The organism is Saccharothrix sp. (assembly GCF_031180885.1).
Classification (GTDB): domain Bacteria; phylum Actinomycetota; class Actinomycetes; order Mycobacteriales; family Pseudonocardiaceae; genus Actinosynnema.
Window position 1 is genome coordinate 1 of record NZ_JAPSLK010000016.1, and the last position, 57,554, is coordinate 57,554.

General features: G+C 70.8%; 47 protein-coding genes, 3 pseudogenes and 1 riboswitch (1 of these 51 running past the window's edge). Of the genes and pseudogenes, 21 read left to right on the top strand and 29 right to left on the bottom strand.

What is annotated here, in order from left to right; all coding sequences use genetic code 11:
• The coding region (locus RIN75_RS44145; protein WP_375295989.1) for a hypothetical protein at nt 1-89 on the bottom strand (89 nt) is incomplete at its 3' end.
• 415 nt (nt 90-504) lie between these two features.
• Here RIN75_RS44145 and RIN75_RS20020 point away from each other — a divergent pair.
• Nucleotides 505-867, top strand: a complete 363-nt coding sequence (locus tag RIN75_RS20020; RefSeq protein ID WP_309113498.1) for a metalloregulator ArsR/SmtB family transcription factor — start codon at nt 505-507, stop codon at nt 865-867.
• Complete coding sequence (locus RIN75_RS20025) at nt 864-1,352, top strand: SRPBCC family protein (RefSeq protein ID WP_309113499.1); 489 nt, start codon at nt 864-866, stop codon at nt 1,350-1,352. Before RIN75_RS20020 ends, RIN75_RS20025 begins: the two co-directional genes overlap by 4 nt.
• Nucleotides 1,353-1,685: 333 nt before the next feature.
• On the opposite strand, the gene RIN75_RS20030 is transcribed toward RIN75_RS20025, so the two are convergent.
• From RIN75_RS20030 to ald, 6 genes are all read right to left on the bottom strand, one after another.
• Nucleotides 1,686-5,486 carry an ABC transporter ATP-binding protein gene (locus RIN75_RS20030; RefSeq protein ID WP_309113500.1) on the bottom strand — a complete coding sequence of 1,267 codons (3,801 nt, stop codon included), beginning with the start codon at nt 5,484-5,486 and terminating at the stop codon, nt 1,686-1,688.
• 106 nt (nt 5,487-5,592) lie between these two features.
• Entirely contained in the window at nt 5,593-6,468 is an 876-nt protein-coding gene (locus tag RIN75_RS20035) for a hypothetical protein (protein WP_309113501.1), read from the bottom strand.
• A complete protein-coding gene (locus RIN75_RS20040; protein WP_309113502.1) occupies nt 6,468-7,610 on the bottom strand; it encodes an ABC transporter ATP-binding protein in 1,143 nt (380 codons plus the stop codon). The genes RIN75_RS20035 and RIN75_RS20040 overlap by 1 nt, the downstream gene beginning before the upstream one ends.
• 48 nt (nt 7,611-7,658) lie before the next feature.
• On the bottom strand, nt 7,659-8,054 hold the full coding sequence (locus tag RIN75_RS20045; RefSeq protein ID WP_309113503.1) for a hypothetical protein: 396 nt from the start codon (nt 8,052-8,054) through the stop codon (nt 7,659-7,661).
• Complete coding sequence (locus tag RIN75_RS20050) at nt 8,051-8,233, bottom strand: hypothetical protein (protein ID WP_041315353.1); 183 nt, start codon at nt 8,231-8,233, stop codon at nt 8,051-8,053. Before RIN75_RS20050 ends, RIN75_RS20045 begins: the two co-directional genes overlap by 4 nt.
• A 376-nt stretch (nt 8,234-8,609) precedes the next feature.
• Complete coding sequence (gene ald, locus RIN75_RS20055; protein WP_309113504.1) at nt 8,610-9,716, bottom strand: alanine dehydrogenase; 1,107 nt, start codon at nt 9,714-9,716, stop codon at nt 8,610-8,612.
• Between the two features lie 199 nt (nt 9,717-9,915).
• A riboswitch (glycine riboswitch) is annotated at nt 9,916-10,007 on the top strand.
• A 121-nt stretch (nt 10,008-10,128) separates the two neighbouring features.
• Between ald and gcvH the strand changes: the two genes are divergently transcribed.
• Together gcvH and RIN75_RS20065 are read left to right on the top strand one after the other, a co-directional pair.
• The gene (gene gcvH, locus RIN75_RS20060) at nt 10,129-10,509 is read left to right on the top strand and encodes a glycine cleavage system protein GcvH (protein ID WP_309113505.1); all 381 of its coding nucleotides are present in this window, start codon (nt 10,129-10,131) and stop codon (nt 10,507-10,509) included.
• A gap of 6 nt (nt 10,510-10,515) precedes the next feature.
• Nucleotides 10,516-11,880 carry an L-serine ammonia-lyase gene (locus RIN75_RS20065; protein ID WP_309113506.1) on the top strand — a complete coding sequence of 455 codons (1,365 nt, stop codon included), beginning with the start codon at nt 10,516-10,518 and terminating at the stop codon, nt 11,878-11,880.
• Nucleotides 11,881-12,568: 688 nt separating this feature from the next.
• Here the strand turns inward: RIN75_RS20065 and RIN75_RS20070 are convergent.
• The 7 genes from RIN75_RS20070 to RIN75_RS20100 form a co-directional block, all read right to left on the bottom strand.
• On the bottom strand, nt 12,569-12,859 hold the full coding sequence (locus tag RIN75_RS20070) for a hypothetical protein (RefSeq protein ID WP_309113507.1): 291 nt from the start codon (nt 12,857-12,859) through the stop codon (nt 12,569-12,571).
• Nucleotides 12,860-12,896: 37 nt separating this feature from the next.
• Entirely contained in the window at nt 12,897-13,814 is a 918-nt protein-coding gene (locus RIN75_RS20075) for a hypothetical protein (protein WP_309113508.1), read from the bottom strand.
• Between the two features lie 172 nt (nt 13,815-13,986).
• On the bottom strand, nt 13,987-14,472 hold the full coding sequence (locus tag RIN75_RS20080) for a glutathione peroxidase (RefSeq protein ID WP_309113509.1): 486 nt from the start codon (nt 14,470-14,472) through the stop codon (nt 13,987-13,989).
• Complete coding sequence (locus RIN75_RS20085; RefSeq protein WP_309113510.1) at nt 14,469-16,388, bottom strand: AarF/UbiB family protein; 1,920 nt, start codon at nt 16,386-16,388, stop codon at nt 14,469-14,471. Before RIN75_RS20085 ends, RIN75_RS20080 begins: the two co-directional genes overlap by 4 nt.
• Before the next feature lie 504 nt (nt 16,389-16,892).
• Nucleotides 16,893-17,714, bottom strand: coding sequence for an alpha/beta hydrolase (locus tag RIN75_RS20090; protein WP_309113511.1), 822 nt, complete (start codon nt 17,712-17,714; stop codon nt 16,893-16,895).
• Nucleotides 17,715-17,730: 16 nt separating this feature from the next.
• Entirely contained in the window at nt 17,731-18,066 is a 336-nt protein-coding gene (locus RIN75_RS20095; protein WP_309113512.1) for an SSI family serine proteinase inhibitor, read from the bottom strand.
• Between the two features lie 119 nt (nt 18,067-18,185).
• Nucleotides 18,186-18,458: a hypothetical protein gene (locus RIN75_RS20100; RefSeq protein WP_309113513.1), complete on the bottom strand. Its 273-nt coding sequence runs from the start codon at nt 18,456-18,458 to the stop codon at nt 18,186-18,188.
• 226 nt (nt 18,459-18,684) lie between these two features.
• Between RIN75_RS20100 and RIN75_RS20105 the strand changes: the two genes are divergently transcribed.
• The gene (locus RIN75_RS20105) at nt 18,685-19,020 is read left to right on the top strand and encodes an Ig domain-containing protein (RefSeq protein WP_309113514.1); all 336 of its coding nucleotides are present in this window, start codon (nt 18,685-18,687) and stop codon (nt 19,018-19,020) included.
• Between the two features lie 79 nt (nt 19,021-19,099).
• Nucleotides 19,100-20,395 (top strand): MFS transporter, encoded by a 1,296-nt coding sequence (locus RIN75_RS20110; RefSeq protein WP_309113515.1) that lies wholly within the window; start codon nt 19,100-19,102, stop codon nt 20,393-20,395.
• Here the strand turns inward: RIN75_RS20110 and RIN75_RS20115 are convergent.
• The 3 genes from RIN75_RS20115 to RIN75_RS20125 form a co-directional block, all read right to left on the bottom strand.
• Nucleotides 20,363-21,370, bottom strand: a complete 1,008-nt coding sequence (locus RIN75_RS20115) for a Gfo/Idh/MocA family oxidoreductase (RefSeq protein WP_309113516.1) — start codon at nt 21,368-21,370, stop codon at nt 20,363-20,365. The genes RIN75_RS20110 and RIN75_RS20115 overlap by 33 nt on opposite strands.
• Before the next feature lie 120 nt (nt 21,371-21,490).
• Nucleotides 21,491-23,047 (bottom strand): cellulose binding domain-containing protein, encoded by a 1,557-nt coding sequence (locus RIN75_RS20120; protein ID WP_309113517.1) that lies wholly within the window; start codon nt 23,045-23,047, stop codon nt 21,491-21,493.
• A 931-nt stretch (nt 23,048-23,978) separates the two neighbouring features.
• A complete protein-coding gene (locus RIN75_RS20125) occupies nt 23,979-24,479 on the bottom strand; it encodes a hypothetical protein (RefSeq protein WP_309113518.1) in 501 nt (166 codons plus the stop codon).
• Nucleotides 24,480-25,251: 772 nt separating this feature from the next.
• On the opposite strand from RIN75_RS20125, the pseudogene RIN75_RS20130 reads away from it, so the two are divergent.
• From RIN75_RS20130 to RIN75_RS44155, 5 genes and pseudogenes are all read left to right on the top strand, one after another.
• Nucleotides 25,252-25,320: pseudogene (locus RIN75_RS20130) on the top strand (hypothetical protein); the annotation flags it as partial.
• A 193-nt stretch (nt 25,321-25,513) separates the two neighbouring features.
• The gene (locus tag RIN75_RS44150) at nt 25,514-25,771 is read left to right on the top strand and encodes an ATP-binding protein (RefSeq protein WP_375295990.1); all 258 of its coding nucleotides are present in this window, start codon (nt 25,514-25,516) and stop codon (nt 25,769-25,771) included.
• Complete coding sequence (locus RIN75_RS20135) at nt 25,768-26,415, top strand: response regulator transcription factor (RefSeq protein WP_309113627.1); 648 nt, start codon at nt 25,768-25,770, stop codon at nt 26,413-26,415. The genes RIN75_RS44150 and RIN75_RS20135 overlap by 4 nt, the downstream gene beginning before the upstream one ends.
• A gap of 63 nt (nt 26,416-26,478) precedes the next feature.
• Nucleotides 26,479-27,156, top strand: a complete 678-nt coding sequence (locus RIN75_RS20140; protein WP_309113519.1) for an alpha/beta hydrolase — start codon at nt 26,479-26,481, stop codon at nt 27,154-27,156.
• A gap of 71 nt (nt 27,157-27,227) precedes the next feature.
• Nucleotides 27,228-28,010 (top strand): annotated as a pseudogene (locus tag RIN75_RS44155) (acyltransferase family protein); the annotation flags it as partial.
• A 6-nt stretch (nt 28,011-28,016) separates the two neighbouring features.
• On the opposite strand, the gene RIN75_RS20150 reads toward RIN75_RS44155, so the two are convergent.
• Together RIN75_RS20150 and RIN75_RS20155 are read right to left on the bottom strand one after the other, a co-directional pair.
• Nucleotides 28,017-30,134, bottom strand: coding sequence for an acyltransferase family protein (locus tag RIN75_RS20150; RefSeq protein WP_309113521.1), 2,118 nt, complete (start codon nt 30,132-30,134; stop codon nt 28,017-28,019).
• 364 nt (nt 30,135-30,498) lie between these two features.
• Nucleotides 30,499-31,101, bottom strand: a complete 603-nt coding sequence (locus RIN75_RS20155; RefSeq protein WP_375295984.1) for a TetR/AcrR family transcriptional regulator — start codon at nt 31,099-31,101, stop codon at nt 30,499-30,501.
• Nucleotides 31,102-31,323: 222 nt separating this feature from the next.
• Here RIN75_RS20155 and RIN75_RS20160 point away from each other — a divergent pair, with 222 nt between their 5' ends.
• From RIN75_RS20160 to RIN75_RS20175, 4 genes are all read left to right on the top strand, one after another.
• On the top strand, nt 31,324-32,112 hold the full coding sequence (locus RIN75_RS20160) for an SGNH/GDSL hydrolase family protein (protein WP_309113523.1): 789 nt from the start codon (nt 31,324-31,326) through the stop codon (nt 32,110-32,112).
• 123 nt (nt 32,113-32,235) lie between these two features.
• Nucleotides 32,236-33,840: a carboxyl transferase domain-containing protein gene (locus tag RIN75_RS20165; RefSeq protein WP_309113524.1), complete on the top strand. Its 1,605-nt coding sequence runs from the start codon at nt 32,236-32,238 to the stop codon at nt 33,838-33,840.
• Between the two features lie 5 nt (nt 33,841-33,845).
• On the top strand, nt 33,846-35,762 hold the full coding sequence (locus RIN75_RS20170) for an acetyl/propionyl/methylcrotonyl-CoA carboxylase subunit alpha (RefSeq protein ID WP_309113525.1): 1,917 nt from the start codon (nt 33,846-33,848) through the stop codon (nt 35,760-35,762).
• A 5-nt stretch (nt 35,763-35,767) separates the two neighbouring features.
• Nucleotides 35,768-36,922: an acyl-CoA dehydrogenase family protein gene (locus tag RIN75_RS20175; RefSeq protein WP_309113526.1), complete on the top strand. Its 1,155-nt coding sequence runs from the start codon at nt 35,768-35,770 to the stop codon at nt 36,920-36,922.
• A 463-nt stretch (nt 36,923-37,385) separates the two neighbouring features.
• Here RIN75_RS20175 and RIN75_RS20180 read toward each other — a convergent pair whose 3' ends face one another.
• On the bottom strand, nt 37,386-38,147 hold the full coding sequence (locus tag RIN75_RS20180; protein WP_309113527.1) for a crotonase/enoyl-CoA hydratase family protein: 762 nt from the start codon (nt 38,145-38,147) through the stop codon (nt 37,386-37,388).
• Nucleotides 38,148-38,207: 60 nt separating this feature from the next.
• Here RIN75_RS20180 and RIN75_RS20185 point away from each other — a divergent pair, with 60 nt between their 5' ends.
• Nucleotides 38,208-39,566, top strand: a complete 1,359-nt coding sequence (locus RIN75_RS20185) for an FAD-binding oxidoreductase (protein WP_309113528.1) — start codon at nt 38,208-38,210, stop codon at nt 39,564-39,566.
• A 10-nt stretch (nt 39,567-39,576) separates the two neighbouring features.
• Nucleotides 39,577-40,812 carry a cyclopropane-fatty-acyl-phospholipid synthase family protein gene (locus tag RIN75_RS20190; protein ID WP_309113529.1) on the top strand — a complete coding sequence of 412 codons (1,236 nt, stop codon included), beginning with the start codon at nt 39,577-39,579 and terminating at the stop codon, nt 40,810-40,812.
• Nucleotides 40,813-41,070: 258 nt separating this feature from the next.
• Here RIN75_RS20190 and RIN75_RS20195 read toward each other — a convergent pair whose 3' ends face one another.
• The 4 genes from RIN75_RS20195 to RIN75_RS20210 all read right to left on the bottom strand — a co-directional run bounded on the left by RIN75_RS20195 (nt 41,071) and on the right by RIN75_RS20210 (nt 46,836).
• Entirely contained in the window at nt 41,071-41,910 is an 840-nt protein-coding gene (locus RIN75_RS20195) for a trypsin-like peptidase domain-containing protein (protein ID WP_309113530.1), read from the bottom strand.
• A gap of 45 nt (nt 41,911-41,955) precedes the next feature.
• On the bottom strand, nt 41,956-44,052 hold the full coding sequence (locus RIN75_RS20200; RefSeq protein ID WP_309113531.1) for an EAL domain-containing protein: 2,097 nt from the start codon (nt 44,050-44,052) through the stop codon (nt 41,956-41,958).
• Between the two features lie 754 nt (nt 44,053-44,806).
• A complete protein-coding gene (locus RIN75_RS20205; RefSeq protein WP_309113532.1) occupies nt 44,807-45,709 on the bottom strand; it encodes an ABC transporter substrate-binding protein in 903 nt (300 codons plus the stop codon).
• Complete coding sequence (locus tag RIN75_RS20210) at nt 45,706-46,836, bottom strand: LLM class flavin-dependent oxidoreductase (protein ID WP_309113533.1); 1,131 nt, start codon at nt 46,834-46,836, stop codon at nt 45,706-45,708. The genes RIN75_RS20205 and RIN75_RS20210 overlap by 4 nt, the downstream gene beginning before the upstream one ends.
• A gap of 341 nt (nt 46,837-47,177) precedes the next feature.
• On the opposite strand from RIN75_RS20210, the gene RIN75_RS20215 reads away from it, so the two are divergent.
• Genes RIN75_RS20215 through RIN75_RS20225 form a run of 3 tightly spaced genes read left to right on the top strand, consistent with a single transcriptional unit; the run spans nt 47,178 to nt 50,589 of the window.
• Nucleotides 47,178-48,011 carry an amino acid ABC transporter permease gene (locus RIN75_RS20215; RefSeq protein ID WP_309113534.1) on the top strand — a complete coding sequence of 278 codons (834 nt, stop codon included), beginning with the start codon at nt 47,178-47,180 and terminating at the stop codon, nt 48,009-48,011.
• Nucleotides 48,008-48,769, top strand: a complete 762-nt coding sequence (locus RIN75_RS20220) for an amino acid ABC transporter ATP-binding protein (RefSeq protein WP_309113535.1) — start codon at nt 48,008-48,010, stop codon at nt 48,767-48,769. Before RIN75_RS20215 ends, RIN75_RS20220 begins: the two co-directional genes overlap by 4 nt.
• Nucleotides 48,766-50,589, top strand: a complete 1,824-nt coding sequence (locus RIN75_RS20225; protein ID WP_309113536.1) for an FAD/NAD(P)-binding protein — start codon at nt 48,766-48,768, stop codon at nt 50,587-50,589. The genes RIN75_RS20220 and RIN75_RS20225 overlap by 4 nt, the downstream gene beginning before the upstream one ends.
• Before the next feature lie 3 nt (nt 50,590-50,592).
• Here the strand turns inward: RIN75_RS20225 and RIN75_RS20230 are convergent, their stop codons facing one another.
• From RIN75_RS20230 to RIN75_RS20255, 5 genes and pseudogenes are all read right to left on the bottom strand, one after another.
• Complete coding sequence (locus RIN75_RS20230; RefSeq protein WP_309113537.1) at nt 50,593-51,366, bottom strand: hypothetical protein; 774 nt, start codon at nt 51,364-51,366, stop codon at nt 50,593-50,595.
• 11 nt (nt 51,367-51,377) lie between these two features.
• Nucleotides 51,378-51,716, bottom strand: a pseudogene (locus RIN75_RS44160) (flavin reductase family protein).
• Between the two features lie 755 nt (nt 51,717-52,471).
• Nucleotides 52,472-53,236 carry an ESX secretion-associated protein EspG gene (locus RIN75_RS20245; RefSeq protein WP_309113540.1) on the bottom strand — a complete coding sequence of 255 codons (765 nt, stop codon included), beginning with the start codon at nt 53,234-53,236 and terminating at the stop codon, nt 52,472-52,474.
• Nucleotides 53,233-54,726 carry a PPE domain-containing protein gene (locus tag RIN75_RS20250; protein ID WP_309113541.1) on the bottom strand — a complete coding sequence of 498 codons (1,494 nt, stop codon included), beginning with the start codon at nt 54,724-54,726 and terminating at the stop codon, nt 53,233-53,235. The genes RIN75_RS20245 and RIN75_RS20250 overlap by 4 nt, the downstream gene beginning before the upstream one ends.
• 11 nt (nt 54,727-54,737) lie before the next feature.
• On the bottom strand, nt 54,738-55,148 hold the full coding sequence (locus RIN75_RS20255) for a hypothetical protein (RefSeq protein WP_309113542.1): 411 nt from the start codon (nt 55,146-55,148) through the stop codon (nt 54,738-54,740).
• Nucleotides 55,149-55,307: 159 nt separating this feature from the next.
• Between RIN75_RS20255 and RIN75_RS20260 the strand changes: the two genes are divergently transcribed.
• Nucleotides 55,308-57,554: the 5' portion of a BTAD domain-containing putative transcriptional regulator gene (locus RIN75_RS20260; protein WP_309113543.1), read on the top strand. The gene runs 498 nt beyond the window's last position; only the first 2,247 of its 2,745 coding nucleotides appear in the window; its start codon is at nt 55,308-55,310; its stop codon lies beyond the right edge, outside the window.

The following is a 57,554-nucleotide window of genomic DNA, read 5'->3' on the forward strand; positions in this document are numbered from 1 at the left end:
GACGACGGGTCGGCGAGGAACTGCTCGTACATCTCCTCGACCAGCCACTCATTGGGGCCGAACTGTGAAGCAGGACTGCTGCTGGACACGGCTGGCGCTCGCCTCTATCCATCTCGCTCTTGGTAATGACTCACTCATGGTCAGGCTAGTCCCCCGTCTGGTGCAGTTCATACACAGGAGGGGCCGGGCAAGGAGTGCTCGATCACAGGATCGATCCCGAGCTCGGTCACGTTATGGGTGCTTGAGCTGTTCTTGAGGTAACAGCCCTGGTCCGTCTCGGTTCGCGCGCCCTTGTGGGGTGTCGTGCGGATGAGGATGCACCACCCGTCCGGCGCATCGCGCGGGGACGTGGCGAGCGCCACGGTTTCCCGGCCCGTCACCTGACCGTCACGCGACATTGGGCGGTGCTGTGGCTCTGACCTGCTTGTTCAACGAAATGGTTGACAACGCTCGAGTGGGGTCGTACGGTTTGTTCAACCGAGAGGTTGAGTAAGGAGAGCGGCAGTGGAGGATCGGCTTTCGCGGGTGTTCGCGGCTCTGGCGGACCCCATTCGGCGCGACATGGTCGCCCGGCTCGCGGTGGCGGACGCGACCGTGAACGAGCTGGCCGAGCCCTACGCCGTGACCGTGCAGGCGGTGTCCAAGCACCTGAAGGTGCTGGAGGACGCCGGACTGGTCAGTCGGAGTCGACAGGCCCAGCGGAGGCCCGTGCACCTGGAAGCGGAGGTGTTCGACCTGATGACCAAGTGGATCGAGCGCTACCGGCGGGAGGCCGAGCAGCGGTACCAGCGGCTCGACGCCGTCCTCGCCGAGATGGCGGACTTGGCGGATGAAGAGACCCGGACCCGGAAGGAAGACGCGTCATGAGCACCACCACGCACCACGAGACCACCATCGAGGCCAGCCCCGACCTGCCCACCATCGAGATCGTGCGCGAGTTCGACGCGCCGCCCGCGGCGGTGTTCCGGGCGCACGTCGAGCCGGAGCTGGCGAAGAAGTGGCTGGGCCCGCGGGGGCTGGAGATGGAGGTCGTCACCTGGGACGCCCGCACCGGCGGCGAGTACCGGTACGTGCACCGCGACCAGCAGGGCGAGTACCGCTTCTACGGGTCGTTCCACGAGGTCCGGCCGGCGGAGCGGATCGTGCAGACGTTCACCTGGGAGGGCTACCCGGACGGCGTCTCCCTGGACACCCTGACCTTCGAGGACCTCGGTGACGGGCGCACCCGGCTGCGCGGGCTGAGCGTGTTCGAGAGCAGGGAGGCGCGGGACATGGCCGTCTCCAGCGGCATGGAGACCGGCATCGTCGAGGGCTACGAACGGCTCGACGAACTGCTGGCCGCCGAGAAGTGACCACCCCCAACCCGCCCGGACGCCCACTGCGCACCGGGCGCGTTGGTGTGTTCGGTGCCCGCACCGATCCCGCGACGGGCGGTGCGGCCCGCGGTGCGCGGTGCGGCCCGCGCGGTGCGCGACCTGCGGTGCCCGGTGCGGCCCGCGCGGTGCGCGACCTGGTCCTGCGGTGGGCGGCGCGCGTCCCCGTGGTTGGGCTGGCGCGTCCCCGTGGTTGGGCTGGCGCGATCCCATGGTTGGGCGGCGCGATCCTGCGGTGCGCGGCCCGGTCCCGCGGCGGGCGGCGCGATCCCGTGGTCGGCGGCGCGGTCCTGCGGCGTGCGGGTCAGCCGGTCATCGGCTTGGCGTCGGGGTGTCTGCGGCTGTGCGTGGATCGGTTGGGCCGGCGTCGGCTTGGCGGCGGTCGGCTGTGCCGGCGTCGGCTGTGCTGTGGGACCACAGGCGGGCGTAGTGGCCGCCGGCGGCCAGCAACTCCTCGTGAGTGCCTTCCTCGACGATCCGGCCCTCGGACAGGACCACGATCCGGTCCGCCCGAGCCGCGGTCGCCAGGCGGTGGGCCACCACGAAGGTTGTTCGGGAACCCGCCAGGTGGTCGCCGGCCGCCAACACCGCGGATTCCGTGGACGGGTCCAAGGCGGCCGTTGCCTCGTCGAGCAGGAGCAGGGACGGCTGGACCAGCTCGGCCCGGGCCAGGGCGATGAGTTGGCGTTGGCCGGCTGACAGGTTCTGCCCCCGTTCGCCGACCTGCTGGTGGAACGCCAAAGGCAGGGACGCGACGGTGTGCAGGGCGCCCACCGCACGCACGGCCCGCTCGACCTCCGCCCGCGACGCCGTCGGGCGGCCGTACGCGACGTTCTCGGCCACGTCGCCGCCGAACAGGTGCGCCTCCTGCGGCACCACGCCCAGGTGCCTGCGGAACTCGCCCAGGTCGTAGTCGCGGACGTCGACGCCGTCCACGAGGACCCGGCCGTCGCTCACGTCGTAGAACCGGGCCACCAGCTTGACCAGCGTCGACTTGCCCGCGCCCGTCTCGCCCACCAGGGCGACGGTCTCTCCGGGGGACACGTGCAGGGACACGTGGTCCAGCGCCGGCCGTGACGTGCCGGGGTAGGTGAACGTGACGTCCCGGAGTTCGACCTCGCCGCGCAGGCGTGGCACCGGGACGGGTGTCGTGGGCGGCGGGACGCTGGTCGGTGTGCGGAGCAGGTCGCCGATCCGGCTCAGGCCCACGCGAGCCTGCTGGTAGCCGTCGAACACGCCCGACAACTGGTACAGCGGCGCGAAGAACAACCCCAGGTACAGCACGAACGCCAGCAGCACGCCGGGCGACAGCGTCCCCTCGGCCACCCGGTAAGCGCCCACCACCAGGATCGCCGCCTGCGCCACCCCCGACAGCAGCGCCAGGAACGGGAAGTAGGTCGCGATGTACCGCTGCGCCCGGATGCGGGACCGCCGGTAGGCGTCGCTGCGCTCGGCGAACGCCTCCGCCGACCTGGCCTCCCGCGTGTACGCCTGGGACACCCGCAGCCCCGACACGTTCTCCTGGAGGTCCGCGTTGACGGCGCTGATCCGCTCCCGCGCCTGCGCGTACGCCCGCGACGACAGCCGCTGGAAGATCACCGTGGCCACCACCAGCACCGGCAGCACGGCCAGCGCCACCAGCGCCAGCGACGGGTCGGTCACCACCAGCGCCACCGCGATGCCCACCACGGTCAGCACGCTGATCACGAACGTGGTCAGCCCGGTCTGCAGGAAGCTCGACAGCGCGTCCACGTCGGTGGTCATCCGGGTCATGATCCGGCCGGCCATCTCGCGCTCGTAGTAGTCCAGCCCCAGCCGCTGGAGGTGCGCGTAGCTGCGCACCCGCAGGAGGTACAGCAGCCGCTCGCCGACCCGCGAGGTGACCACCGTGCCCGCCGCCGACGACAGCCACCCCAACCCGACCAGCACCAGCCCGATCCCGGCCGCCAGCCACAGCTGCCCCGCGTCACGCCCCAGCACGCCCCCGTCGACGCCCAGCCGCACCAGGTTCGGCAGCAGGATCGCCAGCGCCGAGTCGACCAGCAGCAGCCCGCCCACGCCGAGCATCGCCCACCGCACCGGGCGCAACAGGGTGCGCAGCCGGAACCCCGGGTCGGGCGCGCGCGGGTCCTCGCCGTGCAGCACCGGCCGCTCCAGCGCGGGCGTCAGCGCGTGCACCCGCTCCAGCAGCTCGGGTGTCGGCGGTGTGCCGCCGAGCAGCGCGGACGTGCCGCCGCTGCCGCGCGGACCCTTGGGCACCCGGGCCGTGCCCGCCGCGCGGTTCGCCGCCCGCACGGCCAGTTCGTCCTCGTCCGACGACGGCCACAGCTCCGGCGTGACCCCGTCCGGGCCCGGTTCCAGCGCCACGTCCGCCCGCGGGTCGACCTGCTCGATCGCCTCGCCCGGCCCGGCCAGCAGCTCCCGGTACAGCGGGCACCGCTCGTGCAGCTCGTCGTGGGTGCCCACGTCGACCACCCGACCCGCGTCCAGCACCGCGATCCGGTCGGCCAGCGCCAGCGACGACCGCCGGTGCGCGATCACGATCGTCGTCCGGGATGCGGTGACCTGCGCCAACGTGTGGTGGATCGCCGCCTCGGTGGCCGCGTCGACCGCCGACGTGGCGTCGTCGAGCACCAGCACCCGCGGGTCGGACAGCAGGGCCCGGGCCAGGGCCACGCGCTGCCGCTGCCCGCCGGACAGCGTGAGCCCCCGCTCGCCGACCACCGTGTCGTACCCGTCGGGCAGCGCGGAGATGAACCCGTGCGCCTCGGCCGCCCGCGCCGCCGCCTCCACCTGCTCGTCGGACGCGTCCGGCAGCCCGTAGGCGATGTTGGCCCGCACGGTGTCCGAGAACAGGAACGCCTCCTCGAACACCACCCCCACCGCGCGCCGCAACGACTCCAGCCGCAGCTCCCGCACGTCGACCCCGCCCACCCGGATCGCGCCCGCGTGCACGTCGTAGAACCGGGGCAGCAGCAGCGACACCGTCGACTTGCCCGACCCCGCCGTGCCCACCACGGCCAGCGTCTCGCCCGGCGCGACCTTCAGCGACACCTCCGACAGCACCGGCTCGCTGCGGGTGTACCCGAAGGTCACCTGGTCCAGCTCCACCGACACCGCCCCGGACGGCACCTCCGCCGCCCCGTCCACCACGTCCGGCTGCGAGTCGATCAGCTCGTACACCCGCTCCACGCCCGCCCGGGCCAGCTGCGCGGTCACCATCAGGCTGGACAGCAGCCGGGTCGGTCCCACCAGGTTCGCCACGTAGGTCGCGAACGCCAGGAACGTGCCCAGCGACACGTCACCGCGCAGGGCCAGCCACCCGCCCAGCGCCAGCACCGCCACCTGCCCCACGAACGGCAGCGCCGACAGCGTCGCGGTGGGCCGGGACGTGAGCCGCGCGGCCCGCATCCGCTCGGCGAACAGCACCTCGGCCCGCGCCTCCAGCCGCGAGACCTCGCGCTCCTCCTGCCCGAACCCCTTCACCACCCGCACGCCGGTGACGGTCTCCTCGACGTGCTGCGCCACGTCCGCCGCCCGCTGCTGCGCCGACCACGTGGCCGGGAACAGCGTGAGCCGGCTGCGCCCCGCGACCAGCGCCACCGCCGGCACCACGACCAGCGCGATCACCGTGAGCAGCGGCGACAGCCAGAACATCGCCACCAGCGCGGCGAGCGCGAACACGACCGTGCCGAACGCCAGCGGTGTCATCGACAGCAGGCTGTTGACCAGCTGGAGGTCGGTGATCGACCGGGACACCACCTGCCCGGTGCGCAACGCGTCCTGCTTCGGCCCGTCCAGCCTCTGCACCGCGTGGAACACCGCCTGCCGCAGGTCGTGCTGCACGTCCACGGCCAGCCGCCCACCCAGGAACCGCCGCACGAACGCCGTCCCGAACGTCAGCAGCTCCAGGCCGACGAGCACCGCGGCCAGCAGCGCCAACCGGTCGGTGCGCCCGGCCATGGCGTCGTCCACCGCGACCTTGATCAGCAGTGGGCTGAAGGCCTGGAGACCCACCCCGACGACGGCGGCCAGCACCGACCACACCACCAGTGCCCGGTGCTTCCAGCAGGCGGTGGCGAGGCGGCGGATCCAGCCCTGGGTGTCGTTCACGAAACCAACCCTAGGTCGGACCACCGACAGAGTTGATAAGCGAAAACGCTTATGGCCGCCTCACCACGCAGGTGGAGGCGGCCATAAGCCGATCAAGATCACTGGATCAGGTGATGTCCTTGCGCTGAGTAGCCGCCCAGCCGCCCAGGAAGAAGATCGCGGTCCAAGCAAGGAAGATCAACCCGCTCAGCCACCAGTCGAACGCACCCAGCGCACCCGCGAACGCCCGGATCACTTCCACCAGGTCGTCGGGAACGACACCAGCCGTCGACAGGAACAGCGACGCCGCCACCGACCCGGTCAGGCCGTTCACCGCGCCGTTGGGCAGGAAGCCGATGACCTCCGGCACGCCCTGGATGCCCAGCACGAACTGGATGCCGTTCTCGATGATCAGCATGTACAGCAGCAGCACCACGGTGGTGCCGACCACGCTGGTCAGCAGCGCGCCGACGCCCACGCCGAACATCGTCATCAGGATCGACGACAGCACGCCCACCCCGGCCAGCGCGAGCCACCCGCTCGCGTCCGGCAGCGTGTTCGGGTCCGAGGTGATCGCGATGCCGATGCTCACCGACGCCACGATCGCGATGCCGTAGATCGCCCCCCACAGGACGTAGACCACCAGCTTCGCGCTCAGCGCCGACACCCGGTTGGGCGCGGTCAGGAACGTCGTGGTGATCGTCTTGCGGTTGATCTCGTTCGCGATCGCCAGCCCGCCGAAGATCATCGGGAAGATGGTGGCCACGTTGATGCTGCGGGCCATCCCGAACAGCGACACCTTCCACTGCGACGGGTCGATGCCGATGATCGTCGTCAGCTCTTCGGCCTCGGACGTGTTCAGGGCGTCCATGAGGCCCTTGCCGATGAGCCCGGTGACCAGCGCCCAGCCCAGGGCGATCAGCACCGTCGGGATCATCAGGCCCCACCACAGGCCCGTGGTGGTCGTCTTGCGGAACTCCGACTTGATCAGGTTGCCCAGCATCACGCACCGCCCCCGAGTCCGCCCTGCCCCTGGCCCTGCTGGTAGGGGTTCTGCTGCTGGTACGGGTTGGGTGGTTGCTGGTAGCCGGGTGGCGGCTGCTGGTAGCCCGGCGGCACCGGCTGCTGGTAGCCCTGCGGCGGGGTCTGGTAGCCCGGCTGCTGGTAGCCCTGCGGGGGCGCGTAGTACCCGCTGCCCTGCGGCTGCTGCGGCCCGGCGTACTGGTTCGGGCCGGACGCCGTGTACTGGCCGTTGGTGAGCCGGAAGAACAGCTGCTCCAGGTCGGCCTTCTCCTCCTGGATGCCGTAGATCGACACGCCCGCCTTCAGCGCGGTGTCGGCCACCTGCTTGCTCTCCACGCCGGTCACCGCGATCCGGCCGTCCGGCAGCTGCTCCAGCGCCGTCACGCCGTCCGCCTGCAACGCCGCGACCAGCGCACCCGTGTCGGACGGCTGCACCAGCACCCGGCTCTGCTGCGAGTCGCGCAGGTTGGCCAGCGGCCCGTAGTACATGGTCTGGCCGCGGGAGATGATCACCACCTGGTCCACGGTCTGCTCGACCTCGGCGAGCAGGTGGCTGGAGATCAGCACGGTCCGCCCGCTGCGCGCGAAGGACTGGAGGAACGACCGCAGCCACGCGATGCCCTCCGGGTCCAGGCCGTTCGCGGGCTCGTCGAGGACCAGCACCTGCGGGTCGCCGAGCAGCGCGGTGGCCAGCGCCAGCCGCTGCTTCATGCCCAGCGAGAAGCCGCCCGCCTTGCGGTCGGCCGCCTGCCCGAGGCCGACCAGGGCCAGGACCTGGTCGGCCCGCTGGTCCGGCACGCCGATCGCCGACGCGTACACCCGCAGGTGGTTGCGCGCCGAGCGCCTGGGGTGGAAGCCCTGCGCCTCCAGCACCGCGCCGACGACCCGGGCGGGGTTGCCGAGCTGGTGGAACGGCCGGCCGTTGATCAGGCCGTGCCCCGCGGTCGGGGTCACCAGGCCGAGCAACATCCGCAGCGTCGTCGTCTTGCCCGCGCCGTTCGGTCCGAGGAAGCCGGTCACCGACCCCGGTTCCACCGTGAAGCTGAGATTCTGCACCGCTGCGACCGGACCGAACTGCTTGGTCAAGCCCTGCACCACGATGCGGCCACTGCCGTCGTGCACGCGTCCCTCCTGGATAGCGCCTGTCGGCGCCATCCTGCCTTAGGAGGGTCAGTCGGGGAGGGCATGTCGCGGTTTCGACACCACGACCGGGATCTCGGCGGTCCGGTCGCTGTCGTGGCGACCGGTGTCGTGCCGGAACGGGTTGCGCAGCGGCCGGCGCCGCTCGCGGTGCGGCAGGCCCTCGCCGATCAGGTGCTGGTGGGCCATCGTCCACACCTGGCACGGCCACTTCCGGTGCCGCAGCACGCCCGGGCAGGCGCGGCAGCGGCCGTCGGAGTCGGGCTGGTGCACGGTCAGCAGCAGGCGCCAGCAGTCCGCCAGCCGGTTGATCTCGGCCCGCGCCAGCGGCACCAGGGCCTCGGCGGCGCCCCGTTCGGCGACCTCGTCCAACTGGGCCAGCCGGCGCAGCACCGCGGCCCGCAACGCCTCGTCCACCCCGCTCACATCCTGTCGGCGGCCTGGTCCAGCAGGCGGTGCAGCCTGCGGGTCTGGGTGACCGACATCACAGCCGACTCGCCCGGCGGCGCGACCAGCAAGACCCGGTCGTCCTCGACCAGCACGGTCATCGACCGGTCCCGGCCGAAGGGGTCGTGGCAGTCGATCCAGCCCTGTGGTTCAGCCATGTGCGCTCCGATCGGAGGTGTTCGGCAGCCGGCGGCGGCGCCGTCACGCGAGCGGACGAACCCGCTGCGTGACGGCGGTGGGGTTCTGCTGTGACCATCGGCCGACCGGGCGTCGTGACTTACCCGTTACCCGCGGAATTCACTCGAACGCTTGAGGGAGGACACAGAACGTGCCCTGTTGGGTCAAGAATTGCGCGCAGATGGCTGGGGTGGCTGGGCACGGCACACCGGACCCCGCTAGGATTGGTGCTGCGCGACCCGCTCCCAGTGACCCCCAGGCTGGTTGAGCGGGTCGCGTTTTTAGTTGGACCCTCAAGACGCGAGAAGGGGCGCCCACCAGCTCGGTAGACGCCCCATCTTCGGGAACAGCCGCTCTTCAGGCCTCGAACGGCGTGTAGGTCAGGTCGTGGGCCTGGGCCACCGGCTCGTTCGTCAGCAAGCCGTCGTGGACGTTCAGACCCAGCGCCAGGGACTTGTCGGCGCGCAGGGCCCCCTGCCAGCCCTTGTCGGCCAGGGCCACCGCGTACGGCAGGGTCACGTTGGTCAGCGCGTACGTGGACGTCCGCGGCACCGCGCCCGGCATGTTCGCCACGCAGTAGAAGACCGACTCGTGCACCTGGTAGGTCGGGTCGGCGTGGGTGGTCGGCCGGGAGTCGGCGAAGCAGCCGCCCTGGTCGATCGCGATGTCCACCAGCACCGAACCGGGCTTCATCTGCGCCACCAGCTCGTTGCTGACCAGCTTCGGGGCCTTCGCGCCCGGCACCAGCACCGCGCCGATGACCAGGTCGGCCTCGCGCACGGCCTGCTCGACCGAGTAGCGGTTGGACGTGACGGTGCGCAGCTGCCCGCGGTAGAGGGCGTCGATGTAGCGCAGCCGGTCCACGTTGGTGTCGAGGATCTCCACGTCCGCGCCCATGCCCACGGCGATCGTCGCCGCGTTCAGGCCCGCCACGCCGCCGCCGATGACGACCACGCGCGCCGGGTGCACGCCGGGCACGCCACCGGGCAGCACGCCCCGGCCGCCGGACGGCTTCATCAGCGAGAACGCGCCCACCTGCGGCGCCAGCCGGCCCGCCACCTCGGACATCGGGGCCAGCAGCGGCAGCGCGCCGTTCGCGGTCTGCACGGTCTCGTAGGCGATCGCGGTCGTGCCGGACGCGATCAGCGCCTCGGTCAGCGGCCGGTCCGCGGCCAGGTGCAGGTAGGTGAACAGGGTCTGGCCCTTGCGCAGCAGCGGGTACTCCCGCGCGATCGGCTCCTTGACCTTGAGCACCAGGTCACCCTCGGCCCACACGTCCTCGGCGGTGGCCAGGACCTTCGCGCCGGCGGCGAGGTACTCCTCGTCGGGGATGGCCGAACCGAGGCCCGCGCCGGACTCGACGAACACGTCGTGGCCGCGCAGGGTCAGCTCGTGGGCGCCGGCGGGGGTCAGCGCGACGCGGTACTCGTGGTTCTTGATCTCGCGGGGTACTGAGATCCGCACGGTGGGCTCCTTCAGCCGTTGTTACGCCAAAGGTCCGGTACTCCGAATCCACTGTCATCGTGCGGCCGGCACCAACCAGCAGGGGTCCGATTGTGTCGAGCGAACAAGACCGGACGCGCGTTGACACCCGCGACGCCGGGGACTTAGCGTGCTCGCGACCGCCCAACTGAACATCGGCCGGGGCGCCCGCGAGGGCGCCGGAACCCGAGCGGGAGAGTCCCCGGTACGTCCGGGGCGCCGAAGGAGCAAGTACCCCGCACACTCTCAGGCAACGAGAACCGCTCGGGCGAGGCGACTCTGGAAAGCGCGCTCACGCGCGCACCCACGGTGCAAGCCGCGATCCGGCGGCGAAGCTCTCAGGTCCCAGGACAGAGTGGGGATCTGACCCGACCGTGGCTTCAGGAGCGCTGACATGACCTTTCCGGAGAACCTGCTCTACACCCCCGAACACGAGTGGGTCGACTGGGCGCCGGGTACCCAGGACCCCGTGGCGATCGGCATCACCTCCTACGCGACGGAGTCCCTCGGCGACATCGTGTTCGTCCAACTGCCGACCGTGGGCGAGCACGTGAAGTCCGGCGAGGTGTGCGGCGAGCTGGAGTCCACCAAGTCCGTGAGCGACCTGTACGCGCCGGTCAGCGGCGAGGTCGTGGAGGTCAACGAGGCCGCCGCCGAGGACCCGTCGCTGATCAACAACGACCCGTACGGCGCCGGCTGGCTGTTCAAGGTGCGCGTCGAGGACGCGACCGGCCTGCTCACCGCCGGCAAGTACGCGGAACTGACCGGGGACTGACCCGCCGTGGCGATCAGCGTCTTCGACCTGTTCTCGGTCGGCATCGGGCCGTCCAGCTCCCACACGGTCGGCCCGATGCGCGCGGCGACGATGTTCGTCGCGCGCCTCGGGCACCGGCTGACGTCGGTGGACCGCGTGCACGTCCAGCTGTTCGGCTCCCTGGGCGCCACGGGCCACGGCCACGGCAGCCCCAAGGCCGTGCTGCTGGGCCTGGAGGGCCACAAGCCGGAGGAGGTCGACCCGACCGCCGCCGAGGGCCGGGTGGCCGAGATCCGGGCGACGCGCCGGCTGCTGCTGGGCGGCGTGCGGGACGTCCCGTTCGACGAGGACACCGACCTGGTCATGCACCGGCGGAAGTCCCTGCCGTTGCACCCCAACGGGATGAGCTTCACCGCGTACTCGGGCGACGAGGTGTTGGACGAGGCCGTGTACTACTCGGTCGGCGGCGGTTTCGTGGTGGACGAGAACGCCACGGGTGCCGATCGGATCAAGGCCGACGAGACCGAGCTGGCACACCCGTTCAAGACCGGCGACGAACTGCTGGCGCGGACGCGCGAGACCGGCCTGTCCATCTCCGAGGTCATGCTGGCCAACGAGCTGTCGTGGCGCACGGAGGAGGAGGTCCGTTCGGGCCTGCTGCACATCTGGGGCGTCATGCAGGAGTGCGTCGAACGGGGCTGCACGGAGACGGGTGTGCTGCCGGGCGGTCTGAAGGTGCGGCGGCGCGCGGCCGAGATGCGGCAGAGGTTGGCTGCGGAGCACTACGCCACGGACCCGTTGCGGGTGATGGACTGGGTGACTCTCTTCGCGTTGGCCGTGAACGAGGAAAACGCGGCCGGCGGCCGGGTGGTCACCGCGCCGACAAATGGAGCGGCCGGCATTGTCCCGGCGGTGCTGCACTACTACACGCGGTTCGTGCCGGGTGCGTCTGACGACGGCGTGGTGCGGTTCCTGCTGACGGCCGGCGCTGTTGGCGTGTTGTTCAAGGAGAACGCGTCGATCAGCGGCGCCGAGGTCGGGTGCCAGGGCGAGGTCGGCTCGGCGTGCTCGATGGCGGCCGGTGGGTTGGCCGAGGTGCTCGGTGGGACGCCGGAGCAGGTGGAGAACGCGGCCGAGATCGCGATGGAGCACAACCTCGGGCTGACGTGCGACCCGATCGGCGGGCTGGTGCAGATCCCGTGCATCGAGCGCAACGCGTTGGCGTCGATCAAGGCCATCACGGCGGCCCGGATGGCGTTGCGCGGCGACGGCTCGCACTTCGTGTCGTTGGACAAGGTCATCAAGACCATGCGGGAGACCGGCAAGGACATGAAGGTCAAGTACAAGGAGACCGCGCGCGGTGGTCTGGCGGTGAACGTCATCGAGTGCTGACCAGCGCCAACATCTCGGCGCGCAGCGCTGTCGGGCAGTGCCGCCGGGGCACACACCCCAACCCGGGCTTCTTGCTTGTGTCATCCCCGTATGGCCCGCCCGAAGGGCTACCACATTTTTGGTCGGGTGCAGCCGAAAATTTTGTGAGGAACGAGCAAAAGTTTTCAGCGGCACCCGGGAAATCTGTGGTCGGCTTTGCCGGGTCATGCGGGGATGGCACAAGCAAGAAGCCCCCGCCGTTGTAGTTGTGTCATCCTTGGCGGCTCGCCCGCCGGCGAGGCTCTTTTAATCTTTGAAATCGCGCTTACGCGCTCAAGTCCACGCTTCGCGCGTGGTCACGCAACGCGCTCCGCGCTACTGGAGGAGGAACGCGCTCCGCGCTCTAGAAGCCGCGCTGCGCGCTCTCAAGATCAAAAGCTTGAAAGATCAAAAGCTACAAGCGGCGCTCGCCGCGCGGCAGGCCACCGGGGGTGGAAGGGCGTCGGTTCGTCCCCCGTACGGACTGCCGGAGGCAACCACGCTTCGGTCCTTTCCGCAACCGGTAAAGCGTGGTTGCGGAAAGGACCGAAGCGTGGTTGGGCTGCGCCCAGGCCGTACGGGAGACGAACCGAGGCCCTTCCTGTGGCTGATAGCCCGACCAAAACGGCGCCTGCGGCGCAAAAGCGGCGCCTGGGGCGCAAAGGGGCGGCTATCGGCTGTTCGGGGTTTTGAAGACGCCCACGCCTTCCAGCAGTCCGCCGATTTCGTGGGCCGCTTCCAGCGGTGACAACCGGGCGTAGCCGGCCAGGTCCCAGAACTCCGGGTTCTGCTCCGGCGCGCCCACCGACCGCTCAGCCTCGGCTCTGGCGATCCCGAGCGCCACGCACACGGCCACCGCCACCTCGCGTGGGTCCGCGAACAGGGCCAACTCGGCGAAGACCCGGCCCGGCGCCGTGCCCTGGGCGAAACGGCGCCGGGCTTCCGAGATCAGGGGCTCCATGGACTCCACTGTGCCACGCGAGCCGGGAGCGGGCAGGTCACGAGCACAGCACGTCCACGAACACCGTCTTCTCCTGGTTCAGGTTCGTGATCCGCACCGAGACCGTTCCCGGACCCGTGAGGTGCTGGTTCTGGACGTCCACGCGTTCCACGTGGCAGCCCGGCTGGTGGTCGACGGTGATCTTGTGGACGCCCACCTCCACGGCCTCCACGTGCGCCTCGTGGAACACGTACAGCTCCGGCGCGTAGTACGACCACTTGGTGTTCGACGCGCCGTTGGTGTCGGTCCAGGTCACCTTCTTGCCGTCCAGGGGGCCGACGGTGTCCCAGCGGTTGAAGCGGGTGTCGATCTCGACGATGACCTTCTCGCCGACCTTGAAGTTGTCGGTCTTGCTGTGGGCCGGGATGAAGCCGTGGCGGTTGCCGCCCGTGCTGCCGCAGTCCACGACGGCGAGGCCGTTGGCGACGCCGAGCTGGGAGCAGCCGAGCAGGAAGTCTTCGACCGTGGTGACCCACACCTTGTGGACGCCGCCGTTGTTGGGCGTGTCCAGGAACGGGAACAGCTGCACGGTGGTGGCGTTGTGGTCCACGTCGGTGCCGGTGACGTGCTCGCACGTGGTGTCGACCACGCCGGTGATGATGCCGCCGGACACGGTGAACTGGCGGCACGCGGCCGGGTCGGTGGACAGCAGGACCTTGCCGCTCGGGTCGGTCACCTGGAACACGTAGGTGCCGTCGTCGAGGCCCGCGGCGTCCTGGGGCGCGCCCGGGCCGGGGCCGCCGTCCAGGTACACGTCCTGCTTGGTGGGGAAGTGGTTGAAGTTGACCTCGCTGCCGTCGGGCAGGGTGGTGAAAATGGCTCCGGAGGGGGCGTGGGCTTGTGCGGTGCCCACCGGTACGAGCAGCGCTGCGGCCAGGGCGGTGGCCGCCCCGGCCGCTCGTGCGAGTGGTCTCATGTCCGGTCTCCCAGCGAGTGCGGCGGGACCGGAAGGCGTGCCGCGGCGTCGGGAGGCCTTCCGGCTACCGGCCACCCCTACGCGACCGGCCCCGACGCCGCAGGCCGAAAACGATACGCTTCGTGACAACTGCAGGCCATGGGGCTTCGTGCCCGAAACGGACGGTGATGGGCTACGGCAGGACGGCCTCGATGGCCTTGACCACGTCGTCGTCCTCGGGCTCGGTGCGCGGGCGGAAGCGGGCCACGACCTCGCCCTCCGGGGAGATCAGGAACTTCTCGAAGTTCCACTGGACGTCACCGGCCGTGCCGTCGGCGTCGGCGTGCGCGGTCAGCTCGGCGTACAGCGGGTGCCGGCCGGGGCCGTTGACCTCGATCTTCTCGAACAGGGGGAAGGTCACGCCGTAGGTGGTGGAGCAGAAGGTCGAGATCTCCGCGGCCGTCCCCGGCTCCTGGCCGGCGAACTGGTTGCACGGGAAGCCGACCACCGAGAACCCGGCCTCGCCGAACCGCTGCTGGAGCCGCTCCAACCCGGTGTACTGCGGCGTCAGCCCGCACTTGGACGCCACGTTGACCACCAGCAAAGCCTTGCCCCGCAACGAACCGAGGCTGCTCGGGGTGCCGTCCAAGGTGTGCACGGCGATGTCGTGGATGCTCATGTCTCCACCCTACGGGGGCGGAAAACCGTGACGACCACGCGCAAGCCCAAAAGGACACTGATCACCAGGAGGTTGTAACCGAACACCTGATACAAGGTGATGTCCCGACCGACCTTGGGCCCGCCGTCTGTGCCGAGGAGGAGCACGGCCATCAGGCCTGCGGTCGCGCCGAGCACGGTCAGCATCACTTGGTGCAGCAGGGAAGTCACGAACTGCCGGTCCCGGTCGTCCGCGAACAACCGCATGCTCAACCCCAACCGGCCCTGTTCCAACGCGCTGGAGATGCGCTCCGCCCGCCTGGGCAACCGCTTGAGCAGCGGCAGCATCGAGTGCAACTCCTCGGTCACCGTGCGACGCAACGACTCCGGGGTCAGGCGTTCGCTGAACTGCTTGTCCGCGAACGCCCTCGACTCCACCACGATGTTGAACCCGGGCGACAGCGCGCCCAGCGTGCCCTCCACCGTCGCCAGCGCGCGGAGCACCGCCGCGATCTCCGGCGGGATGCTCAACCCGTACCGGTAGACCAGCTTGAACAGGTCGCCGAACATCTCCACGTCCGGTCGCATCCCGGCGCTCAGGTGCCGCGCCATGAACTGCCCGAGCGCGCGCTCCAACTGCTGCTCGTCGATCTCGTCCGGCCGGGACACCAGTTCCAGCAACGAGTCGCGCAGGCCGGCCGGGTCGCCGTGGTCGATCGAGAGCAGCATCTTGCCCAGCGCGGACCGCAGTTGCGCGTCGATGCGGCCCACGGAACCGAAGTCCAGCATGCCGAGGCGGCCGTCGTTCAGCAGCATGATGTTGCCGGGGTGCGGGTCGGCGTGGAAGACGCCGTTGAGCATCACCTGGCGCAGCAGGACGTCCAGCAGCGACCGGGCCAGGCCGTCGCGGTCGGTCGACTCCAGCGGGGCGGACCGCAACGGCATGCCGTCCAGCCGGTCCATGACCAGAACCCTTGCCGTGCACAGGGTTTCGTGCGCACGCGGCAGCACCACACCGGAGTCGCCGGACGCCGCCCGCACCGCGAGCAGGTTGCGCGCCTCCACCCGGAAATCGAGTTCTTCGCGCAGCGCGGCGGAAAACCCCGCGGCGAGGTCGCGCACGCCGATCGCGCGGCCCCACCGGGTGCGAGCGTGCAGCGTGCCCGCCAACCGGTTCACGATGTCCAGGTCGCCCTCCGCGACCCGCCGCACCCCGGGCCGCTGCACCTTGACCACGACCTCCTCGCCCGACTTCAACCGCGCCCGGTGCACCTGCGCCACGGACGCCGCCGCGATGGGCGTCTGGTCGAACTCGGCGAACACGTCCTCGGGCGCGCCGATCTCGGCCACCAGCACCTCCCGCACAGCCGGCCACGGCGCGGCGGGAACCTTGTCCTGCAACAGGGTCAGTTCGTCGACGACGTCCGGCGGCAGCAGGTCCGGGCGCGTCGACAGCACCTGGCCGAGCTTCACGAACGTCACCCCGGCCTCCTCCAGCGCCAGCCGCAGCGACCGCGCGACCCGTGTGTCGGTGCGCTCCCGGCCGCGCAGGTAGGGGCCGAGCCCGTGGCGGAACGCGATGGCCGTGATGCGCGAGTACCGCCGCGCGCGGGCGACCCTGGAGCGAGCGGCCCGCCACCACTCGGTGGGCGGCGGGATCGACCCGGTGGGCACGATGACCTCGGCGAAGGTCAGCAGCGCGATCATCATCAGCAGCGCGATGCCGAATTGGACGGTGCCCAGCGCGCCCGTCGTCTCCGGCATGGGCATCCCGCTCAGGACGCTCGCGGTGATCGACAGGCCCAGCACGCACGCGAACGTGGTGCGCACCAGGCCGACCCGCAGCCCGAGGATGCGGCGGGCGGCCAGCGCGATGCCGAGCACCATCGCCAGGAACGTCAGCGGCACGCCGACGGTGTAGACCAGGAAGTCGTCCATGAAGTCCCCCAGAACTGTTCCGCCGGAGGATAGATCGGTCCACCTGAGACCCTGACCTCCCCAGCTCGCTGCGCGGTGGGGTGGCCGGTGAAGAAGTCGGCGAGCTTGTCGACCGCGGGGTCGACGTAGCGCTCCCTCGAAGCCCTCGACACCGTGGTCGCCGCCCAGCGCGTGCGCCCCGCCATGCGCCGCAGCGCATGGCGGTGCTGACCGCCGAGCCGAGCAGCCCCTCCCACGACGCCCTGCTCATCCGCACCTCATGGGTCGGCCGGGCGGAAGAAACGCCTCGCTGAATGCAAAGCTCCGATGGCTGCATATGCAGCACTCTGAATTGTCTGGGCTGAAGCCGTTAAGCTGCACCAATTCATGAATGTGAAGATTGTTGACGAATGTGACCCCGATCTCTACCGTTCCATGACAGATCGGATGAATCATCCGCAACAGACCCCCGTTGGGGGCCCACGACTTCGGCGGCGGTGTCGTGGACCCCCAGCGGGTCCCAGCTCAGCGGTACTGCGCCACCCATTCCAACGCGGCGGGCATGTGGCGCAGCACGGAGATGTGGCCGTCCGACGGGAAAAGGCGCAATTCGGCGCGGCAGCGGGCGGACAGCCACTCGGAGTGCTCGGAAGGGACGACCCGGTCGCGCACGCCGTGCAAGAGCAACGCGGGCACCCGCAACTCCGCCGGGTCGAAGCCCCACGGACCCACATAAGCGATGTCGTCGTCGACCAGCCCGCCCGGTCCGCCGGCCAGCGCCGGGCCGACCACTTGGTCGAACCAGGACCACGGACCGTTCAACGCCTCGATGTCGGCCTCGGTGAACTCGGGGTCGTACTCCGCCCCGGAAGCCTCGTAGGCCTCCTTCTCCGCCCGCCCGGCCGCCGCCGCGCGCAGCGACGCCACACCGGACGGCGCCATCCCGCCGAACCAGTCCAGTCCGTCCGCGTCGAACGGGGCCAGCCCGGCGGAGGCGACCACGGCGCTCACCCGGGAGGGCAGCAGCGCGCCGCACGCCAGCGCGTGCGGAGCACCGCCGGAGTGACCCACCACGGCGAAGCGGTCCAGGCCCAGGGCGTCGGCGACGGCCGCGACGTCCCGGGCGGCGGACGCCAGGTCGCGGCCGGGTGTGCGGGTCGAGCCGCCGTAACCGGGGCGGTCGTAGGACACCCAGCGCAGGCCCAGGCGTGCGGCGTCGGCGAACAGGGGCTCGGGCGGTGCGCCGGTGTTGGGGGTGCCGTGCAGCCAGAACACCGGGAACCCGCCGGTTCCCGTGTCGTGGGCGTGGAGCGTCCGACCGTCCAGGGTCACGGTCAACTCGGCCATGGGGCCGAGCGTAGCGTCAGACGTCGAACAGCGGTCCCGTGTGCGCGCGCATGACGCACGAGTTCTCGTAGGTGGTCGTGTACTGCCGGGACTTGCCGCGCCACAGGCCGGTCAGCCGCACGGTGATCGGGTCGTACTGCATGGTGCACGCGATGCCGGGGTCGGGCTCCAGGGCGTCGAGGTCACCGTCCACATCGGACAGCAGTCGGCACGCGGCGTCCGCGTCCGGGTGGCTGCCGCCGGCCGGTTCGCAGGTCAGGTTGGCCATCCGCACCTGGGCCACCGACCGGGTGGTGGTGATGTTGAGCGTGGTCGACGGGGCCGCGACGACCATCGGAGCGAATGCGGCCATCGCCGCTACAAGGGGAAGTGGTGCCATGCCACCACAGTGGCGCGCCGGCCACCACGTCCTCCAGCCATCTCACTACATCGTGTGACGAGCCGGTTTCAAAACGTTGATCGCCGAGCGGTTCACACCAGCCCGCGCCGGGCGGCGTTCATCCCGGCTTGGAACCCGGTCGTCGCGTCCAGTTCGGCCGGCAGGGCCGCCATCCGCCGGGTCGTGGCCCGCTGCGTCAGGCCCAGGGAGTGCATGATGGCGGCGTCCTTCATGCCCGCCGCGAGCAGCGTCAACACCTCCGCGTCCCGGTGTGCGCCGCGCAACGCCGTGCCGATCGGGGCGACCTTCTCCCACAGCAGGTCGAAGCACGCGACCAGCGCGTCCAGCAGCGGCGAGCGGTGCACCCAGGACGCGCACGCCCGTCTCGGACGCCTCGAAGCTCAACGGGATCAGGGCCGTGCGCCGGTCGGCGATCATCATCTTCACCCGCACCTCGGGCAGGGCGCGGGCGTCCTCGCGGGCCTCGGTGTAGGCGGCGATCTCGGCCAGCCGGGCCGGTCGTCCAGCACCGGCAGGTGGTGGATCGTCCGGTACGACACCCCGCGCCCCGGGGCTTGGAACTCCGCGGCGTTGTGCTCCGGTGCGCCGCCCATACCGCCGTCGTCCCTGGTCGCGCTGCTCGGTGCGCGCCGGCCGCGCGGACGCCGACCGGGTCGCCCGCCCGGGACGCTGTCGCGGCGCGAGCTGCGGCCGTCGTGCGGACCGCTGCTGGCGGCTTCCGGCGGGTCGGGCGGCTACCGGTTCACCGCCTCCGGCCTGCCCTCGGGTCTGTCGATCGACGCGTCCACCGGGTTGGTCAGCGGGACCTCGACGACGTGGGCGAACTACCACCCGACAGTGGCGGTGACCGACAGCTCGGGCGCTCGTGCCGAGGTGTCGTTCTACTGGTTCGTCTTCCCGTACTAGACCCGGAAAGGCCCGTGATCGTGCGCCGGCACGGTCACGGGCCTTGCTGTGCGCATGTAGTGGGGACCAGGGTGGGTGGATGGGGACCACGGGTGTGCGCCGGGTGGCGCTGGCGAGTTCCGCGGGCAACGCGGTGGAGCTGTACGACTTCCTCCTCTACGGGACGGCCACCGCGCTGGTGTTCGACAAGCTGTTCTTCCCGTCCTTCGACCCGCGCATCGCCACTTTGCTGGCGTTCGCGACCTTCGGCGCCGGGTTCCTGGCCCGCCCGCTCGGCGGTGTGGTGATCGGCCACTTCGGCGACCGGATCGGCCGCCGCTCGATGCTCGTGCTGACGCTCACCGCGACCGGCGTGTGCACCGCCCTGATCGGGCTGCTGCCGACGTACTCGTCCATCGGGATCACCGCGCCGATCCTGTTGGTGACCTTGCGGATCGTGCAGGGCTTCTTCCTCGGCGGCGAGCAGGGCGGGGCGACCCTGATGGCGGTCGAGCACGCGCCGCCGGGGCGGTCGGCGTGGTACGGGAGCTGGACGTTCCTCGGCTCGCCGGTCGGGTTGGTGCTGGCCAACGGGGCCATGGCGCTGGCGACGGCGGTGTCCGGGGACGCGTTCCTGGAGTGGGGGTGGCGGCTGCCGTTCCTGTTCAGCCTGGTGCTGGTCGGCGTGGGGCTGTACGTGCGGCTGTCGGTGGAGGAGAGCCCCGAGTTCCGGGCCGTGCGGGCGGAGGACCGGGCGCGGGTGCCGGTGGTCGAGGTGGTGCGGCGCTCGTGGCGGAAGCTGCTGCTGGGGGCCGGCGTCAACCTCGGGTTCAACATGTTCATCTTCGTGATCGCCGCTTTCGTGCTGTCGTACGGGACGCGGCAGTTGGGGATACCGAAGTCGTTGCTGCTGAACGCGACCCTGGTGGGTGCGGCGGCGCAGGCGGTGGCGCTGCTGGTGTTCGCGCGGCTGTCCGACCGGGTGGGGCGGTTGCCGGTGATGCTCGGCGGGGCGGCGTTCCTGGGGTTGTTCGCGCTGCCGCTGTTCTGGTTGTTGGAGATGCGGTCGCCGGTGCCGGTGTTCTTGGCGCTGATCCTGGGGTTCGCGGGGTCGGCGGCGCTGTTCGGGCCGATGCCGGCGTACTACGCGGAGCTGTTCGGGACGCGGGTGCGGTACAGCGGGGTGTCGTTGAGCTACCAGTTGGGCGCGGTGCTGGGCGGTGGGCTGTCGCCGCTGGTGGCGCAGTGGCTGTTGGGCGTGACGCCGACGCACGACTCGTGGCCGGTGTCGCTGTACCTGATCGCGGGGGCGATGGTGAGCGCGTTGTGCCTGCTCGCGATCGGGGAGACCCTGCGGGTCGGGTCAGAGGTCGACGACCGTGCCCGTGCGCGCTGATTCGAAGGCCGCTTCGACCACTTCCAGCCCGGTGACCGCGTCCGAGGCGGGCACCGGGCTGCCGCCGGCCGCGACGCCGGCGTAGAAGTCCTGGTACGCCCCGCGTTCGGTCTCGACCGGTTGCCCGGACAGCGTGCCCCACGCCTCTTCGGGGTCCGCGCCCCAGCCGGTGCCGCCGGGGACCGCGCCCGCTTTGAGCAGGTCCTCCTGCGGGTCCATGCCGTGCTTGACGTAGGCGGCTGCGGACCCGAGCACCCGGAAGCGCGGGCCGAGGTCGGCGGCCAGGGCCGATGCCCAGAGGTGTGACACGGTGCCGTTGTCGTGGGTCAGCGCCAGGAACGCGTCGTCGTGCGCTTGCGCGCCCTCGCGGAGCGTGCGGACCTCCGCGTAGACGGACGAGGGTCGCCCGAACAGCGCGACCGCCTGGTCGACCAGGTGGGTGCCCAGGTCGTAGACGATGCTGCCGAGGTCGGCCGGGTCACCGGACTCCTTCCACGACCCCTTGACCTCCGGCCGCCACCGCTCGAACCGTGACTCGAACCGGTGCACCCGTCCTAGTGCGCCTTCGCGGATGAGGCGGGCGACGGTGCGGAAGTCCCCGTCCCAGCGCCGGTTGTGGAACGGCACCAGCCGCTTGCCGGTTTCGTGCGCCAACTCGACCAGGTCGCGCGCTTCCTGGGCGGATCCGGCGAACGGCTTGTCCACCACGACGTCGAGGCCGTGCTCCAGCGCGGCGCGGGCGTGGGCGGCGTGGTGCCGGTTCGGGGTGGTCACGACGACGAGGTCGAGGTCGCGCTGCCACAACTCGTCGAGCGCGGCGACGACCGCCACGTCCGGGTACCGCTCCCGAACCTGCCGCTGCCGCTCGGGGTTGCCGGTGACGACGGCGTCGAACACCAGGCCCGGCGTGGTCGCGAGGAAGGGCGCGTGGAACGCGGCTCCGCCGAGCCCGTAACCGATGAGTGCGGTGCGCATGGCACAAACCTTAGGCTGCCCATGTCGTGAACACCCTGTCGCGGCCCTGCGTTGTCCTTTGTGGACGACTGAATTGCTCGGTTGAGGGGGACGCGGGTGGCCCGCGCCCCCTCGTCGCCGTCAGAAACCGGCTGTGATCCGGGTGAACTCCCAGTCCGGCTGCGCGATGCCCGAGCAGTTGGACGACACCTGCCCGTCGCAACCGCCCCGGTCCCGGTTGACCGCCCAGAACGAGAAGCGGCCCAGGCCGTTGGACCTGGCCCAGTCGCGCAGGGCGGTCCAGGTGGCCGTCGTGGTGACTTCGCGCTGGTCGGACAGGCCGTTCATGCCGGAGATGCCGGCGTGGCTGAACGCGACCGCGTCGGACCACCCGAACGTGGCCTTCAGCTTGTCCTTCAACCCGGTGGTCGCGTTGATCGTGTCCGCCCGGATGTCGGAGCTGCCGAAGTCGAACGGCATGATCGTGAAGACGTCGATGTTCGCGCCGAGCGCGTTCGCCCGCTCGATCAGCCGGTTGCCCCACGAGTTGGGGCCGGTCCGGGTGGTCGGGATGGTGACGATCGTCTGGATGCCCGGGTTGGTCTGCTTCACGATCTTGAGCGCCTCCAGGATGCGGTCCTGGACGGTCGCGTTCTCGAACTCGTCGGTGTTCTCGATGTCGATGTCGATCGCCTTGAGGCCGTAGGCGTCGATCACCTTCTGGTAGGCGCCCGCAAGCGCTTGCGGGGTCGAGCAGTTGGGGCCGAGCTTGTTGCCGCTCCACCCGCCGAACGAGGGCACGACGTCCCCGCCCGCCGCCCGGATCTGGGCGATGGCGGAGGCGTCGACGCCGCCGGTGAGCGGCCGGTTGCCGTCCCAGGCGGGGTTGCAGCCGCCCTGCGCGAGCACGAACGCCATGGTGAACCACTTGACGCCGGTCGCGTTCATGACCGTCTGGGGTGCCGGCGGGTTGCCCCAGCCCAGGAAGAGGTAGGGCGCGCCCCGGCCACCCGGCGAGGGGCCGTTCGGGGTGGTGGCCGACACCTGGTTGGACGGGCCGGAGACGTTGCCGGCGGCGTCGCGGGCTTTGACGGTGAACTGGTAGGTGGTGTTGGGGGAGAGGCCGGAGACGGTCGCGGTGGTGCCGGTGACCGTGGTGACCGAGGCGCCCCGGTGGACTTCGTAGGCGGTGACGCCCACGTTGTCGGTGGCGGCGTTCCAGGCGAGGGACACGGAACTGCTGGTCGTGCCGGTCACCCGGAGGTTGGTCGGCGCGGTGGGGGCGGTCGTGTCCCCGCCGCCACCGCCGGTGCAGGGACCGCCGTTGACCGTGCAGTTGAGCGGCGAACCGGGGCCGCTGCCGATGAAGCCGAAGCTCACGGAGGCGTTGACGCCGACGTTGCCGTTGTACTCGCGGTTGGTGGCGACGTAGTGGTCACCGGTTCGGGTGATGAGGGCGTCCCAGTAGGAGCCGAGGGACGTGCCGGCGGGGAGGTCGAACTCGACCTTCCAGGAGGTGATGGCGCCGGGGCCGCCGTTGGTGATGGTGAACTTGCCCTCGAAGCCGCTGGTCCAGTCCTGGACCTTGGTGAAGGTGGCGGTGACTCCCGGTGCGGCCGACGCGGTCGGCCCGGTGGTGGCGAGTGATCCGATGACGAGGGCGCCGGCTGCCAGCAACGCGCCCACTCTTGGTTTCATGAGGAACTCCTCGGCGGATCGGCAGGGTAATCGCGCCCAACGGCGAGACTGGTCTAGACCACCGAGCGTTGTCAATGCCCCTGTCCGTCCCTGGTGCCGGACTCCGCAGCCGCGGGTAGGGCTGGCCGAGCAGGTTGGGCTGGCTGGGCAGGTTGGGCTGCTGGGCTGGGCTGGCTGGGCTGGCTGGGCTGGTCGGGCTGTGACTGGCTGGGCAGGCCGCGCAGGCTCCCCTGGTCCGGCCGGCTGGGGCTGGTCGGACTGAGCTGGGTTGCTGGGCCGGCTGGGCTGCTGGTGGGCTGAGCTGGCTGAGTTGGCTGACTTTGGTCGGCTGGCGGCCCTTCTCAAAGGTTTCTCACGTTGGGCCGCCCCCCACCCACCCCACCCAGACCCCCTGGCACAAGCCAGGCGCGCGGCGCGCGCCAAGCGCGCTTCGCGCGCGAGCCGCCGCAGGCGGGTGCTCTTCGGGCTCTTGCGGGGACAGGCCTGGGAGGGGGTGGGTGGGTGGCGACTCAACCCCCGGCGGCCAACGGCCGCCGACCCGACCGCCACGTTTTGTCAGACCCCTCTGGGACAATGGAACCGGGGGCCGGAGGCCAAGCCCATCACGGCGAAACCAGCCATCAACGGAGCCGCCAACCCGAAAACCCAACCACAAGCCCCGCAGCTACGAACCCCCCAGCCGCGAACCCCCCCAGCCGCGAACCCCCCAGCCGCGAACCCCCCCCAGCCACGGACCCCCAGCCACGGACCCCCGTAGCCGCGAGCCCCGCGCACAAGCGAACCCCAAGCCGCGAGCCCCAGCCGCGACCCCGCGGCCGCCAACCCGCCCGTACCGACCCGTCCGTACCGACCCGTCCGTACCGACCCGTCCGTACCGACCCGTCCGTACCGACCTGCCCGACCCGCCTCAAGCCGCCGGCCACCGCAGCCGTCACTCGTCCAGCGCCGCCTCGATCCACGACGCGACCGCCAAGTCCCGCACCTCGCACTCCAGCGCCAACTTGACCGTCCACCGCAGCGCCTGCAACACCACCGTCGCCAACTCCTGCGGCTGCCCGTTCGCCAGCGCGATCTCGATCTGCTCCGCCGCCGCCTCCTGGTCCCCGTGGACCTCCGCCAGCAGCGTCCGGATGGCCGTCCGCACCGGCGGGTCGGCGTCGTCGATGGGGACCTCCTGGCCGTCCTCGTCGAAGACCTGCATCTTGACCGGGGTGGCGCCGCCCGAGCCGAGTGCGGCGACCATGTCGCTGCACTCCGAGAACAGCAGGAGCACCAGCTCCCGGATCTCCTCGTTCCCCTCGGGCGAGCCGCTGAGGTAGCCGGTCACGAGGTCGACCGCGACAGCGTCCTCCCCGACCTTGGCGGCGGCCAAGGCCTGGCCGGCGACGGCGGTGAGCCGTGCCCAGCGGTCCGGATCGTGCTGCGGGTGCATTCAGCCATCTTCCAACACGGAGTAGGGGTGCACAGCTCTGTCGTATTGCCTACCCGGTGGTGATCGGGTGCCGCAACGGCTTGCCGTGCCGTCCTCGGGGTGCTACCCGGGTATGACACTCCCCGGTGGCATGTGCCGCCGCCCCGCGCCACCTAGCATCGGGGCCGTGATCCGCACCCTCCTCCGGGTAGTGCTGCTGCCCGACCGCACGCGGGTCTTCGGCGACTCCCGCTTCCGCCGGTTCGGCCAGGCCGCGGTGCTGCTCTACGGTCTGATCATCGCCATCGGCACCTCCGCGGACTACGTGCACTACGAGGTCCCGGACGGCTGGTGGCCGCTGCTCTTCGCGATCGTCCTCGGCACGTTCGCCCTCATGCTGTTCACCCCGCTGGGCGCTTGGCGGCTGGCCACGGCGGGTCTGTTCGTGATGCGGCTGCTGCACGCCGAGGAGCCGGCCGTCCTCGGTGGCTGGCAGTGGTGCTGGTACCTCCCCGTGCTGGTCGGGGTGGGTCTGCTGTACGGCGGACGGGTCGTTCTCGTGGTCGCGGTGATTACCACGGGTGCTGTGTACCTCGTGGGGACGATGGGAAACCTCGACTACCTGCCGCCCACCTTCCTCTTCCTGGGCCTGTCCCTCCTGGTCTCCTACGCGTTCGGCGCGCGCGGACGGGCCGAGCGGCGGTTCCACGAGGAGCGGGACGCCAAGGCGGCGCTGGTCGAACGGGCCCGGATCGCGCGGGAGATGCACGACGTGGTCGCCCACCACATGTCGATGGTGGCCGTCCGCTGCGAGACCGCGCCCTACCGGATCGCCGGCCTGCCGGAAGCGGGGCTCAAGGAGTTCGCCGAGCTGGGTGACGCCGCCCGCGCGGCCATCGCGGACATGCAGGGCCTGCTCGGGGGTCCTCCGCTCGGCCGACCAGCAGGCCGACCGGGCGCCGCAGCCGGGGCTGAAAGACATCGCCGCGCTGGCCCCGCAGGCCTCGGTGACCGACGCCGACGTGCCGCCCGCCGTGGGGCTCACCGCGTACCGGGTGGTCCAGGAGGCGCTGACCAACGCGAACCGCCACGCTCCGGGGTCGAGCGTCTCCGTGGTGGTGTCGGTGGTCGACCACGCGCTGGAGGTGTTCGTCCGCAACACCGCGGGCGGCCCGTCGCGGGGTGGGGGTGGTGGGCACGGGCTGGTCGGCATGCGGGAACGCGTGGCGGTGCACGGCGGCTCGGTGACCGCGGCGCCCACGCCGGACGGCGGTTTCGCGGTGCGGGCGCGGATTCCGTTGGGGGAGCGTTGATCAGGGTTCTGGTGGTGGACGACCAGGAGATGGTCCGGGAGGGGTTCTCGGCGCTGCTGGACGCCCAGCCCGACATCGAGGTGGTCGGCTCGGCCGGCGACGGCGCGGCGGGTGTCGCGGAGGTGCGCCGGCTGCGGCCGGACGTGGTGCTGATGGACGTCCGGATGCCCGGCACGGACGGCCTCACCGCGACCCGGCTGCTGGCCGACGACCCGGTCAAGGTGCTCGTCCTGACCACCTTCGACCTCGACGACTACGTCTACGAGGCGCTGCGGGCGGGCGCCAGCGGGTTCCTGCTCAAGCACGCCCCCGCGCGCGAGCTGCTGGAGGCCGTGCGGGTGGTGGCGCGCGGCGACGCCCTGCTCGCGCCCTCGGTGACCAAGCGGCTGATCGAGGACTTCGTGAAGGCGCGGCTGGCCCGGCCGGTGAAGCCCGCCGCGTTGTCGGCGCTGACCGAGCGGGAGACCGAGGTGCTGCGGCTGATCGCTACCGGCCTGTCCAACACCGAGATCGCCGCGCACCTGGTGCTCGCCGAGCAGACGGTGAAGACGCACGTCAGCCGGGTGCTGATGAAGCTGGGGCTGCGGGACCGGGCGCAGGCGGTCATCGCGGCCTACGAGTCCGGGCTGGTGGTACCGGGGTAGCACCGGGAGATCGCTACCGCGGGGTGACGATCGGGGCGGCGTGGTCTCCCTACCTTTCCGGCCATGCCGAAGAAGATCGCCCTGCTGGCCGCGCTGCTGGTGCTGGCCACGCCCGGTGGCGACCCGCCCGTCGCGGAACGTGTCGCCGTTTTCGGGGACCTGGCGCACACGCGGCACGTCGCGGTGGTCGTGCCGGGGTCCGATGTGGACGGTGACCGGTTCGACGCCACGGTGGGCCGCATGGCCCGTGCGCTGCACGCCGAGGTCGGGCGGGACGACGTGGCGGTGGTCGCGTGGCTGGGCTACCGGACGCCGTCGGGTCTGGGGGTGGACGCGGCGACCGGCCGGCTGGCCCGCGCGGGCGCCGCGTCCCTGGCCCGGTACGTCTCGGGCCTGCCGGGGCGGGTGCACCTGGTGTGCCACAGCTACGGCTCGGTGGTGTGCGCGCTGTCCGGGGCGCGGGTCGACGACATGGTCTTCCTGGGCAGTCCCGGTGTCCGCGTCCGCCGGGCGGAGGAGCTGGGCACACGGGTGTGGGCGGCGCGCGGGGCGGAGGACTGGACGCGGTGGGTGCCCAAGATCCGGTTCGCGGACCTGGGGCACGGCACCGACCCGATGGACCCCGCCTTCGGCGCGATGATCTTGGACACCGGCCGCGCGCGGGAGCACGATGAGTACTTCAAGGCCGGTACGGAGTCGTTGCGGGCCTTGGCGAAGATCGCGGGAGGTGAGCGGCCGTGACCGGGCGTGACCCGGTGATCGATTCGGTCCGGGCGCTGGCGATCGCCGGAGTGGTGCTCGGTCACTGGCTGGTGACGTCCGTGGTGCTGGTGGACGGCGCGCTGGTGGTGGACAGCCCCTTGCGGTGGGTGCCCGAGCTGTCCTGGTTGAGCTGGATCTTCCAGACGCTGGGCCTGTTCTTCTTCACCGGCGGGTTCGCGGCGGCCCGGTCGCGCACGCCGTGGACGCGCAAGGCCGGCAAACTCGTGCTCCCGGTCGTGGTCCTGCTGGGCGGGTGGGTGATCGTCCTCTTTGGACTGTCGATGCGCGGGTTGCCGCAGCAGACCGTTCTCACCGTGGGCTACCTGGTGGTGACACCGCTGTGGTTCCTGGTGGTGTACGTGGTGTTGCTCGCTGTCACGCCGTGGATGCGCGGGCTGGGCTGGTGGGGACTGGCGGTCGTGGTGGCGGTGGCGTTCCTGGACTTCGGCTGGGTCAACGTCCTGGCCGTGTGGTGGGTGCCGTGGCAGGTCGGGGTCTTGGTGGCCGAGCACGGGCAGCGGCGTTCGTGGGGTGCGGCGCTGCTCGTGCTCGGTTGTCTCGCAATGGGTTTTCTGGTGCACAGCGGGTACCCGGCCAGTGCGGTGGGGGTGCCGGGCGCCGAGCGGTCCAACCTGTTCCCGCCGTCGCCGGTCGCACTCTCGTTGGCGTTGGCCCAGATCGGGCTGGTACTGCTGCTGCGACCCAGGTTCCGCTGTACGTGGCTCAACGCGCGCGCGTTGCCGATCTTCCTGACCCACCAGAGCGCTCTGCTCGCCGTGACCCTGGTCGGGGCCGCGTTCGGGCAGTTGCGCGGGTTGCTGACGCTGCCTTCGGACGCGCTATGGGTGTTGGAGCGCCTCACGTGGCTGCCGCTGTTCTGGGGCGTGACCCTGGTCCTGCTTCGGTACCGCCGCCAGGAGCGCGACGGCGATGGTGGCGCCGTGCAGCGCGACCATGGCCCCGGTGGGTTCCAGGACCAGCAGGGGCGGGACGCACGCCAGCGCGGTGAGCAGCCAGGGCCTGCGGCGGTGGCACGTGCCGGCGCGGGCGGTGTGCAGGAGGTACCAGCCCAGCAGCAGGTGGATCAGGTTCTGCAACGGGTCGACCCGGAACACCACGAGCGTGCCCGCCTCGCCCGCGAACCCGGTGACCACGAACCCGAGCACGCCCAGGACGCCGTAGCCGGCGCCGAGCGTCACGGCGAGCCGGGCGCGGTGGGTCTCCCTGGTGTGGCAGGCGATCGCGGCCGCGGCGCGCTCGAACCGGTGGAACAGCAGGAGGACCGGCAGCAGCAGGAGGACCAGCACGGTCAGCCAGCGGGGGACCGCGGCGGGCGCGTCCAGCAGGCCCAGCAGGGCGACGACGGCGGCCAGCGCGGTGAGGTAGCCGAGGTAGACGGTCATCGGGGCGCGGCGGGCGTAGTCCACGACGTGCCACGGGGTGCGGCCGGCGAGCCACGCCGACACCCGGTCGCGCGCGAGCAGGACCACGGCGATCTGGCCGAGCCCCAGCACCAGCAGGCACACCGTGGGCGGGCTGAGGTTGGACGCGTGCTCGCCCGGGACGGCCATCATCGTGCGCGGGTAGCCGCCGAACGCGATGAGCGCGAGCAGCGCGGGCACGACCATCAGGGCGCACGTGGTCAGCACCCGGCGTGAGAGCCGCAGGCTGCCGTAGTGGAACCCGAGCTGTTGCAGGAAGAGCGCGCCGAACACGAGGTTCAGGTAGCCGCCGGTGCGCCACTGGAACCCGATCCGCAGGGCGTCCGCCATGATCATGAGCCCGACCAGGACGACCGGCGTGACCAGCCGGGCGTTGCGGTGCAGCCACGCCATGACCGGCGTCGCCGCGACCGCGACCAGGTAGAGCCCGAGGAACCACAGCGGGTGCGCGATGAGCCGGCCGAACGTCTCGACCCGGTCCTTCGGCACGTCGAGGAGTTCGAGCGGGAGCGGCAGCACGAGCCAGGCCAGCACGAACGCCAGCACCGGCCGCAGCAGCCACGTGATCCGCCCCGCGAGGTACCGCCCGTACCCGCCGCCCTGGCGCTGGACGGCCAGCCACCCGACGAGGTTCGCGTGGCCACCGGCGAAGTAGAACAGCGGGATGGTCTGGAGGACCCAGGTCAGCAGCCACAGCCAGTTCGCGCTGACGCCGGCCCACTGGGTGACGGTGAGCAACGACTGGCCGACCACCACCAGGCCCAGGCTGGCCAGCCGCAGGAACGTGGAGAACCGGTCCTCGGTGGCGTCGTCGATCACCACTTGCGGTGCCGGCTCCCTTTTGCGGGACAGCCGCGCGATGAGCAGGAGCACGACGACGGCGCTGCCGAAACCCCAGGCCAGGACGGGCTCGTGCCCCGGCGGCCCCCACCGCTGGCGCCAGGAGTTGAACTCGAGGCCGGCCGCGTACAGCCCGGCGACGACGTGGCAGCGGGTGGCGTTGTCCCGGGGGTTCAGCTCGCACTGGCCGTGCATGTCGGCGGACAGCCGGGCGTCGAGGGCTTTGCGGGCTTCCGGACCCAGGGGGCGGCCCTTGTGCTCGGCGTACCGGAGCAGGTCGTACCCGAGGTCGTGGGCCCGGCACCCGACGCCGAAATCCCACTCCGTGTCACCCGCGGGTCCGGAACATCCCCCGCTCGGGTCGACGGCCCGTGACGTTCCGTCCAAGGCGGTGACCGTGACGGGTGACCGTCCAGTCACCTGGTTGAAGTCGGCGGGGAACTGGGGGAGTGGCGAGATGACGCTTGGCGCGGTCATCGCCTGGACGGCGCGCGCGGCCGTGGCCACGTCTCCGGTGAGCGGCCGGACATCGGTGGCACCCGCCGGCCTCGACGCGATGACCCCGCACACGAACACCGCGACCGCGACCACGAGGAACCGGAACCACGCCGGCAGCCGAAGCAACCACCGCACCCCCGGCCACCCGTGGAGGTGGTTGACCCTGCCGTCACTCATCGGCGAGCCAGGTTACGGAACGGCAAACCCTCGCCACCACCCCACCCACCCCCGAACCCGACGGGGGCCTATCACCACCCACCCAACCCCGCCCACACAGACGCTCGCCCCACCCCGCCGCGCCGCCTGGCCGCGCCGCCTGGCCGCGCCGCCTGGCCGCGCCGCCTGGCCGCTGCGCCGCCTGGCCGCCGCTGGGAAGCCCGCCCGCCCCAGTTGCTGCCCGCCCGCCCGCTTGCTGACTGGTGCCACGTCGGCTGCCGGGCCGCTTGGTGCGCAGTGCTGGGGTGGCGCTGCTGGGGTGGCGCTGCTGGGGTGGCGCTGCTGGGGTGGCGCTGACGGGCGGCTGGTGCCCGCCGCGTGAGAGCTAGGCGACGGTGGCGGCGAGGACGCCGGCGGTGGTCAGCGAAGCCAAAGCCATCCGACTGAGCAGGGACGCCATCTGGTCACGGTCCAAGTGCGCGCTGTGCGGCGTCGAGTTGATCAGCCCGAACACCGCGTGCGCCGCCGCCCGCGCGGTCGGCTCGTCCACCGGCACGGTCTCCTGCAACGTCGACACCCACACCTCGACGTACCGCCGCTGCAACGCCCTGACCCGCCGCCGGTCCGGGTCGGTCAAGTTCGCCAGGTTGCGCATCTGGACGGTGATCAGCGCCGGGTCGTCCAGGGCGAAGTCCACGTGCCACCGCACGAGCGCCTGCAACGCCGAAGCGGCGTCCGCGGACTCCCGCACCCGCGCCAGCCCGCCCTCCAACAAGCGCTCGGAGATGGACGTCAGCATCTCCCCGAGCATCGCGTCCTTGCTCTTGAAGTGCCGGTACAGCGCCGGGCCGGAAATGCCCACGGCGGCACCGATGTCGTCGATGCCGACGCCGTGGAAGCCGTGCCGCGCGAACAGCTCCGCGGCGGCGTCCAGGATCTGGTCCCGGCGGGTTTGCTTCACTCCATCGGCTGAAGGCACGGAGCCCATCCTAAACAACCAGGCCACGAACCGTAAACGAGCGTTAACCCGGCTGTTGTCGGTAGATCACCAACAGTCCGAAGTTACTGGCCGTTAACTCTTGACCCACCCTTTTGGAGAGCCGCTACTCCCTGGTAACTCTTGTTGTGCTCCGCGTCACAACCCTGTCACATCCGTGGCACCACCCCCGGCACCACCCCCTGCGTTTCCCCCTGCTCCGGGAGGTACCCGATGCGCTCCGTCAAAACCCTGCTCACCGCCGCCCTGGCGACGGCGGCGGCGTTGTTCACCGCCATACCCGCGCACGCCCAGGCCGTGAACTACGTCGCCCTCGGCGACTCCTACTCCTCGGGAACGGGCACCGGCTCGTACTACGGCGACAGCGGCAGCTGCAAGCGCAGCCCGTACTCCTACCCCGCCCTCTGGGCCGCCTCGCACGCACCGGCCAGCTTCGCCTTCGTGGCGTGCTCGGGCGCGCGCACGGGCGACGTCCTCAACAACCAGGTCGGCGCGCTCAACGCCTCGACCACCCTGGCCACCATCTCCATCGGCGGCAACGACGCCGGCTTCACCGACGTCATCACCACCTGCACCTTCGGCTCCGACCAGACCTGCATCAACCGCGTCAACCAGGCCAAGGCGTACGCCACCAACACCCTCCCCGGCCTGCTCGACAACGTCTACGGCCAGATCCGCACCCGCGCCCCGTACGCCCGGGTCGTCGTCATGGGCTACCCGCGCCTCTACAAGGTCCCCGGCTCCTGCTCCGTGGGCCTGAGCGACACCAAGCGCTCGGCGATCAACTCCGCCGCCGACACGCTGCACACCGTCATCTCCGGCCGCGCCGCCGCCCGCTCGTTCACCTACCGCGACCTGCGCACGGCGTTCACCGGGCACGAGATCTGCTCCTCGGACTGGTGGCTGAACAGCCTCAGCTGGCCGGTCGAGGAGTCCTACCACCCCAACCGCAACGGGCAGCGCCTCGGCTACCTGCCGCAGCTCACCGCCGTCACCGGCTGAGTCCACATGCTGAAGGGGGCCGTCCCGGCGGGGCGGCCCCCTTCGCACGTCCGCGGTGTGGACGCCGGGGTTAACAAGCGCTAACATCTCCTCAGGTTAACGACTGCTAACCGCGAGGAGCCCATGGACGCCCCCGTCCTGCGCAGCGCCGCCGACAAGTCGAGCGAGGCGTTCCGGCGCTACACCGACGAGCACACCGCCCTGGTCCACGACCTGCGCGCGAAGCTCGCCGACGCCGCCCGCAGCGGCCCGGAGAAGGCCCGGACCAGGCACGTCGAGCGCGGCAAGCTGCTGCCCCGCGACCGCGTCGACACCCTGCTCGACCCCGGCTCGCCGTTCCTGGAGCTGTCCCCGCTGGCCGCCGACGGCCTCTACGGCGGCGACGCGCCGGCCGCGGGCATCATCACCGGCGTCGGGCGGGTGTCCGGGCGCGAGGTCGTCGTCGTCGCCAACGACGCCACCGTCAAGGGCGGCACGTACTACCCGATGACGGTCAAGAAGCACCTCCGCGCGCAGGAGGTCGCCCTCCAGAACCGCCTGCCGTGCGTCTACCTGGTCGACTCGGGCGGCGCGTTCCTGCCCCGTCAGGACGAGGTGTTCCCCGACCGCGAGCACTTCGGCCGGATCTTCTTCAACCAGGCCACCATGTCCGCCCAGGGCATCCCGCAGATCGCGGCCGTGCTCGGGTCGTGCACGGCGGGCGGCGCGTACGTGCCCGCGATGAGCGACGAAGCGGTCATCGTGCGCAACCAGGGCACGATCTTCCTCGGCGGCCCGCCGCTGGTGAAAGCCGCGACCGGCGAGGTCGTCACGGCCGAGGAACTGGGCGGCGGCGAACTGCACTCGCGCACCTCCGGCGTCACCGACCACCTGGCCAACGACGACGCCCACGCCCTGCGCATCGTCCGCTCGATCGTGTCGACGCTGGGTCCGCGCGCCGAGCGGCCGTGGAAGGTCGAGCCGAGCGTCGAGCCGGCGGTCAACCCCGACGAGCTGTACGGCGTGGTCCCCACCGACACCCGCACCCCCTACGACGTGCGCGAGGTCATCGCCCGGGTCGTCGACGGCAGCCGGTTCCAGGAGTTCAAGAAGGACTACGGCCCGACGCTGGTCACCGGGTTCGCCCGCATCCACGGCCACCCGGTCGGGATCGTCGCCAACAACGGCATCCTGTTCGGCGAGTCGGCGCTCAAGGGTGCGCACTTCATCCAGCTGTGCGACCAGCGGTCCGTGCCGCTGGTGTTCCTCCAGAACATCAGCGGGTTCATGGTCGGCCGCGAGTACGAGGCGGGCGGCATCGCCAAGCACGGGGCGAAGATGGTGACCGCCGTGGCGTGCGCGCGGGTGCCGAAGTTCACCGTCGTCATCGGCGGGTCGTTCGGCGCGGGCAACTACTCGATGTGCGGGCGGGCGTACTCGCCGCGGTTCCTGTGGATGTGGCCCAACGCCCGGATCTCGGTGATGGGCGGCGAGCAGGCGGCGTCGGTGCTCGCGACCGTGCGGCGCGACCAGCTCGGGGACTCGTGGTCGGCGGAGGACGAAGAGGCGTTCAAGGCCCCGATCCGGCAGCAGTACGAGGACCAGGGCAACCCGTACTACTCCACGGCGCGGCTGTGGGACGACGGCGTGATCGACCCGAAGGACACCCGCACGGTGCTCGGGCTCGCGCTGTCCGTGGCGGCCAACGCGCCGCTCGAACCCGTTTCCTACGGCGTCTTCCGGATGTGAGGGGCATGTTCGACAGCGTCCTGGTGGCCAACCGCGGCGAGATCGCGGTCCGCGTGATCCGCGCGCTGCGCCGGTTCGGCATCCGGTCCGTCGCCGTGTACAGCGACGCCGACGCCGACGCGCTGCACGTGCGGCTGGCCGACGTGGCGGTGCGCATCGGCCCCGCCGCCGCCCGCGAGAGCTACCTGTCCATCGACAAGATCATCGACGCGGCGCGGGAGACCGGCGCGCAGGCCGTGCACCCCGGGTACGGGTTCCTGGCCGAGAACACGGACTTCGCGCGGGCCTGCGAGAAGGCCGGCCTGGTGTTCATCGGGCCGCCTGCCGAGGCGATCGACGCGATGGGCGACAAGATCCGCGCCAAGCTGACCGTGCGCGCGGCCGGCGTGCCCGTGGTGCCGGGGCGGACCGAGGCCGGGATGAGCGACGACGACCTGGTCGACGCCGCGTTGGAGATCGGTTTCCCGGTGCTGCTCAAGCCTTCCGCCGGTGGTGGTGGCAAGGGCATGCGGCTGGTGCACTCCGCGGAAGGGCTGCGGGACGCCATCGAGTCGGCCCGGCGCGAGGCGCGCGGGTCGTTCGGCGACGACACCCTGTTGATCGAGCGGTTCATCACCAACCCGCGGCACATCGAGATCCAGGTGCTGGCCGACGCGCACGGCGGGGTCGTGCACCTCGGCGAGCGCGAGTGCAGCCTCCAGCGGCGGCACCAGAAGATCATCGAGGAAGCGCCTTCGCCGTTGATCTCGGCTGATGTGCGCGAGGCCATGGGGCAGGCGGCCGTGGACGCGGCGAAGTCCGTGGGGTACGTGGGCGCGGGGACCGTCGAGTTCATCGTGGACGGCTCGTCGGGCGACTACTACTTCATGGAGATGAACACCCGGCTCCAGGTCGAGCACCCGGTCACCGAGCTGGCGACCGGTGTCGACCTGGTCGAGTGGCAGTTGCGGGTGGCGGCCGGCGAGCGGTTGGCGCTGGGTTCCGTGGCGTTGACGCGGCACGCCGTGGAAGCGCGCGTGTACGCGGAGGACCCGGCGCGCGGGTTCCTGCCGACCGGTGGCACGGTGTTGGCGCTGCGCGAGCCGTCCGACGTGCGGGTGGACTCCGCGCTGTACGAGGGGTTGACCGTCGGCAGCGACTACGACCCCATGCTGGCGAAGGTCATCGCGTCCGGCGAGACGCGCGAGGAAGCGTTGCGGCGCTTGGACTCCGCGCTGGGTCGGATGGTGGTCCTGGGCGTGACCACGAACATCCCGTTCCTGCGCGCGTTGTTGCGCGACCCGGATGTGCGGGCCGGCGCGTTGGACACCGGTCTGGTGGAGCGCAAGCTGGACTCGTTGGTGCGCAATGAGATTCCGGTCGAGGTGTACGCCGCCGCAGCGTTGGAGCGGCAGCTCGCCCCGCACGGCGACGACCCGTGGGACCAGCCGGGCGGCTGGCGGATCGGTGAGCACGCGTGGACGACGTGGCGCGTGGACGACGTCGATGTGCGTGTCCGTGGTTCGGAAGTCGTCGTGGGCGACGGCGAGGTGATGCGACTATCAGCGTCCATTGTGGACGGTGATCTGGTCGTCGGCACCCGCCGGTACGCGATGGCTCGCGCCGGCGACGTGCTGTGGCTGGGCGCGGACGGGCACTCGTGGGCGTTGACCGAGCACGAGCAGTCCGAGATCGCCTCCACTCAGGACGCCGGCAGCGGTGGTCCGGTCACCAGTCCCATGCCGGGGACCGTGCTCGTGGTGCGTGCGTCGCAGGGCGACGACGTGACCGCGGGACAGGCGTTGTTCGTGGTCGAGGCCATGAAGATGGAGCACACCGTCACCGCACCCGTGGACGGCGTGCTCGCCGAAGTGAACGTCCGGGCCGGCCAACAGGTCGCGCTGGACGAAACCCTTGCCGTCGTCGTGCCGCACCAGGAGTGAGAGCGATGTTGGACTTCCGCCTTGACGAGGAGTACGAGGCGCTGCGCAAGACCGTCGAGGAGTTCGCGCGCGACGAGGTCGCACCGGTCATCGGCGAGTTCTACGAGCGCGAGGAGTTCCCCTACGAGATCGTCGCCAAGATGGGGCGGATGGGGCTGTTCGGCCTGCCGTTCCCGGAGGAGTACGGCGGCATGGGCGGTGACTACTTCGCGCTGTGCCTGGCGCTGGAGGAGTTGGCGCGGGTCGACTCGTCGGTGGCGATCACGCTGGAGGCGGGCGTCTCGCTGGGCGCGATGCCGTTGTACCGCTTCGGTTCCGACGCGCAGAAGCAGGAGTGGCTGCCGCGGCTGACCACCGGGCAGGCGCTGGGCGCGTTCGGCCTGACCGAACCCGGCGGCGGCTCCGACGCGGGCGCGCTGCGCACCACCGCCCGGCTGGACGGCGACGAGTGGGTGATCAACGGGACCAAGGCGTTCATCACCAACTCGGGCACGGACATCACCGGTCTTGTCACGGTCGCGGCGGTGACCGGGCGTAAGGAGAACGGGAGCCCGGAGATCTCGGCGATCCTCGTGCCCAGCGGCACGCCCGGCTTCACGGTGTCCCGCAAGTACTCCAAGGTGGGTTGGAACGCGTCCGACACCCGTGAGCTGTCGTTCCAGGACTGCCGGGTGCCGGCGTCGAACCTGGTCGGCGAGCGGGGCCGGGGTTACGCGCAGTTCCTCCAGACGCTGGACGAGGGCCGGGTGGCGATCGCGGCGCTGGGTGTCGGCCTGGCGCAGGGTTGTGTCGACGAGTGCCTGCGGTACGTGGGCGAGCGCGAGGCGTTCGGCCGCAAGATCGGGGAGTACCAGGCGATCCAGTTCAAGATCGCCGAGATGGAGGCCCGCACGCACACCGCGCGCCTGGCGTACTACCAGGCGGCGGCGAAGATGCTGCGCGGCGAGCCGTTCAAGCGCGAGGCGGCGATCGCGAAGCTGGTGTCCTCCGAGACCGCGATGGACAACGCCCGTGAGGCGACCCAGATCTTCGGCGGGTACGGGTTCATGAACGAGTTCCCGGTCGGGCGGTTCTACCGGGACGCGAAGATCCTGGAGATCGGCGAGGGCACCAGCGAGGTGCAGAAGATGCTGATCGCCCGCGAGCTGGGCCTGCACTAGTTCCGCGAGGTGGGGTGGGGCGACACCGAGGTGCCACCCCACCCAACGGGTCGCTTCGTCAGCCGGCGTCACGCAGTTGGGCGGCCGCGTGCAGTTGGGCGGCTGCGTGCTCGACCGAGGGCGTGCGGTGGCGATCACCCGGTCGAGGGTTTTGCCGGCGGTGGTCAACCCGGTGATCGCGGCGCCGAGCCGGGCGCGTTCCCGGTGCGGGTCCAGCAGCGGCTCGGGGCAGTCGGCGATGAGCTGCCCGCCCGCGGATCGCGGCCGCGGCCTTCCTGGTCACGTGGCGGTGCTCGGCAGCATCGGCACCTTCGTCCGGCGCGGTCACGGCTTCACCCCGGGCTGGCCGTGGTCGCGGTGATTCGGTGCGGCGGTGCTCCTCAGCCTCGCGGTACTCGCCGGTAGGCGTCCAGCGGCCTGAACGCACGAGCCTACCGCAAGCGTTTGCGAGAGGGTCGGAACGTCAGCCGGGGAACCTGCCGTGCCGGCCCTCGCCCGCCAGGAAGCGCGACAAGCCCCGCTCGACCTCCCGCAGCGACACCATCCCGTGCTCCATCTCGTTGACCAGCGCGTCCGCCTCCGCCATCCCCTCCTGCTCCAGCAGCGACAACCGGTCCTCCCGCATGCACAACTGCGGGAACGCCGCGAGCTGCCGCGCCAACTCCTCCGCCGCCGCCCGGGACGTCCCCGCCGGCACCACCCGGTTCGCCAACCCGATCGCCAACGCCTCCGCCGCGTCCACCGGTCGCCCGGTCAGCACCAGGTCCATCGCCCGCGACGCCCCGATCAACCTCGGCAGCCGCACCGTGCCCCCGTCGATCAGCGGCACGCCCCACCGCCGGCAGAACACGCCGAACACCGCGTCCTCGTCGGCCACCCGCAGGTCGCACCACAGCGCCAGCTCCAACCCGCCCGCCACCGCCGGACCGGACACCGCCGCGATCACCGGCTTGGACAGCCGCAGCCGGGTCGGACCCATGGGGCCGGTCGGCGACCGGGGGTCGTTGCTCCGCGCCGTGCCCAGGGCCTTCAGGTCGGCCCCCGAGCAGAACACCCCGCCCTCGCCGTGCAGCACGGCCACCGACAGCTCCGGGTCCTCGTCGAACTCCCGGAACACCTCGGTCAGGGTGTGCGCCGTCGGGCCGTCGACCGCGTTGCGCACCTCGGGGCGGTTCAGCAGGACCGTGCACACCGGCCCGGACCGTTCCACGCGTACCGAACTCACACAGCCCAAGGTACTACCGGGCGGTAATGTCAGGGCCGGCGGAATTTGGGGGTGCTGATCATGCCCGAGCGGCCTAACGTCGAGCGCGTGAGCGATCACAGCCAGGCGGTGGCCGCGCTGCGCGGCCAGTACCGGGCGATCCCCGCGGGTGCGCCCGTGCGGCTCGCCAAGCCGACGTCGAACCTGTTCCGGTTCCGCGCCGACCAGCCCGGCGGGCTCGACGTGGCCCGCTTCAACCGCGTGCTCTCGGTCGACCCGGACGCGCTGACCGCCCAGGTCCAGGGCATGACGACCTACGAGGACCTGGTCGACGCCACCCTCCCGCACGGCCTGATGCCCCTGGTCGTGCCCCAGCTCAAGACCATCACCCTGGGCGGCGCGGTCGCCGGGCTGGGTATCGAGTCCAGCTCGTTCCGAAATGGCCTGCCGCACGAGTCCGTGCGCGAGCTGGAGGTGATGACCGGCGACGGCGAGGTGGTCGTGGTCGGCCCGGAGGACGACCTGTTCCGCGGCTTCCCGAACTCCTACGGGACCCTCGGCTACACCCTCCGGCTGGAGATCGAACTGGAGCGCGTCCACCCGTTCGTCAAGCTGCGGCACGTCCCGTTCGGCAGCGCCGAGGAGTGCGCCGAGGTCATCGAGGCCGTCTGCGCCGAACGCGCCTACCAGGGCGAACCGGTCGATTTCATCGACGGCACGGTGTTCTCCGCGACCGAGCAATACCTGACGCTGGGCAGCTGGGCGGACCGCGCCCCGCACCGCTCGGATTACACCGGCAACCGGATCTACTACCGCTCGATCCAGGCTCGGCGCACCGACTACCTGACCGTGCGGGACTACCTCTGGCGCTGGGACACGGACTGGTTCTGGTGCTCGCGCGCGTTCGGCGTCCAGCACCCCGTGGTGCGCCGCCTGGTGCCCAAGCGGTACCTGCGCTCGGACGTCTACCGCAAGATCGTCGCCTGGGACCGCCGCCGCGGGTTCTCCGCCAAGCTCAGCAAGGCCGTGCAGGAACCGGTGATCCAGGACGTGGAGATCCCGGTCGACCGCCTCGCCGAGTTCCTGGACTTCTTCCACCGCGAGATCGGCATCGAGCCGATCTGGCTGTGCCCGGTGCGCCTGCGCGACCGCGCGGGCTGGCCGCTGTACCCGATGGACCCGGACGTGCTGTACGTCAACGTCGGCTTCTGGTCCACTGTGGACCTGCGGCCGGACGAGGAGATGGGCAGCCGCAACCGGTTGATCGAGGACAAGGTCACCGAGCTGGGCGGGCACAAGTCGCTGTACTCGGATTCCTACTACGAGGAGCAGGAGTTCTGGGACAACTACAACGGTCCCACTTACCGGGAGCTGAAGAAGCGGTACGACGCAGCCGGCCGGCTCCCGGATCTGTACACCAAGTGCGTTCTCCGCGGGTGAAGGAGGGTCCATGCGGTTGGCCGAGGTGTTCCAGCGCGCGGTCGGTGGCGACCGGGCGGTGGGGTTCAGCGCGTACGACGGCAGCACGGCGGGGCCGGCGGACGCGGGCGTGCGCATCGAGGTCCGGTCGCCGGAAGCCTTGTCGTACCTGGCGTCCGCGCCGGGCGAGCTGGGACTGGCCCGTGCCTACGTGACCGGTCACTTGGAGATCATCGGTGACGTCTACGGTGCGTTGGCCAGTCTGTCGGAACTTTCCCTGCGGGAAATCCCCTGGGCCGAAAGGATTTCACTGCTGGGCACGCTCGGGCGCGAGCGGCTGAGGTCGAAGGTCGAGATCCCGCCGCAGGAGCGCAGGCTGCACGGCCTGCGGCACTCGAAGGCCCGGGACCGCGAGGCGATCGCGCACCACTACGACGTGTCGAACACCTTCTACGAGTGGATCCTCGGCCCGTCCATGGCGTACACGTGCGCCGTGTACCCGACCGCCGAGTCCACTTTGGAGGAGGCCCAGTTCGCCAAGCACGACCTGGTGGCGCGCAAGCTCGGGCTCAAGCCCGGGATGCGGCTGCTGGACGTCGGCTGCGGCTGGGGCGGCATGGTCATGCACGCCGCGCGCGAGTACGGGGTGAAGGCCCTGGGCGTGACCTTGTCGCGCAACCAGGCGGAATGGGCGCAGAAGGCGATCGTCGAGGCGGGCCTGTCGGACCTGGCGGAGGTGCGGTACCTGGACTACCGGGACGTCCGTGAGACCGGGTTCGACGCCATCAGCTCCATCGGCCTGACCGAGCACATCGGGAAGGCCAAGCTGCCCGGCTACTTCCGGCACCTGTACCGCAAGCTCAAGCCCGGCGGCCGGATGCTCAACCACTGCATCACCCGGCCGGACAACCGGCAGCGGGCGCGCACGGGCGGGTTCATCAACCGGTACGTCTTCCCGGACGGCGAACTGGTCGGCCCCGGGCACATCGTGTCGCTGATGCACGACACCGGGTTCGAGGTCCGGCACGAGGAGAACCTGCGCGAGCACTACGCGATGACGCTCGCGGCGTGGTGCGACAACCTCGACAAGCACTGGGACGAGGCCGTCGACGAGGTCGGACTGGGCCGCGCGCGGGTGTGGCGGCTGTACCTGGCGGCGTCGCGGCTGGGCTTCGACCGCAACAACATCCAGCTCCACCAGGTGCTGGGCGTCAAGCTGGACGGGACGAAGTCCGGGATGCCGCTGCGCCCGGACTGGCTGGGCTGAACCCCGCACCGAGATCGACCCCGCCGCGCGAGGCCGCGTCGGCCTGTCGGCTCGCGTTTCCCGCCGATCACGGTTTTCGATCGGTGGGAAACGTGGGCCGATGGGTCGACTTTCCGGCGGCCGAGCCGCGACGCCGGAGGCGGCGCCATGTCACAGCTCACGGTTTTCGATCGGTGGGAAACGTGGGCCGATGGGTCGACTTCCCGGCGGCGGAGCCGCGACGCCGGAGGCGGTGCCATGTCACAGCCATGTCACAGCTCATGTGAGCTGGTCGGCGATCTGCTTGGCCTGGTTGGCCGGGATCGCGAAGCCGATGCCGACGCTGCCCGCCTGACCGCTGTCCGAGGCCGGCGAGTAGATCGCCGAGTTGATGCCGATGACCTGGCCGGCGGCGTTGATCAGCGGACCGCCCGAGTTGCCCGGGTTGATCGACGCGTCGGTCTGGATGGCCTGGTAGGAGACGTTCGAGCGGCGGGTCGCGCCCGGGACGGTCACCGTGCGGTCGAGGGCGCTGACGATGCCGGACGTCACCGTGCCCTGGAGGCCTTCCGGCGAACCGATCGCCACGACGTGGTCGCCGATCTTGACGTTGTCCGAGTCGGCGAACGTGGCCGGGGTCAGCCCCGAGACGCCGACCGCCTGCACCACGGCCAGGTCGCTCGACGGGTCGGTGCCGACGACCTTGGCGTCCACCGTGCGCCCGTCGTTCAGGGTCACCGTGACCTTCTGCGCGCCGGACACGACGTGGTTGTTGGTCAGGATGCGACCGTCCGCGCTCAGCACGACACCCGACCCGAGCCCTTCGCCCTGTGCACCGACGACGTTCACCTGGACCACGCTGGGCAACACCTTCGCGGCGATCGCCGAGACGTCCAAAGTGGACGAGCTCTGGAGTGCGACAGGGCTGCTTGAGGTGCCCACGACCTCACCCGGCGCGTTCATAGCGCCGACCACGCCGCCGGTGACGCCACCGAACAGGGCGGCGATCAGGGCGGCCGACGTGACGACGGTCCCGGTGCGCCGCCAGAACGGCTTGACCTCGCGCGGAGGCTCCGGCTCGTACAAAGACCCGCTCATGGCGGGGAATCCCTGTGTCATGCTCCAAGAGTCGCGCCGCCGACTATGAAGAAGCTGAGCGTCCGCCTAGGACTTGCCAAGAACCCCGGCGACCTCGTCCGCGCTCCACAGCGCCGTCCCGAACAGCGGCCCCTGCGCCCCGGTCACGCCGAGCTCCCGCAGCCGCCGCGCCTCGAACTCGGTCCGGACACCCGCCGCGTACAGGGGGATGCCCAGTGTCCGGGCCCACGTGAGCAGCGCCACGGCCGCGCTCTCGTCCAGCCGGTTCGCGCCCTCGGCCAGCCCGCGCACCGGCGAGCCCTGGAACTTCACCCCGTGCAGCGGGACCTGCCGCAGCTTGTCCACCGGGATGTTGCCGCCGCCCATCTGGTCCAGCACGAACCGCACCCCGTGCTCGGCGAGGATCGCCAACTCCTCCGCCTGGTCCTCGTTGATCAGCGCGGGCAGTTGCTCGCCCAGCTCGAAGCGCAGCATGGACGCCGGGAGCCCGCTCTCCCGCAGCAGCCGCCGGACCTCGGCCACCAGCTCCGGCTCCTGGCACTGCCGCGCGGTCAGGTCCATGGTCAACACGGGCGTGGCCGACCCGAACCGCCGGTACCAGGCGCCCGCGTGGTGGCACGCCTGTTCCATGGCCCACCAGCCCAGTCGCGCCGCCATCCCGGTGCACGCCGACAGCGACGCCAGCGACGCCGGGTCGAGGTAGCCCTCGGTCGGGTGGTCCCAGCCCAGCCGGGCCTCGACGGCGATCAGCGACCCGTCCGCCAGTGACCGCACTGGCTCGTAGTCGACCCGGAAGTCACCCTGCTCCAGCCCACCGGACACCGACGCGGCCAGCATCAACCGCCGCCGTTCGCGGTCGTCGCGGGCCTTGTCGTAGAGCGCCCACCGCGCCTTGCCGTCGTCCTTGGCCCACCGCAGCGTCACGTCCGCGCACCGCATCAGCTCGGTCGCGTCCGCCCCGCGCGCCGCCTGCACGACGATGCCCACGCTCGCCGTGACGCCGATCCCGCTGTCACCCACCCAGACCGGCTCGGCGAGCAGTTCGACGGCCTCTTCGGCCAGCGTCACCACGGTCGCGATGTCCACCGGGTCGGGCACCAGCACGCCGAACTCGTCCGGCCCGATCCGCGCGAGCTGCCCGACCCCGCCGAACACCTCCCGCAGGTGCCCGGCGACCACGTTGAGCACGCGGTCGCCCACGTCGTGCCCAAACGCGTCGTTGACCACCCGGAACCCGTCGATGTCGAACACCACCAGCGCCAGCGTGCCGGGTCCCTTCGACCCGACCGCGCCTTCCAGCCAGCCCAGGAACTGCATGCGGTTGGCGAGGCCGGTCTGGACGTCGTTCAGGCTCTGCCGGAGGAGTTGCGACTGGAGCGCCCGAACCTCGTCCAGGTTCTCCACCATGGCGACGTGGTAGACGGGCGCACCGGCGTCGTCCCGGACGAGCGACACCGCGATCAGGACGTCGATCACCTCGCCGTCCGCCCGCACCATCCGCTTCTCGGCCCGCACGTGGTCCCGAACCCCGGTGGCGAGCACGGCGGTGACCTCGTCCACCGAGTCCCGGTCGTCCGGGTGCATCAGGTCGCGCGCGTCGCGCCCGGCCAACTGCTCGGGCCGGTAGTCGAGCAGGGCGAGGAGGGCGTCGTTGAAGTCCAGGACCTCGGAGTCGAGCCCGATCACCGCGATCCCGACGGCGGCCGTCCGGAACACGGCCCGGAACTTCGCCTCACTGGCCCGCAACGCCGCCTCGGTGTCCCGGATCGTCTGCACGACCTGCGACCTGCTCCGCTCCTGCTGGTCCAGGGTCCGCTCGCGCAGGGCTTCGCTGTAGCCGGCCGCGATACCGCCGAGGACGGCCATGAGGCGGTTGGTGTGCTTCGCCGGGAAGGTCTCCAACAGGTGCTCACCGACGAACGCCAGGGTTCGTTCGAGGGCGGACGGGGACGTGAACCCGTGTTCGACCAGCCCACGTCCGACTTCTTGGGCTTGGGCGGTGGCCTGGTCTGTCATGAGGGCGGTGTGCAGTCGGTCGGCCAGCCCGTTGAGCGCGACCTGGTTTTCGAGCAGGTCCGACCCGAGCACGGCGGCCCATTCCCGGACGAACCCGTCCCCGTCGCGGGCGAACGCCCCGCGCGCCACGCCTGCCTGGTCGACCATCATCATCCAGCTCTTGAACGCCCGATCCTCGTGGGACCCACCCGGTTGCCGGCCTTGTCGGGCGATCAGATCACCGCGATGGCCGCACTTGCGCAATTCCCGATCGAATGTCACTCGAATGGAGCACGGTGGGTGCGCCGACCGGCGTCGAGCTTACTGGGGTCGCGCCGAACCCGCGCAGCCGGACCTTGTTGCCAACTCATGGCGAATTAACCGCCCCGGTGGCCGGCTCCCAGCCTTGTGGGAGAGCCGACGCCCGTCCCTGAAGGCGCGATGCGTCCCTGAAGGCGCGAAGCGTCCCCGAAAGCGCGATGCGCGTTCATTCTCCAGGAGGGTGGAGCGCGTTGCGTATACACGCGCGCAGCGTGGACTTGAGCAGCGAAGCGCCGGTCTAAAGATCAAAAGCGCCTCACCGGCGGGCGAGCCGCCAAGGATGACACAACTACAACTGCGGGGGCTTCTTGCTTGTGCCATCCCCGCATGACCCGGCAAAGCCGACCACATTTTTGGTCGGGTGCCGCTGAAAATTTTGCTCGTTCCTCACAAATTTCCGGCTGCACCCGGCCAAAAATGTGGTAGCCCTTCGGGCGGGCCATACGGGGATGACACAAGCAAGAAGCCCGAGTTGAGGTGTGTGCCCCGGCGGCACGCCAGAAGGCGCTGTGCGCCGAAGAGCAGGGCGCTGTGCGCCGAAGAGCAGGGCGCTGCGCGCCAAGAGCGGAGGTTGGGTTGGGTGTCGTGTTCAAGGGGTGGATCAGCGGTGTTCTGGTGGGCTGATCTGCGACTCCGGGATGGCGGAAGCCGTGGTGCCCCACTTCTCCAGGATGCGTTGGTACGTCCCGTCCTTGATGAGCTTGTTCACCGCCGCCTGGAACGCCGGTGTCAGCGCGGAGCCCTTCTGGAACGCGAACCCGACGTCCAAGCGCTTGAACTCGTTCAGGAACTTCAGGTTCGGCTGGTTGGCCGCCGCGTGTCGCAGACCGTTGATCGTGCTCATGATGACGTCGAAGTGCCGCTGTTGAAGGCCCAGGAAGATGGCGGCGTTCTCCGAGAAGGTCAGAACCTCGTACGGCGGCTTGCCCGCCGCTGGGCAGGTGGGTTTTTCGCGTTCCAACGTGGCCTCGAACGTTGTGCCGGCGCCCACCGCGATCTTCAGGCCGCAGAGTTGTTGGAGGCTGGCGACCTCCGGAAGGCGAGTGTCGTCCTTGCGGACGGCGAAGCCCTGGCCGTCGTTGATGTAGGTGACGAAGTCGATCGTCTTGAGGCGGGCCTCGGTGACGCCGAAGTTGCCGGTGCCGACCTCGTACTTGCCCGACGTCAACGCCGGCAGGATGGCCTCGAAGCTGGCCACCTCGCGTTCCACTCTCACACCCAGCACCTTGGCAACCGCCTCGGCGATGTCGATGTCCTGGCCGAGCACGGTCTTGTTGTCCTCGGCGTAGTACGACGACGGCGGCTGGCCACCGACCGACGAGCCGAACTTCACGACTCCGGCGCGGCGGGTCGCCTCCGGGAGCAGAGCGGCGATGGCGTCGTCCTTCTGGACGGTCGACAGCACGTCCGTGGTTGGTTGGGTGCCGGGGCTTGCCTGGGGCGCGTTGCAGGAGACGACCAAGGTCAACAAGGCCGTCAGCATCAGGAGGGTGCGGGTGGTCATGCGTCCACCGCGATTGATTCGCGTTGTGCCGCAGCGGCTTTCGTGCGGGTTCGGTCGCGTTTGGCGACCTCTTCGCGGACGATCGGGATGACGTACCGGCCGAAGTCGATGGCGTCGTTCAAGGTGTCGTAACCGCGAGCCGAGAAGATGTCGACACCTAGGTCGTAGTAGTCCAGCAGGGCTTGGGCGACGGTTTCCGGGGTGCCCACGAGAGCGTTGGAGTTGCCGGCACCGCCGGTCGCGGCTGCGGTCGGTGTCCACAGTGCACGGTCGAAGCGTTCGCCGCGCGCGGCGATCTCCAGAAGGCGTTGCGAACCGGTGTTTTGGGGGTTGGTTGGAGAATGCCTGCGGGGACCGACTGAGGTGCGGTGCTTGATGGCGTCGACTGTTCGATGTGCTTTTTCCCAGGCCAGGGCCTCGGTCGGGGCGAGGATGGGACGGAAGGCCACCTGGATGCGTGGGGTGTCGGTGCGGCCGGCGGCCAGCGCGGCCTGTTTCACCGACTCGATCTGGGCGGCGGTGTCGGCCAAGGGTTCGCCCCACAGGCAGAAGATGTCCGCCACCGCACCACCAGCCCGGTAGGCGGCGGGGGAGGAGCCGCCGAAGGACACGTTCGGCCTCGGCTGCTGCACGGGGAAGACGTCGCTGACGAAGTCGGCGAAGCGGTAGTGCCTGCCCTCGTGGTCGAACGGGGTGGTTGACGTCCACGCCTGCTTGACGATCCGGATGTACTCCTCGGTGCGCGAGTACCGGTCGTCCTTGGTCAGGTAGTCGCCCTCGCGCTGCTGCTCGTGGTCGGTGCCGCCGGTGATGAAGTGCACGGTCAGCCGGCCGTCGGAGATCCGGTCGAGCGTGGCGAACGTCTTCGCGGCGAACGTCGGGTAGGACACGTTCGGCCGGTGCGCCAACAGGATCTGGAGCTCGTCCAGCTCCGTGGCGACGAACGCGGCGGCCTGCGCCGGGTCCGGCGAGCCCGAGCCGTAGGCGAACAGCACTCGGTCCCAGCCGTGCTCCTCGTGCGCGCGGGCCAGCCGCAGGGTGTAGTCCTTGTCGAACGACGCACCGCTCCGGGCGTGCGTCTCGGAGCCGTCGTTGGTGCCGCCGATCCCCAGGAACTCAACAGGCACGTCGAAACCTTCCACTGAGAGTGGCAAGAAAACAGAGAAGAGGGTGGAAACGCCGACGCCCCAAGGCGTTGAGGGAGACGCGTGGGTCGGCCGAAGAAGAGGGCGTGTCAGAGCGGACAGGAGGAGGACCACACCCGACCGAAGTCGATGTGGCCGCGAATGACCAGCCGCAGGATGTCCACGGAACCAGTGCAGCAGCGGACGGACAGATCGTCAACGGCGGTTCGACGGGCGTCCAAATCGCGGAATCCCTTGACGGGCAGCGTTGTCGCGCGCATACGATCACCGTGCGGCGTTGAGGGACGCGGCACCATCCACCCCCTCCTGCGCTGGAGCAGCCGATGAGCGCTTCGACCGTCGCCCCTCCCGCCCCAGGTCGCACCACCGCCGAGATCGTGCCGTTGCGCCGTCCGTGGCGGTGGGTTTCCGCCGCGCTGGTGCTGGCCGCCGTGCTGGCGTTCGCGTGGTCGGCGGTGACCAACGAGCAGTTCCAGTGGGCCGTGGTGGCCCAGTACTTCACCGCCGAGGCCGTTCTGCGCGGGCTCGGCCTCACCCTGTGGCTCACCGCGCTGACCGTGGTGCTGGGCTTCGTGATCGGCGGCGTGCTGGCCGTCATGCGGTTGTCCGGCAACCCGGTGCTGGTCGGCGTGAGCTGGGGCTACGTCTGGCTGTTCCGGTCGGTGCCGCTGCTGGTGCAGCTGCTGTTCTGGTTCAACATCGGCGCGCTGTACCCGGCGCTGTCCGGCGCCACGCCGGTCATCGGGCCGGTCACCGCGGTCGTCATCGGCCTGGTGCTGCACGAAGCGGCGTACGCGGCCGAGATCGTGCGCGGCGGCATCCTGTCCGTGGACGCGGGGCAGGTCGAAGCGGCGAAGGCACTGGGCATGCGCGGCGGTCGGGTGCTGCGCCGGATCGTGCTGCCGCAGGCCATGCGGGCCATCATCCCGGCCGCGGGCAACCTGCTCATCGGCACGTTGAAGGGCACGTCGATCGTGAGCGTGCTGGCCGTGCAGGACCTCCTGTACTCGGTGCAGCTCATCTACAACCGCAACTACCTGATCATCCCGTTGCTGCTGGTCGCCACCGCCTGGTACGTCGTCGTCACCAGCCTGCTCGGCATCGGCCAGCACTACGTGGAGCGCTACTACTCGCGCGGCGCGGGGAGGCTGTCGTGACGGTCGCCGTCCAGGTCACCGATCTGCACAAGAGCTTCGGCGGCACACCGGTGCTGCGGGGCGTGGACCTGACCGTGCCGCGCGGCTCGGTCACCTGCGTGATCGGCCCGTCCGGGTCGGGCAAGTCGACGCTGCTGCGCTGCCTGAACCACCTGGAGAAGCAGGACCGCGGCGAGATCGAGGTCGACGGCGTCCTCATCGGCTACCGGCGGCACCGCGGGAAGCTGTACGAGCTGAAGGAACGCGAGATCGCGCGGCAGCGGGCCGGGATCGGCATGGTGTTCCAGGGTTTCCACCTGTTCGCGCACCTGACCGTGCTGGAGAACGTGGTGGAGGCGCCGGTCGGGGTGGCCGGGGTGCCGCGCGCGGAGGCCGAGGAGCCGGCGCGCTCGTTGATCGCACGGGTCGGGCTGGCCGGGCGTGAGGACGCCTACCCGCGGCAGCTGTCCGGTGGCCAGCAGCAACGGGTGGCGATCGCGCGTGCGCTGGCCATGCGGCCCGCGGTGATGCTGTTCGACGAGCCGACGTCCGCGCTGGACCCGGAGCTGGTGGGCGAGGTGCTGGCGGTGATCCGGGACCTCGCGGCGGACGGCATGACGATGGTCGTGGTGACCCACGAGATCGGCTTCGCGCGGTCGGTCGCGGACCACGTGGTGTTCCTGGACGAAGGGGTCGTGGTCGAGTCCGGGCCGCCGGCGGAGGTGCTGGACCATCCCCGGCACGCGCGGACCCGCGAGTTCCTGGCGCTGGTGCGATGAGCGTCGTCGTGTTCGCCGGGGCCGGGCCGCGCACGTCCGGGTTGCTGGAACGGTTGGGGGCCAACGCTCCCGAGCTGTTCGACGGTCCGCTGGAGGTGCACCTGGTGGACCCGTTCCCGGTGGGGGCGGGGCGGGTGTGGCGGCACGAGCAGTCGCCGTTGCTGCGGATGAACTCGATGGCAGAGGACGTCACAATGTTCACCGATTCGTCGGTGGCGTGTGACGGTCCGGTGCGACCGGGGCCTTCTTTGGCGGAGTGGGACGTGTCCACTGTGGAGCTTGATGCCGAAGTGCGGGCGGAGTTGGCCGCGATGGGGCCGACGTCGTTCCCGAGTCGGCGGGTGCAGAGCGCTTACCTGAAGTGGTTCCACGAGTTGGCGGTGGAGTCGTTGCCCGCGGGGAGTTCGGTGCACGTCCACCCGACCCGGGTGGTGCGGGTGACCGGGTCGTCCGGGGTGCGGCAACGGGTGTGGCTCGCGGGGCGGGCCGGGCCGCTGGTGGCGGACGTGGTGGTGTTCGCGTTGGGGCACCTGGACACCGCGCTGTCGCCGGAGCACGCGGCCTTGCGCGACTACGCCGAGGAGTACGGTCTGACGTTCGTGCCGCCGGCGTACACGGCGGACGTGGACCTGTCCGTTGTGCCGGCGGGTGAGGACGTGGTGGTGCGGGGGATGGGGTTGGCGTTCATCGACCTGGTGGTGCTGCTGGCCGAAGGGCGCGGCGGCACGTTCGTCCGGGTGGACGAGACGCTGCACTACCTGCCGTCCGGGCGTGAGCCCCGGTTGCACGTCGGTTCACGGCGCGGGGTGCCGTACCACTCGAAGACCGGGTACCGGTTACGGGGCGCGGCTCCCGAGGGGCCGCGGTTCTTCGTGGCGTCGGAGCTGCTGGCGCGGCCGGGGGAGATCGACTTCCGGTTGCACGTGTGGCCGTTGATCGCCAAGGACGTGGCTTACGGGTACTACCGGGAGTTGTTCACCGGGCACCCGTCGCGGGTGCGGATGGCGTGGGAGGAGTTCGCCGGTCGGTTCGCGGAGTTGGACTGGTACAGCTCGGAGATGCGAGGGTTGGCGGAGGAAGCGGTTCCGGGGGTTGTGGACCGGTTGGACTTCGAGCACCTGGACCGGCCGATTGACGGGTTGGCGTTCGATTCGGCTGATGGGTTCCAGGAGTTCCTGCGGTCGTATGTGGCGGCGGATGTGGCGCGCCGGTCGGATCCTGCGTTCAGCGCTGATTTGGGTGGGTTTTTGGCTTTGTTGACGGCGTACGGGCAGTTGTCCGTGCTGGCGGCTTCGGGGCGGTTGACCGGTGAGGACGGGTGGTGGCACGGGTTCTTCAGCTACTTCGCGTCCGGGCCGCCGCCGGACCGGTTGGAGGAACTGCTGGCGTTGTCGCGCGCGGGGGTGGTGCGGTTCCTCGGGGCGGACATGTGGGTGGAGGCCATGGACGGGGTGTTCCTGGCGGGTAGTGCGAGCGTGCCGGGGGAGGTGGTGCGGGCCAGGGGGTTGATCGAGGCTCGGCTGCCCGCGCACACGTTGTCGGCGACGGCGGAGCCGTTGTTGTGTTCGTTGCTGGCTTCGGGGGAGGTCCAGGACCGGGCAGGGTTGGTTGCCGTGGATCCGGTGGACAGCCGGGTGTTGGACGCTTCAGGGGTCGCCCATGCGCGGCGGTTCGCCGTGGGGCCTTACACGACCAACAAGGCACAGGCTGCCTTTGCGCGACCCAACACCAACAACCCGGCGTTTCGGCAGAACGATGCGGTGGCGCGGGCGGTGTTGGGTTTTCTGGCGGCATCGGCGGTGGACGAGTCGGTGGCTTAGGGGTTAGAACCGGCGTCGGCGGATCTTTTCGATGGCGCCGGAGCGCAGGTCGGTCGTTTTTAGGGCGTAGTCGCCGTTGCGGAGGTGTTTGGTCACCGGGTAGCCGCGGACGGATGCCGGGAGGTAGGAGCGGAGGGTGTGGCGCATGGCGGGGTCGTGCTCGTAGTGCTCGCCCCAGTCCGGGTCGTCGGTGCCGAAGAGGAGGTAGTGGTCGGTGGGGACCAGCTCGATCGGGTCCGGGACGCGGCCGGCGTGGCTGTGCAGGCCGGGGAGGACGACCAGGTCCGGGTCGGTGGGGCGGTACCAGAGCAGCAGCGGCTTGGACCGGCGGGCCTCCGCGTTGTCGAAGCAGCACAACGCGATCGCGTGGCCGGGGAAGGTGTCGGCGTAGAACTCGAGCAGGTCCGGGGACAGGGTTGGGCGTCGGCTGGGCGGGACGGCTTCGAGTGCCGTCGGGATGTGCGTCGGGTTCGGGGCCAGGACGACGGTGTAGACGTCGTGCGGGACGATCGAGGCTTGGGCTGGGAGTTCGAGCGAGTAGAAGTCGGGCTCCGTGGGCTCGCGCAGGCGGGTCAGGAGGTCGGTGCTCCGGCCGGTGGGGATGAGGTTCAGGCTGTTCGTCGGCAGGTGCAGGATCAGGCAGTTCGGGCCGTCCACGTGGTTGACGGCGGTGTTCTGGTGGCCGAACACGGTGATCGGGCCGTGCTCGGGGTGATCACGCAGGCCCGCGTACAGGATCGTGTGGCTGAAGCAGGCTGTACCGCTGGAAACGCACACGAGATCGCATTTTAGGCCACCGAGGTGTAGCGGCCCTGGAAGCGGACCAGGGGCGGGTTGCCCGTTTGGTGCTGGATCTCGACCGGTTCGCCGACGAGGGCTACGTGGTCGCCCACGGCGATCCGGCGGGCCGTGCGGCAGCGCAGGCGGAGGGGTGCGTCGAGCAGGTGCGGGACACCGTCCACATCGGACTACCAGCGAGTGGCTGGGCCGAAGCGGTCGGAACCGGTGCGGGCGAACAGGTCTGAGAGCGCGGTCTGGCCGGAGTGCAGGAGGTGGACCGCGAACAGGGGTGCGGTGCGCAGGACCGGCCAGGCGGATGCGCCTTCGGCGATCCAGACCACGACCATCGGGGGGGTGGAGGCTTGCGGAGGTGAAGGAACTGACCGTGACGCCTACCGGGCCGTCCGGGCCGGTGGCGGTGACGATGCCGACCGCTTGTGGGAAGTCGTGCAGAGCTGTGCGGAGGTCGGTCATCGTGCCACCGCGGCCGTTGTCGCGAACCAACCGGCGTCCGCGAGTTGCTCGGTGAGGGCGGTGATCAGGACGGTTTGGTCTGCTGCCAACGCCGACTCGTTGACGAAGAGGCCTCGTCCGGGGACGGATGCGCCCAGCTCTACCAGTAGTGGTTTGAGGTGTACTTCCACGGCCAGTGCGTGCTTGTCCGCTGCGGCGACCAGTAGCGGGACTGCGACCTTCCCTCAGCAACGTGCTTCGCGCTCTCAAGCGGTCGCGCTGCGCGCTCTCAAGCTCGAACGCGCTGCGCGCTCTCAAGCTCGAACGCGCTGCGCGCTCTCAAGATTACAAGCGCCTCGCCGGCGGGCAGACCACCGATGGGGGAAGGGCGTCGGTTCCCCCCACCGCATGGCCTGGCAAAGCCGACCACATTTTTGGCCGGGTGCCGCTGAAAATTTTGCTCGTTCCTCACAAAATTTTCGGCTGCACCCGGCCAAAAATGCGGTAGCCCTTCGGGCAGGCCATACGGTGGCGGAACCGAAGCCCTACCTGTGGCTGGGAGCCCGGCCCGCCGCGCGGAGCGCGGCGGAGAAGCGCCGCTGCGCGGCGAAAAGCGGGGGCGCTGGGCGGCGGAGGGCGTGTGGTGCGGCTAGTGGACAGTGGTCAGGACCTTTTCGATTCTGGTGGCGATGCGGTCGTTGTCGGTCGGGGCGAGGCTGAGCCAGCCGTCCTCGTGGACCATCAGGTAGCGGCCCTGGGTGGTGTCGAACCACGTGATGAGCGTGCCCGCGCGGGTGGGGCGGTAGCCGCCGCCGACGCTGACGCCGAACTGGCCGCCTGCCACGCGGTTCGCGGCCAGTTCACCGACCATCGCCGCGTCGTCGCGCGACAAACCCGCCTTCTGCAACGCGGCCCGGTCGTCCAGTTCCTCGCCGCCCCACGGGTCGTCGTCCTCGTCGTCGCCGTCGTCCTGCTGGAGGGCGACTGCGGCCGTGAGGGTGTCCAGGCGTAGCGAGAGGGCGGTGCCGGGGCCTGCTGTTCCGTCCGGGAGCACCTCGACGATGGAACGGGCCAGGGCGGTCGGTCGGATCTCCAACAGGCCGATCTGGCCGCTGTCGATCACGGCCAGGACGGCCCGGGTGCCGTCAGAGGCGGCCACGGCGCGCACCGGGCGGTCGATGTGGGCTACGGCGTCCACGGAGAGGTGGTGGTCTGCCAGTAGGCGCAGGAGGTCGGTCAGGCGGGGGCTCGGGTCGCCGTAGTCCGCCAGGACCTTTGCTTTGAGTTCCGAGCGTTCGGACTCGGTCGTGCCGCTACTGGGGACGTCCAACGGGTACGGCAGTCGACCCAGGTCCAGGTCGTGCCACAGGACGTCCAACTGGACCGGGGTGAGGAGGAACTCGGGCTCGATCACGCCTCGCCGCCCTTCTTCTTCGGCTTCGCGCCGCCGATGACCGAGGGCGGCAGGTTCTCGCCGGGCACCTCGAAGATGTCCTCTCCGCGCAGGTACGCGGCGGAGCGGTGTTCCTTGTCCTCGTCGCCCTGACCGCCCGCGGGCGCGCCGCCCATCGGGGCGCCGCCCATGGGCATGCCGGACGCGCCGGAGGCACCCGGGGCCATCGGACCGAAGTTGGCGGGCATGGGGCCGCGTTGGCCCACGACACCGGTCGAGCCGCCGGCGGCGAGTTGGCCGCCGCCACCACCACCGGAACCGGTCGGGCCGAAGCCGCCGCCACCGCCGAAGCCGCCGCCACCGCCGCCGGGGAAGCCGCCGGGCATGCCGCCAGGTCGGCCGCCGGGAACACCACCAGGGCCACTGCCGGCGGGGCCGCCGCCTACGGGCGGGGTGCCGGGAGTGCCGGCCGGGACGTACGGCGGGTACTTGCCGGGGGCCTGCGGCACGACGGTTCCGGGGGGAGCCGGCCGGTAGGGCGGGGGCTGCTGCTTGCCACCGGTCGAAGCCGGCGGCACGTACGTCGGGGGCGCGTACGACGGCGAGGTCTGGCCGCTGCTGGACGGAGGCGTGTACGCGGGCGGGGTGTACTTGTTCGCTACCGGGACCTGGGCGGCGGCTGCGGCGGCCGTGGTGCCCTCGGGGCGGTAGGACGTAACCGGGGCCACGGGAGTCCCGCCGCTGTAAGAGCCAGAACCGGGGCTGTAGGAGCCGGCGGCGTGGGTGCTCGGAGGCGTGTACGAGGGTGCGGCGGGTGCGGTGGCTACCGAAGCGGCTTGAGTGGTGCCGCCGCCGCTGGGGGCCATGGCGGGCTGGGCGTCACCCAGCGTGGGGGCGCTCGCCGTGGCCATCAGCATGGCGGGTGGTTCCTCGACCCGACCGGTCACCGGGTTGTACGGCGGGGTGAAGCGGGGAGTGGTCTGGTCGACGGCCCGGGACTCGTTCTCCATGGTCGTCATCACGGTGACGGCGTGCTCGTGCAGCGCCCGCGCCTGGTCGTTGGCCGCCTGCACGTCCGCCGCCGACGTCACCAAGCCCTGGATGCCGCCCTGGGTGAACGTGCCGGTCGCCTGGTCCCAGGAGAACTCCACCGGCTCGGGCATCGACGCCCGCGCGTTCTCCATGATCACGCTCTGGTCCTGCACCCGCTTGCCCACCTCGACGGCGGTGGCGGCGGTCTGGGTCACCCACTCGGCGAGCTTCTTCACGGCCGCGCGCGCACCGTCGGCGGCCTCGCCCGTCCAACCGGTCTCGGACGCGGCGACGCGCTCGTTGATCACCCGCGCGGACTCGGTCAGCTCGGTGCCGAACTGGCCCCATTCGGCGCCGATCTCGCCGGTCTGGCCGGGGTCGTTGTTGTTGTGCACCGCCTCGTACAGCTCGCGGTGGGACCGGGACGCCCAGTTCTGGGCGTCGGTGAGAACCAGGTCGATCTCCTGCTGGTCGGCCATGGTCGTCCCCCTCACTCGCCGCTCAGGCGGGTCAGCTCGGAGCCGTGCTCGTCGTCGATCGCCTGGAAGTTGCGGATCGCGCTGCGCACGGAGTCGTGGGTCTGCTGGAGCACTTCGCGGTAGGCCGTCATCACCGACACGAACGACAGCGGGTCACCCTCGGCGCGGGCCTCGAACTTCGCGGCCATGCGGTCGCCGACCGGGTTCGCGCCCAGCGGCGCGGGGCGGGCCAGGCGGCCGGCGCGCTCCAGCCACGAGTCGACCTGGTCGATCTGCTCGACGAGCATCCTGCGCAGTTCCTCGCCGGTCGCCGGGTCGAGCGTCACCCGTCCGGAGTTCACCGACTCCGACAGCGCGAGGACCTTGGTCCCCGCGGACGGTTGTGGGGCCTCTTCCGGATTCCCTGGCTCGGCGATGTACATGGTGGAGTCCCTCGCGAAGGCAGCCTGCTGGACGCAACCCAGGCTCCCCGCGCGCGCCAACGCGGCCCCAACGTCGCGCCAATGCGGGCTTCCGGGGGGGTGCCGACCACTGTGGGAAACTCTTCGACTACGGGGTGCCAACGCTGAAAGGTCTTCGGGATGCGGGTGAACCTGCTCGGGCCGGTAGAGCTGGTTTCCGCTGGTGGTGAACCCGTCCGGCTCGGCGCGGCCAAGCGCCGGACCGTCCTGGCCGCGTTGGCGTTGGAACTCAACCGGGTCGTGTCCGGTGACCGCCTGCTGTCGCTGGTGTGGGACGGCTCACCCCCGCCGCAGGCGAAAGCCGCCCTTCAGGGACATATCGCCCAACTCCGGAAGGTGCTCTCGGACGGCGTGGCGCTTCTCACGCGCGCGCCCGGCTACGTGCTGACCGGAGACCGGGGCGCGGTGGACGTGTTCCGGTTCGAGGACCTGGTGGCGTCGTCCCGGGACGCGGGCGACGAGACCGCCGTGGCCCAGCTGGCCGAGGCGCTGGCGCTGTGGCGCGGGCCGGTGCTCGCCGACGTGCCGGGTGACCGGGTGCGGGAGGCGGTGTCGGCGCGGCTGGAGGAACTGCGGCTGGTGGCCGTGCAGGAGCTGGCGACGCGGCTGTTCCGGCTGCACCGCGCGGCGGACGCGGTCGGCGAGCTGAGCGACGCGGTGGCCGCGCACCCGTTGCGCGAACCGCTGGTGGCGCGGCTGGTGCTGGCGCTGCACTGGACCGGTCGGCAGGCCGAGGCGCTGGAGGTGTTCCACCGCACCCGCGAGCGGCTGGCCGAGGAGCTGGGCGTCGACCCGGGGCCGGAGTTGCGCGACGCGTACCAGACCGTGCTGGCCGGCGACACCGCGCCCAAGCGGGTGGAACGCGGCCCCGCGCCCGCCCAGCTGCCCCGTGAGCACCGCGGGTTCGTCGGCCGTGAGCCGGAGCTGGCCGACCTCGCCGACCGGCTGGGCGGCGACTCGGCGATCGGGCTGCTCGTGGGCCCGGCCGGGGTGGGCAAGACGGCGCTGGCGCTGCGCTGGGCGCACCGCGTGGCGGCGGACTTCCCGGACGGGCAGCTGTTCGTGAACCTGCGCGGGTTCGACGAGACCGAGCCGCTGGACCCGCGGACCGCGCTGATCGGGTTCCTGCGGGCGCTGGGCCTGTCCGACTCGCAGATCGCCGTGGACCTGGAGGACCAGGCCGCCCAGTACCGGTCGCTGCTGGCCGGGCGGCGGGTCCTGGTGTTCCTGGACAACGCCCGCTCCGCCGAGCAGGTCCGGCCGCTGCTGCCCGGGTCGGCGGGCTGCCAGGTGCTGGTGACCAGCAGGCACCGACTGGACGACCTGGTGGTCACCGAGGGCGCGTCCGCGCTGCACGTGCAGACCCTGCCGGAGAACAACGCCGAGGACCTGCTGGCCGCGGCCCTGGGCCGGACGAGGATCGACGCCGAGCCCGACGCCGTCGCCGAACTGGTCGAGCTGTGCGACCGGCTGCCGCTGGCGCTGCGCATCGCGGGCGCGCGCCTGGCCTCCAGACCCCGGTGGACCGTCCAGTCCCTGGTCGACGAGCTGCGCGACGAGCAGCACCGGCTGTCCGCGCTGGAACTGCCCGAAGCCGGGCGCGGCGTGCACGCGGCCCTGGCCGTGAGCTACCGCGAACTGCCAGAGGGCGCGGCCAGGTTGTTGCGGCGCCTGGGTTTGCACCCCGGCACCGACCTGGACAGCTACGCCGCCGCCGCGCTGCTGGACATCAACGTCGTCAGCGCCCGCACCCACCTGCGCACGCTGGCCTACGCCAACCTGCTGCACGAGTCCACGCCCGACCGGTACTCGCGGCACGACCTGGTCCGGCTGTTCACCCACCAGCTGGCGGTCGGCGAGTCCGAAGTGGACGGTGCCACGGCCCGCCTGCTGGACTACTACCTCCACGTCGCCGACACGGCCCGCGCCCACCTGTCCGACCACGTCCGCCCGTTCAGCCCGCCCGAGCACAAGCCCGCGAGCTACCCGCAACTCGCCTCGCACGCGGCCGCACTCGACTGGTTCACCTTGGAAGAGGCCAACCTCGGCCTAGCCCTGGACACCGCCCTGGACAGCGGCCACCTCGAACGCGCCTGGCAACTCGCACTGTGCCTGGACGCCTTCCACTTCCGCCGCGGCAACCGGGTAGACCGCTTGGCGTTGTGCCGCATCGGTTCCGAGGCCGCACGAGCCTTGGGCGACACCCGCGCGGAAGCAACTTTCCTGCTGCGTCTGGGTTCCACGCTCGCCGACCTCGGCCGCTTGGAGGAGGCGGTCGATGCCTGCACCCGCGCCGCCGAACTCGCCCGGGGCGACCGCGACCTGGAATTGGCCGCCCTGGCGAACCTCGGCTACTGCCTGATGGCC

What these genes read in the sequence shown, in the direction of transcription:
- RIN75_RS20120 (WP_309113517.1), bottom strand. Translation starts at nt 23,047, where the DNA reads ATGAAACCAAGAGTGGGCGCGTTGCTGGCAGCCGGCGCCCTCGTCATC.
- RIN75_RS20025 (WP_309113499.1), top strand. Translation starts at nt 864, where the DNA reads ATGAGCACCACCACGCACCACGAGACCACCATCGAGGCCAGCCCCGAC.
- RIN75_RS20225 (WP_309113536.1), top strand. Translation starts at nt 48,766, where the DNA reads ATGAGCGTCGTCGTGTTCGCCGGGGCCGGGCCGCGCACGTCCGGGTTG.
- RIN75_RS20185 (WP_309113528.1), top strand. Translation starts at nt 38,208, where the DNA reads ATGCCCGAGCGGCCTAACGTCGAGCGCGTGAGCGATCACAGCCAGGCG.
- RIN75_RS20190 (WP_309113529.1), top strand. Translation starts at nt 39,577, where the DNA reads ATGCGGTTGGCCGAGGTGTTCCAGCGCGCGGTCGGTGGCGACCGGGCG.
- RIN75_RS20115 (WP_309113516.1), bottom strand. Translation starts at nt 21,370, where the DNA reads ATGCGCACCGCACTCATCGGTTACGGGCTCGGCGGAGCCGCGTTCCAC.
- RIN75_RS20150 (WP_309113521.1), bottom strand. Translation starts at nt 30,134, where the DNA reads ATGAGTGACGGCAGGGTCAACCACCTCCACGGGTGGCCGGGGGTGCGG.
- RIN75_RS20160 (WP_309113523.1), top strand. Translation starts at nt 31,324, where the DNA reads ATGCGCTCCGTCAAAACCCTGCTCACCGCCGCCCTGGCGACGGCGGCG.
- RIN75_RS20155 (WP_375295984.1), bottom strand. Translation starts at nt 31,101, where the DNA reads ATGGGCTCCGTGCCTTCAGCCGATGGAGTGAAGCAAACCCGCCGGGAC.
- RIN75_RS20110 (WP_309113515.1), top strand. Translation starts at nt 19,100, where the DNA reads ATGGGGACCACGGGTGTGCGCCGGGTGGCGCTGGCGAGTTCCGCGGGC.
- RIN75_RS20070 (WP_309113507.1), bottom strand. Translation starts at nt 12,859, where the DNA reads ATGGAGCCCCTGATCTCGGAAGCCCGGCGCCGTTTCGCCCAGGGCACG.
- RIN75_RS20125 (WP_309113518.1), bottom strand. Translation starts at nt 24,479, where the DNA reads ATGCACCCGCAGCACGATCCGGACCGCTGGGCACGGCTCACCGCCGTC.
- RIN75_RS20080 (WP_309113509.1), bottom strand. Translation starts at nt 14,472, where the DNA reads ATGAGCATCCACGACATCGCCGTGCACACCTTGGACGGCACCCCGAGC.
- RIN75_RS20175 (WP_309113526.1), top strand. Translation starts at nt 35,768, where the DNA reads ATGTTGGACTTCCGCCTTGACGAGGAGTACGAGGCGCTGCGCAAGACC.
- RIN75_RS20095 (WP_309113512.1), bottom strand. Translation starts at nt 18,066, where the DNA reads ATGGCCGCATTCGCTCCGATGGTCGTCGCGGCCCCGTCGACCACGCTC.
- RIN75_RS20085 (WP_309113510.1), bottom strand. Translation starts at nt 16,388, where the DNA reads ATGGACGACTTCCTGGTCTACACCGTCGGCGTGCCGCTGACGTTCCTG.
- RIN75_RS20255 (WP_309113542.1), bottom strand. Translation starts at nt 55,148, where the DNA reads ATGTACATCGCCGAGCCAGGGAATCCGGAAGAGGCCCCACAACCGTCC.
- RIN75_RS20205 (WP_309113532.1), bottom strand. Translation starts at nt 45,709, where the DNA reads ATGACCACCCGCACCCTCCTGATGCTGACGGCCTTGTTGACCTTGGTC.
- RIN75_RS20250 (WP_309113541.1), bottom strand. Translation starts at nt 54,726, where the DNA reads ATGGCCGACCAGCAGGAGATCGACCTGGTTCTCACCGACGCCCAGAAC.
- gcvH (WP_309113505.1), top strand. Translation starts at nt 10,129, where the DNA reads ATGACCTTTCCGGAGAACCTGCTCTACACCCCCGAACACGAGTGGGTC.
- RIN75_RS20050 (WP_041315353.1), bottom strand. Translation starts at nt 8,233, where the DNA reads ATGGCTGAACCACAGGGCTGGATCGACTGCCACGACCCCTTCGGCCGG.
- RIN75_RS20170 (WP_309113525.1), top strand. Translation starts at nt 33,846, where the DNA reads ATGTTCGACAGCGTCCTGGTGGCCAACCGCGGCGAGATCGCGGTCCGC.
- RIN75_RS20075 (WP_309113508.1), bottom strand. Translation starts at nt 13,814, where the DNA reads ATGAGACCACTCGCACGAGCGGCCGGGGCGGCCACCGCCCTGGCCGCA.
- RIN75_RS20090 (WP_309113511.1), bottom strand. Translation starts at nt 17,714, where the DNA reads ATGGCCGAGTTGACCGTGACCCTGGACGGTCGGACGCTCCACGCCCAC.
- RIN75_RS20215 (WP_309113534.1), top strand. Translation starts at nt 47,178, where the DNA reads ATGAGCGCTTCGACCGTCGCCCCTCCCGCCCCAGGTCGCACCACCGCC.
- RIN75_RS20200 (WP_309113531.1), bottom strand. Translation starts at nt 44,052, where the DNA reads ATGGTCGACCAGGCAGGCGTGGCGCGCGGGGCGTTCGCCCGCGACGGG.
- RIN75_RS20165 (WP_309113524.1), top strand. Translation starts at nt 32,236, where the DNA reads ATGGACGCCCCCGTCCTGCGCAGCGCCGCCGACAAGTCGAGCGAGGCG.
- RIN75_RS20195 (WP_309113530.1), bottom strand. Translation starts at nt 41,910, where the DNA reads ATGACACAGGGATTCCCCGCCATGAGCGGGTCTTTGTACGAGCCGGAG.
- RIN75_RS20140 (WP_309113519.1), top strand. Translation starts at nt 26,479, where the DNA reads ATGCCGAAGAAGATCGCCCTGCTGGCCGCGCTGCTGGTGCTGGCCACG.
- RIN75_RS20035 (WP_309113501.1), bottom strand. Translation starts at nt 6,468, where the DNA reads ATGCTGGGCAACCTGATCAAGTCGGAGTTCCGCAAGACGACCACCACG.